The following is a 45,886-nucleotide window of genomic DNA, read 5'->3' on the forward strand; positions in this document are numbered from 1 at the left end:
TTGATGTCGTCTTCGCTGACAACGACTTTGAGGCCGTGCGTATCGTCCTGGGCGAGGAGCAGTGGCAGGAGTACCGGAAGACGAAGCCGACCATCCGTGACTTCCAGCTCTTCAACGAGAAGATCAACAAGGCCACGGGAAACTGAGCAGAGCCGTCTACGTCATTCGGAAGTATCCCGAGGAACTGGAAGCTGACTTGCTTCAGTTCTTCGGGGTTGACCTTCTGGACTTGTGGCGTGGGCGGCTCTCTTTGCGCCGTGTCTCCGTCCTGATCAACTCTCTCCTTCGCCAGACAGGGCGATCCGTATTGGCGGCCGTCGTGGACGAGGCCGCTGAGTGGTCCGAGTCTGACTATCTCCTGGCTCGTATCTCTGACGCTCTTGAGCTGTCCAACTGGTTGTTCATTCAGGCCAACTCTGGCGACGACACGAACGACATTCCTGCGCCTGAACCGCTTCCGCGGCCTGGTCAAGAAGTAACCGAACCTGAGTCCGCTTCCTTCACGCACGCCTCCACGAACGAGGTGATCGATTTCTTCAACCGTATGAGCAACCTCTAAGGGGAGCCGATGTCGAATTTGGGTCGGATTCAGGTTGGGTCCGCGTTCATCCTGATTACCCCCGAGATGGATCAGGCTGCGCTGAAGGCGGAGCTGGAGCGAGCGGAAGAGGCGATTGCCAAGTCTTCCAAGACTCGGGAAGAGATCGCGAAGCAGGTGGCTCGTCTTGAGGCGAAGCTACAGGCGTGGGTGACTGCCCAGTACGGGGAAGAGGCCGCTAAGCGCGTCGAGGCCGAGAAGAACGCCATCGAGGCCCGTAAGAAGCTCACCCGGTCCGAGGCCGCTAGCTACATGAAGGCCATGGCCACGGTCACGGCTGCCCAGGAGAAGGAGCTTGCCGAGCGGGAGAGGCAGCAGGCTGCCTTCGCTAAGTACGTCGAGCAGTCCAACGCCCGCATCGCCGCAGCGGAGAAGGCTGAGGTCGCGGCATCGGCTAAGGCCGTCATCGCCGCCGAGAAGGAGAAGGCTGCCGAGCAGGCCCGCCAGGCGAAGGCTCATGAGGCCCGGATCTCTGCTCTGTCCAAGCTGGTCATCCGCCAGGCGTCCATGGAGGCCACCGCGGCGAAGACCGCCGCTCGGGAGGCTCAGGCCGCGTACACGGAGACGTACAACAGCCGCAAGGCTCAGATCCTCTCCACGATGCAGGCCGAGAAGTCCGCGAGCATCGCAACGGCTCAGTCTGCCCTCAGGGCGGCTCAGGCCGAGAAGGCGGCCAACCTTCAGCGCATCCGACAGAACGAGGCCACTGTCCGTGCTCTCTCTACGGGTGCGACCAAGGTTCAGAAGAGCTGGACCAAGGCCGTTCACAGCGTGGGCAGCAAGGTCGAGGGCTTCGGCTCCACCATGTCCGAGTTCGGACGCTCGATCACTCGGAACGTCGTTACGCCGCTGCTGACCGCTGCCGGCGCCATGTCGTACCTAGGTGTCTCTGCTGCTGACTCGATGATGCAGGCCCAGACCGCTCTTCAGCGCATGGGCGTGTCCAACAAGGACACGGCGACGCAGATCAACGAGCTGAAGAATTACGGTACTGCGACGCCCTACAGCGTCGAGGACATGTTCAAGTACGGCACTCAGTATGCCCGTGCTGGCAAGGCGCACGGCCGGTCGTCCAAGGACGCGTCTAAGCGCGCCACTTCGCTGGTTGAGGCCATCGGTAACCTCTCGGCGTTTGCGGGTATCACGGACCCCGCTCAGGTGGGCCGTGCCATGTATGCCGTCAGCATCATGCAGGACGCTGACCGCGCGTCCCTGCGGAACGTCAAGTCTCTTGCGGACAACGCTGGTATCCCCATTCAGGAACTCGCGGAGACCTTCGGCTTCACGGACCGCAAGTTCACTAAGAAGGAAATCAAGGCCAAGCTCGAACAGCAGAAGAAGAAGGGCATCCACATTGCCCTGCCGAAGGAGTACACGGCTTCGGCTCAGATGATGGACTGGATGGCCGACGCCAAGACCACGGGCGGTGTCCCGGGCGAAGGCATTGTTGACGCCATCCTGAAGAGGGGACGCGACCCCAAGGTTGCTGGTTCGGCTATCAGCCAGGGGTCCGCGACGATCGGCGCTCGCCTGTCGAACATGTGGGAGCAGGGCAAGTTCGGCTTGGCCAACTTGTTCATCAAGCCGAAGGGCAAGGACGGGACTTTCGAGTATTCGGGTGCCGGCGAAGCCCTCATGGGTAAGGCGCACACCGACAATCGGAAGTACATCCAGGCTGGCATGGGCCCTCACGGGCAGGAACGTTTCGTCAAGAACCCGAACTACGGCAAGACCACGTACGAGGGCGGTCTCCTCAACACGGTCTCGGATCTCGCAAAGGATCTGAAGGGGCCCTCAGCCAAGATCGTCAAGGAGCTGTTCAAGGACCTGACGACCTTCGCCGGTTGGATCAAGGACGCTGTCTCGTTCCTCAAGGAACACAAGGGACTGACTGACCTCATCATCAAGGCCGGAAAGTTGGCCGCCATGGTCGGCGGTGCCGCGATCGTCTTCGGCGGCATCATCAAGATCTTCGGCAAGATCCTGAAACTGGGCTCCCCCATCGCGGGCCTGGTGAAGGGTCTCCTCAAGGGTGGCAAGGGTGCTGGCAAGATCATCGGCCGGGCTACCGGCCTCGGCACCAAGACGGACGCCCAGCTCGCGGCTAAGGCCGCGAAGGACCAGGCGAAGGCGGAAGCCAAGCAGATCCGTAAGGACGCCAAGGATCTCGCCAGCCGCAACGACCGCAAGATCCGTAACCGCTACGCGAACCAGGTCGAGCAGCAGGGCCGCTCTGAGGCCCGTGACATCGCACGACAGGGCCGTCAGGACACCTCCTTCAGGGAGCGCTACCAGCAGCGCAAGGCCAACGCCAACCCGTCCACGGTCGAGTCCAACAAGATCAATGTGGACACGGAGGCGGCTCAGCGCAAGGTCAACGACCTGGACGACCTGATCGCCGGCCTGAAGACCCGCATTGCTGACCTCAAGAACGAGAACCTGAAGCCACTCGCTGAGGAGTTCGCCGGCAAGGACAGCAGCGTCAAGGCGAAGGCCGACCTCGCTGCGAAGGCCATCCGGGACGCAGAGACCGCGCTGAAGAACTTCCGAGGTCTCCAACTCAGTGCCCTGGACGACGAGTTCGGGAAGGTCACCAAGAAGGACGACGAGTTCAAGACCTCCGTCAAGCACTCCGAGGTTGCTGTCTCTGGCCTGAACGACAAGAACCTCGCTGGACTCGGCAAGGAATTCAAGGGGGCCAAGGCAAAGTCCGACTCGCTGAAGAATGCGGCTCGGAATGCTGCGGGCGAAGTCAACAAGCTCAACGACGAAACCCTCGGCAAGCTGAAGGCCCAGATCGATCACGTCAAGGACGCAACGGACGCCGCATCCAAGAAGGTCGGCTCTGGCGAGAATTCTCTGATCCACCGAGTGGGCCAGCTCAACAGCCAGAAGACGACCAAAATCGTTGAGCAGATGGGCAATCTGAAGAAGAAGATTCAGGACACCGCGGCTGAGGCCCTGATCCTGAATGGCCGACTGGATTCCATCGCTAAGCATGCCCCCGATGGTCATTCATCGTCGGGCAAGGGCTCGTCTTCGACTAAGAAGCACAAGAAGGCCGCTGGTGGTGTTCTGCCGGGCTACACGCCTGGTAGGGACGTGCACAGGTTCATCAGCCCCACGGCCGGCGAACTGCACTTGTCCGGTGGCGAAGCGATTATGCGGCCTGAGTTCACCGAGGCTGTTGGTCATGGATTCATTCACAAGATGAACCACATTGCCCGTAACAAGGGCGTCGGCGGAGTTCGCCACGCAATGAAGTTCGCCAGTGGCGGCATTCTCTCCAAGATGGGTCTCGACAAGCTCATTGAGGCGTCGAAGAACTTCAACATCTCGTCGGATGGCCTTGGGGCCCTCGCCACGATGACGATGGACAGCTCTTCCCGGCAGCTTGGCGGCGACGCTCAGAGCGGCGTCGTGGGCGCCGGCACCTCGGGTTCCCACTTCATCGGTAAGGACTTGGCCGCAAAGCTCGAAGGCATGAAGCAATTCATGTCGCGGGACTCGTGGAAGCTCCTCAAGAAGCTCCCGATCCCTGACGGCTACAGCCAGGCAATCGGCATTGTCGGTGGCGCTGTCGGACCCATCGCCGGTGACCTGTTCTGGCAGGACGTTTGGAAGGGCCAGGGCAACATCCTCGATCGAGGGTCGAAGTACGTTAACGACCTCCTTTCTTGGAACACCCTGAAGAGCATCGTGGGGAATTTCTTCGGTGGCATCTGGGACACCGTAAAGGGTCTCTGGGATGCAGGGTCCAGCTTCCTGACTGATCCGATCGGGTCAATAACCGAGTCCGTAAAGGGCGTCTGGGATCTGGTGGAGGGCGAGTATGACAGTGTAATCGACACGGTCAACGTCCTCAAGGAAATTGTCACCAGCCCGAAGGATTACGCCTCGCAGGTTTGGGGCGACATCGAGTCGACCGCAAAGGACAGCCTTCCGAACATGGACGGCCTCTTCGACTTCTCAGGCAATCACCTGAAGACGAAGGCGCCGGACGTCAGCAAGCTCGCGGACAAGCAGCTTAGCACTCCGGGAGGGGGCTCCGCGGTTACGCGCTGGAAGCCCCAGGTCAAGATGGCGCTGGCCCAGCTCGGGCTTCCGCTGTCGGCTACGAACCTGGTCCTTCACCGAATTTCGGTGGAGTCGGGCGGTAACCCCAACATTATCAACACTTGGGACTCGAACGCTAAGGCCGGACACCCGTCTCAGGGCCTTATGCAGACGATTCCGAGCACCTTCAACGCGTACGCCGGCCCCTACAGAAGCCGGGGTATGAGCGACCCAATGGCGAACATCTATGCCGGGCTCAACTATGCCCACCACCGCTACGGCAAGGGTTGGGTGAAGGCTCTTTCCGGGACCAAGGGCTACGCCACTGGAACCACGGGGGCCGCAAAGGGATGGGCCTGGGTTGGCGAAGAGGGTCCGGAGCTGGTGAATTTCGGAGGCGGTGAAACCGTCCTGGACCACCAGGATTCCATGTTGGCCACGGTGAAGGTACTGAAGGGGTACGCGACCGGTACGGGGAGCAAGCGAACCACGGGTGTGGCTGCGGATGCCGAAAAGGGCGTCTCGTCGCTCAATTCCGCGGTGAACAAGCTGTACCAGATCATCAAGGACGCTTTCACCTCTAACCGGATCAGCTCGAAGACAGCCAACTCGCTGAACAAGTGGCTCGACGGAGAGAACAAGCAGCTCCAGAAGATCGTGAAGCAGAGGACCGACCTCGCGCCCAAGTTGAAGGACGCGAACGCCGCGCTGGCTCAGATCAAGAAGGATGAATCCTCCATGGCTTCGTCCATCTCGGACAAGGCCAAGGGCTTGAGGTCCCTCACTGACGTGTTCAACGACGGTGGGGTGTCGGCGTCTGCCGGCCTCCACAGCCTGCACGAGCGTCTGGCAGCGATTAAGTCCTTCCAGAGCGACCTTTCGGCGCTCACAAAGAAGGGTTTCTCCAAGGACATCATCAGCGAGATTGCCCAGGCTGGACCCGAACAGGGCGACGCCATGGCGAAGGAGCTGCTGAAGTCGACTGCTGCTCAGGTGTCGGACTACAACAAAACCTATAAGGCCATCGGCACGGCCTCCGATTCCCTCGGGAAGTCGGTGGCGTCCTCGTACTACGCGGCCGGAAAGAAGGCCGCTCAGTCTCTCGTGGACGGACTGACCGAAAAGGACAACAAGCTGAAGAAGCAGATTGAGAAGATCGCTGACACGATCACGAACACTCTCAAGAAGAAACTGCACTTCAACTCGAAGACTCCTGTCAGTGCCGGTCTGGCATCTCTCCTTACTTGGCTCACTGGCGAAGGTCAGGCGGTCAAGGGCGGAGGAAGTACCGCCAAGAAGAAGAGGACGAGGGTCACCACGACCTATTCGACGGATTCCAAGGGCCGGAAGGTCACGACGGTTACCACCACGACGACCGACCCGGCAAAGGGAACTACCACCACGGTTACTGAAAGGACCGTTGGCGGTAAGACCACGAAAACCACCAGGGTCAGCCACATCAAGGGCTATGCGACTGGTACCCGGTCCGCTTCTCCCGGTATCGCCCTCGTTGGCGAGAGGGGCCCCGAGCTGATCAATTTCAATGGTGGTGAGCGCGTCTACAACGCCAAGGACACGGCTGGAATGGCTGGCCCTCGCTACGAGATCCACATTCACGAGGCCAAGGCCGAGAACACCACTCAGTCTGTCCTTCGGGCGATGAAGTACGCAGAGACGATGGCCGCACTGTAATCGACAAGGAGTGTTAAATGCCGATTCCCGCAGGGCCATACACCCCAGGTAGCGGAGAGTGGAACCACAACCCACTCATTCCAATTCCGGAGGATTGGCAGCACACATACGTGTCGATCAGAGGCGCCAACGGTGAGGGGGAGGAGATCCCCCTCACCGGTCTCACCAATGGGGCATGGCCGGCCATCGTGCTCCAGCCCGGCGCCTCCGGGCTGGACATGCCGCCCTTCGAGCTGCACACGGACGACTCCCCCAACCTTGACGGCTCGATCTACCGGGGCGCCAGGGCGGCAGCGAGGCCGATCCTCTTGCCTCTCTACGTCTACGGCATCGACCGCAAGACGTTGATTTCATTCAAGCGCAAGCTCGCCAATGCGCTGAATCCCAAGAACGGCTTCTGTGTCCTGACGTTCATCGAACAGGACGGAGTGGCCCGGCGTCTCCAGTGCTACTACGTGAGCGGCATGGAGGGAAGCGAGTCCGTGGACTCCGCGGGCTTCACCTGGATCTCCTACGGCATCCAGCTCACGGCCACTGACCCCTGGTTCTACGGGGACGTTGAGATTGAAGCCCACTGGTCCTTCGGCCAGTCCCACCCGTTCCTCGGCAACCCGTTCCTCCCGCTCCAACTCAACTCAGGGACGCCGGCCGCGGGCTCGCTGATCGTGGACAACCCCGGCGACATCGAGGCATGGCCCGTCTGGACGATTACCGGGCCTCTCAAGTCCTTCACCTTCACGGGCCCGACTGCGCCAGGCGAGGACCCGCCGAGCTGGGGCATCCCGGCTCAGCCGGGTGGGGCTGACTGCCTGGCAGTCGGACGGACGCTCACAGTCGACTGCCGACCGGGCTGGAAGACCATCACTGACGACCAGGGAACGAATTATTTCCCTCTCCTGGGCGCCAACCCCGTCCTTTGGTCGGTGCCTGCGGGCACTTCGACTGTTCAGGCTGATCTCGTCTCTGGTAGCGGAACTCCCACAGTCAAGCTGGAGCTTTTGCCGCGCTATGCAACTTACTGACATGAGGTGTAAATGGGCTATCGAGTGGAGGTGCGCGACGCTGCACTGAACCGGATAGGGGTTATCGACACGTGGATCTCGATGGACCTGGTGGTGAGGTACTGCGCGACCGGCACGTGGCAAATCCTTGTGGAGGCCGGTACTCCTCAGGCTGACATGCTGCAAAAGGGTGGCGGCATCGCGATCTACCAGGACGAGGTGGATACGCCGATCCTGACGGGTCAGATCGAGACCTTTCAGCACTACTGGACCAATGACCAGCACACCTCTCTTGGCTCGCTGTACTTCGGCGGCAAGTGCGACAACAAGATCGCTTACAACAGGTTGGCCTTCCCCGACCCCACCAAGCCCGCAACACAGCAGTGGAGCAACACGGACGACGCTCGCGCAGTTTCAGGCCCGGCAGGTCACCTGATCTGGAACGAGCTGAATCAGGCCCTTGGGCCTGGCGCCGTTGCTGAGCGCCGGATCGGCAACGTGATCTTCGAAGGTGACGTGAGCTTCGGCTCGACCATCTCTGACAATCTCCAATGGGATGTCATCGGGGCCAAGTTGGAAGCGTGGACCACGAACACCGGCTCCGGTAACAACGGCGCCGGCTACCGCTTCGTCTGGAATCCCAACGGCAAGTGCATCAACCTGCACATCTACGCTCCGCGGGACCTGTCCAAGGACGTTCGCTTCTCCCGGGAGTTGGGGAACCTCCGTGAGTTCACGTGGTCGCTGACGGCTCCCACCGTCACGCGAGTCATTGTGGCTTGCCAGGGCACCGGCAAGGGCCGGTACCTGTACCAGCAGATCGACTCTGACACTGAGGCCGAGTGGGGCCTTCAGATCGAGCAGTGGCTTGACCGTCGAGACCTCCCCATCAAGGCGGATCCGGCCACGGGCCTCCCCATCAAGGCCGATCTCAGCGTTACCGACGCGCAGTTCGCGATGGCTCAGCAAGCCGTCCAGACCGCTGCCACGGACGCCCTGACCCAGGGCGCCAAGAACGGCAACTTCCAGATCTATCCCCTTGACACCCCGCACATCAAGTTCGGCCGTGATTACTTCGTGGGCGACATCGTGACGGTTTCCGTCGACGGAACCGAATACACGGACATTGTGCGAGAGGTGTCCATCACCGTGGACTCAGGTGGACAGACAGAGACCGTGTCCCCGTCTATCGGTGACCAGGGCTCGGGTAACCCCCTGAATCTCTACAAGACTGTGTTTGAAATGCGCGAAAAGTTGCGCCGACTTGAGGCGAGGATGTAATGGCAAACGAGATTAGTTATCCCTTTGCCGCCGATAGCGCGGGCGGCGGATCGCAGATGGTTTCTCAGGCTCAGTGGCAGTACCTTGCTCGGGCCTTCGGTAAGGACAAGGTTGACTTCCGGCTGACTCAAACGTCAATCGATGCGTTCTCCCTGCCGTTTCAGGCAAGCGTGGCCAGCGGCACGTCAGTGACCGTACAGCCCGGCCGAGCCTTCGTCGGTGGCTTCTACTACCAGCTCACCGCCGCTACCGCTGTCAGCATTGCGGCCAACAACGGCAGCACCGGCCGGATCGACCTGATCGTCCTCCGGGCGAACATGTCCACCAGCGCGGTCAACATCGCGGTCGTCCAGGGCCAGCCCGCGGCGACGCCCAAGGCGCCGGCACTCACCAACAGCTATGGCGGCATCTGGGAGATGGGCCTCTACCAGGTCACTGTGCCAGCCAACAACGGTGCACTCTCCCTGGTCCCCATCATGCCGTTCGACACACACGAGATCACTGCCGTGCCGTGGAATGCCCCCCAGGCGGCTGCCTACCGGTCCAACGGCTCGTTCGTGCTCGACATGGACTCGAACAACACCGACACCCAGGCCGAATATTGGGTCGGTCGAGACGGCAATGTCGTGTCCCGGGACCTGTCCAAGCCCCGCCAGTACACGCCAAGCCTGGTCAACGTGAACGTGGACCTCCCGAGCGCCAATAGGACCGGTAGATGGCGCTGGATCGCGCCCGGAATGGTCTACTTCTCGGTATTCCTGAAGAACGACTGGGAGGACTCCGGCCCGACCCGTACGGGGACGAACAGCATTGGCATAACCCTCCCGACCCCCGCTAGCGGTGCTACGGGACAGGTGGTACACGGCGTCCTTCACAACCCCAACTATAACGGCGGACTCCCTAACCTGATGGAGATTCACGCCGAGATAGCTCAGGGCAGTTCCGGGCAGACCACCGCGACCCTGTATTACCCCAACCCGACCAGCACCTCTGAGGGCTTGGACGGACTGAGGGCTATCCCAACGCTGTCGAACCTCAAGATCTCCGGAGTGTACGAGGCATCGACCTTCGGCAACTAACGCTGATACCTGACTAGTTAGGCCCGCTGGCATCTCCAGCAGGGCCTTTTTTCATGCCCTTTTACGGAGGTGCCACTTGGCACGAAATCTGTTCGGCGGCACCGCCGATTCAGTGGCCGAAGACATAACCGGCGCCCGTGTTCCGAATGCCGTGGGAACCGTCTGGGACGGACCCTCTGCCGGCGCGGCTCAGTTGACTGACCTCACCGACATCGACGGCGCCCCGATCCTTCAGCTTCAGGCAGACGCCAACGGATACCTCGCGGCCTTTTACGGCCCCGATGGATACGAACGTCTCTGGGTGGACTTCGGAGGCGGCAGGGTCGCCCTGGTCTCCGTCACGGTCGGCGAACGCCTCGACTCCCACCTGACCGGGATCGACCCTCACGGGGACCGCTCGTACAGCGATGCCCAGCTCTCCACCCACAGGACCGCCGCAACCGGGGTCCACGGGGTCACCGGCAACGTCGTCGGCACATCGGACACGCAGACGCTCACGAACAAGACGCTAAACGGCGGTGTCCTCTCGGGAACCTTCACCGGCGCCCCCATCCACTCAGGCAACCCGACCTTTTCCGGGAACCCTCAGCTCACCGGCCTGCCAAAGTTCTCGCAGAGCACCGCTGGTAACGACGCCTTCGGTATCAACGTCACAGGTGACGCTTTCGACCGGGTTCGAGTCACTACTGACGGCAAGATCACTTGGGGCCCTGGCACTGCGGCCCGCGACACCACCCTCTACCGCAACGCGGCGGACACACTCAAGACCGATGACAGTTTCATCGTGGCCGGCACCCTGACGTCCACGGGTGGCGCCACTATCTCAGGCGGAGCCACGTTCACCACGGCAGCCCCGCTGTCTCAGGCTGCTACGTCCGGCACCACTGCCTACCGGGCCGCAGCTTCCGGCGACACGAGCGACCGGTTCCAGATGAAGGCATCCGGCCTCATGGAGTGGGGCGACGGAACGAATGCGCGTGATACCAACCTCTACCGCTCCGCGGCCGACACGCTGAAGACGGACGACAGTTTCGTTGTCGGGGGTGACTTGACCGTCTCGTCCACGACGTGGACCTCCTACGTGCCAACCGTAACGAATGGTGGATCGGTCACCTGGAGCCACCAAATCGGCTGGTACAAGAAGATCGGAAAGATCGTTTTCATCGAGATCTATCTTTCCTGCAACACGGCTGGATCTGGCACTACGAACCTCTCTGTTTCCCTTCCGAGTACGCCCCTGCGAGACGGTGACGGGGCTGCCTCTACTCGCCAGATCCTTGCCGGATACGGCAGCGGCGTTGGCGCAGGCACGAACAGTTCCGTGTCAGGCACCTTCGTCGCTGTTGCCCTTGCTGGCGGCTCCGGTGCCGTTCTCGACAACCTTCGAGGTCCCACAGACATCGCCCTGCGGGGCGAGAACATCACGGCGTCCACTGTCCTCACCTTCCAAGGATGGTACCGGGAGGCGTAATGAATTCCACGAACGTATTCCAGTACGCCGGTATGGCTTCTACCGCCATCGCCGCCCTGGTTATGGCCAAGGCCGCATGGCGGCTGAATACCGCCAAGGTGTGGAAGGAAGAGGCCGAAGCGCAGCGCGCACGCGCTGACCGGCTTCAGCAAGACATGGACGAGATCAAGGAGCGGCTGACCAGGATTGAGGACGAGAACAAGCGGCTCGTGGAACTGCTGACTGCTCTCAACCCTGCGAGCGTCGCCGCCCGCCGTATCTGACAACTGCCTTTTCGGAGGCCGAGGTTCGCCCTCGGCCTCCTTTTTCATGCCCTGAAGGGGGACGACATCATGAGTGGTGCTGCTGCACTAATCAAGGTAGCCAAGGCGGAAGAGGGCTACAAGGAAGGTTTCAGTAACGGTCACTGGAACAACAAGGAGAAGTACGCCGCGGAGGTCCCCACGATGGCGTGGGTGAGTGCTGGCGGCTACCCGTGGTGTGCGCTGTTTGTTTCCTGGGCTGCGCTGAAGTCCGGGAACGAGGATCTGTTCCCGCGCTCCGCTTCCTGCTCGTACGGCGTGAACTGGTTCAAGTCCAAGGGCCGATTCTCGGAGTACCCGGCTGTTGGCAGTCAGGTCTTTTTCGGTCCGAACGGCGGCTCTCACACCGGAATCGTTGTGGCTTACGATTCCGTTTCTGTCTGGTCGGTGGAAGGGAACACCAACACCAACGGCTCGCCAGAGGGCGACGGGGTTTATCTCCGTAAGCACGCTCGGCGTGACGCTCACGTATACGGCTACGGCCTGCCGAAGTTCGCTGAGGGAGTGACCACCGCGGACCCGGCCCTGAAGGGCAAGCCCGGTTTCCACTACGCCGCGAAGGCGGACGGCCCTGTCTCCTCGACGCCGGCCCCGAAGCCGAAGGCTCCGACCGGCCTGAAGAAGGTGGTGGTCAAGAGCGGCATGACCCTCACGTCCATCGCCGTAGCGGCTGGCGTGACCCTCGCGTCCCTGCTGACTGCCAACCCCGGCATCAAGGACCCGAACAGCATCCAGCCCGGCCAGACCATCAATGTGCCGGCCAAGCCCTTGGCCACCTCGAAGCCGACTCCCAAGGCGCCCGCCAAGCCGACCCACAAGGCCACTGCCAAGCCCTCTCCGAAGCCTTCGAGCACGAAGGGCTGCAAGTGACCACCGCGGATTGGGTGTGGGGCGGCTGGGTCCTCGCATTCGCGGCCTTCGAGGCTCGCGCCCTCGCCAGCAAGAAGCAGGGCGACACCCTCTCTGAGCGCGTCAGGTCGTGGTTCCACACCCGCACCGCGCCTGGTCGCGCGCTGTTCACAGGCGTCTGGAGCGGCTTCGCCGTCTGGTTCCTGATCCACATTCTTACCGGCTCCATGTGAGCCCCTGAGGAGTCGTATGAAGAACTTCGTTGCTACGCACGCTGTACGCCTGATCGGTCTCGTCGGCGCCCTGGCGCCCGTCCTGGTCGACCGGTACCCCGGTGTCCCGTGGGAAGCCCTCGTTGGCGTCGTCGCTGGTCTGCTCGGCCTCGGTGAGGTCGCTCAGCGCAAGGCGGACCAGAAGACCGCCACCGCGTGGGCTCTCGCTGAAGCGGGTCATCTCGCGCTTGCCGAGCTGGAGAGACTGCACGAGAAGCAGGCCGCTGCTGAGGCTGCGGAAGCAGCTCCCGCCGAGCCGACGCCGACCGAGGCGCCGGCCCCCGCTGTTCAGGCTCCTACTGCCTGACGGCCCACTGTCTGAGGTAGAGGGGTCTACCTCGGGTGAGAAGGAAACAATGCCCCCCGGCTGCGGCCGGGGGGCCTTTCTTTGTTTCAGCTCCGCGTCACGTACTTAACCGAGGGACCGGCCTTCCAGCTCTCCCCGGCCCGCTCCTGGATGCTCATGCGGATGAGGACGGTGTGAACCCGCTCGTCGGAGAAGAACCCTCGCCCGTGCTCCTCGGCCTTCTCAGGCGTCTCGAAGCCGTCCGCCCGGATGTCCATGTCACTCCAGAGCGGGTCAGGGACGTACCCCCCGTGCTCGTTCAGGGCGATGGCGCTGTACTGCACCCGCTTGGGCTTCTGAAGGTTGCGGGTCAGCCGTCCCTTATGCAGGTACCAGTACAGGCTTCCGTCCTGTACCTGCCAGCCCTTCTCACGGGCGATGGCCAGGGCCTCGTTCTGGATCGCCGCTTCGGTGTCGTCCGGCGTGCTCTTCAGGTAGTGCCGGTACGTGGTCATGTCGTGGGTCAGATCGGCAACGATCTTGTCTTCGAGATGGAAGACGGTGATCTTCGCGTAGTGCATCGGGGTCATGCGTTCGCTCCTGTACGATGAAAGCGAACGACCCCGGACACTGATACTGTCCGGGGCCGTTCTATTTACTTGCTCGGTTCGTCCCAGCTCTGGGCATTGCCAAGCCGATTCCACTTGCTTGTGACTCTGGTGTATCTGCCCTGAACCGGCCTCGCGGTCGGGTGCTTGGGCATCTCGCTGGGCTTCACTTGCCGGTCCTTCTGTACTCCTCGCACCGGCGCTTCCAGTACCGCTTAGCGGCCTCCGTGTTGCCCTCCTCGGCCAGCTCCAGGAAGTTGGCCGGCACCTCGTACCCGCCCTTCGGCGGGGCGGTCTCAGCGATCAGGTCGAGCAACGGGTCCTTCACCTCGGCCGCGGGCTCGACCTCGGGGGACTTGGCCTTGGGATCGGCGAAGCCTTCGGGCTCCTCAGCGGGGATGCCCCACACGTTGGCCATGCTGTGAACGGTGTCGACCACCTCACCCGTCTCCGCGTGCCGCAGCAGGTTGGTCCCCTCGTAGGATTCCTTCCAACTCACGTACACCAGAGGACCGTTCTCGTTCACGGCCTTCTTACCGGGTCCGCCGTAGTAGAAGAACGTCCGCCGACCGCTCCAGTTCACGAACTTGCTCATGCGGTACTTCTGCCAGTCACGGACAGGCGTCTCGGGCTCCTGGTCCTCGACCTCGACGGCCGCGGGCTCCTCGTGCTTCTCGGGCGCCGGCTCCTGCTCCTGCTCCTGGTCCTCACCGGTCCCGAGGTACCCATTGATGAGCCGCTGCGTCTTCTCGTGCGGCTCGGTATAGGTGTCGAGAAACTTCCCAGCAGCGCGCTTCGTGGCGCTGTTGTCGTACATCGTCTTGAGGTACTGCGCCTTCTCCAGGAGCCACCCCAGCGTCTCGGCCCGAACACGGCCGGACGCGCCGCTGTTCATCCAGCTCATACGGTCCAGATCGGAGACCAGGACATCGGACGCGTCCTTGAGGCGTCCGCCGTCGATGTAGAGGGCCGAGATCGTGTGTGCCAGGCTCTTGGGCATCTTGATCTCGTGCCGGATCTCGCGGGGGTCGTCGGGCTCGTACTCCAGTTCGAGCTTCATCATGGTCTTCGCCGCCATGACGTTGTTGCCGTTGGTGGAGTCGAGCCAGCCATAAGCGATGTCGAGGGCAGCCCCGAGAGCCGCGTTGGTCAGGTTGAGGTCGATGCTGTTGAGGCTGTTCCTGTCCTGCCTCTCCAGCTCCTTCGCGCCCTCCTGGCAGGCCGCCATGAGGTCCCGCTCTCCCTGCGTCTTGGGCTTCACGTTCTTCAGAACGTGGCGGCGAATCTGTCCGGGCACGTGGAGCGTCTTCGTCACTTGTTCTTCCCCTTGCTCTTCGCACTGTTTTCAGGAATGGACCGGTCGACCAGGTAGACACCCCAAAAGTTCTTCGGGAGGATCTTCACCTTCACGCCGAACCGGTCAGCAATTCCAAGCTCTACGATCTTCTTCGCCCACTCCTCAACGATCTCCCACGCCTGAGCGTGAGAGGGCTGGCGCGAGATCATTTCCTCGCGCTTGGAAGGGCGAACGAACAATGCCTTTTCGTACTTACTCATGGGGCCTTAGAGAAGAAGAGCGTTCTTGAACGGGTTCGAGCTGACGGGTGCCGGCGCCGCCTTCGGCTTCGGGGCCTCGAAAGTGATCACCTTGAGGGCAGGCTTCTCGTGCTCCTGGTCCTCGGGGTCGATCAGGCGATAGATGGTGCTCGGGGCGCCCCGCCTGCCCGTCTTCTCCGTGACGACTTCCACGTCATCCATGTCAGCCACGGTGTCCTTGATCCCCTGCGCGTTCAGCTTCCCCCACAGGGGCCGCAGCAGGTCAGAGGACTTCGCCTCTCCCCCGTACCTCTTCAGCACGTCCCGGATCATGTCCTCAGGGGACTTGTCAGCCTGGTTGGAGCTGCCGGTGATCGCGTCCTTCACCAGCCGCTCAGTGCTGTTCATGCTGTAGGTGACGAAGGCCCACGCCGCTTCCACAGCGTCCCGGCTGATCTCCTCCGTCATCGCGGTGGCGGCGAGCACCGCGGCCACTCGCTGAACCTGCTCCGCCGCACGCTCCATGTACGAGGCCAGCAGCTCGGGCATCTCCGCCATCTTGGCCTCGACCTCGGCCCGGATCTCGTCGTACCGCTCTCCAGCCTCCTCGGTGAAGCGCATGACGCGGGGGTTCTCCTCGTCCGTAGCCCACGCCACGGCCTCTTCGAGTTCCGTGGTGTCCGGGATTACGGGCTTGCTGTTGAACGGCAGCATCTTGGACTTCTCGACCGCGACCGGGAGCAGGCGGTTGTACGAGCCCCCCAGGGCCTCGCTGGCGCTCACGTACTTGGCCCACTCACCAGGGGTGATGTGGGCGTGGAAGCCGAGAAGCGGCTGAGCGACGTGGATCGTGCCCTTCGTCCTGGTCCGGTGGCTGATCGCCTTGCCGTCCCAAGCGGTCCGGAAGTACGTGCTGAACTTGCTGCACCTCTTCTGGTCCTTGAGAATCGACGCCCACTCCTCTTCCACGATCATCGTCCGGCCGTCTCCAGAGCTGTCCAGCTCCATCTTGGACAGCGTCTCGGCCAGCGTCGGGCCGTTGGCGACACCGGCCCGCTTGCGGGTGTAGAGGAATCCGCCGAGCGGCTTGTTCAGGAGTGCGGTGGCCGTGTTCAGCGCGTAGCCCTTGCGCCCGATGGCGCTGCGACCAGCGAGAACGGTCCAGATCACCACCGGCCGGCGGTTGTCGAGCCGCACGTTCCGGCTGATCGCCGTGGAGTACAGGGAAAGGCTCGCGGCCCACACGCCGATGGGGTCCGCCTCGCTCGTCGGCATCGCGCCCTTCACGGCCTCGCCCAGCGGACCGAATGCCATCTCTTCAAACGTCGTCATGATCTGTTTCCTCCCCTTGTTAGGCGCTCAGCGCCGCGTTCTCGGCGTCACCCAGGGCCTCGAACAGCAAGGCCCGGAACTTTTCCCCGTGCTCGTCGCACAGGTCGTACTCGTCATTGGCGATCTTCAGTTCCACGGTCGCCGGAACCTCGCCCTTTCCGATCTTCTTGCAGCCGTCGCAGTAGATCGCCGTCGTGACGATGCGAGCCATTACGGGTAACCCCCTTGAACATTTGACCATTGTATGTGCCATCCGGTGGCGCTTTGGCCTCATCGAGAGCCCATGACAAAGGGCCGGGAAACGATCTCCCGGCCCTTCATCAAAGCCCCTCGCTACCAGAACCGGAGTTCCTGATATGCGTTTCCGATCGGCATTGTCGAACGCTGTCCGGCGTTACCGTTTGTCGCCCCGGTACACATCGCCTTCTATGTAGGTGATCAGCGACCCGTCCGGGGCCTTCATGAGCCAGTAGTAATCCGCCTCGGACCACTCCAGGGACCACCCAGCCTCGAAGAGCGCGCCCATCGCGTCGTCGCCCGACCCGCCGGCGAAGAACGCCTCTCCCGCGCTGGCCGTCTCGCTCCCGCCGAGAATCCTGATCACGTCATCCGCACTCTTGGCCGTCTCCAGCTCCTTGAGCTGCGCGTCGATCATCGCCCAGAATCCACCCAGCATTTTGTGCCCTTTCTTGATCAGCCGAAGAAGATGCCGCCGAACGCGGCGACCTGGAGCACGCAATCCGCCGTGCCCGCGTCAAAGTCCGCTTGATTCGGGTCGAACAGGAAGGCTCGGCACTCCCGCATGGCCGCGGGGCCGGCGTCCACTCCCCACGGCTCGTGGGGGTGCGCTATGGCGTTCATGGCGCCGATCAGCGCCCAGTGGTTCACCACTCGCTCAACCGAGCCCTCGCCGCTCGGGTTCTCGGCCTTGAGCACGTACGCCCAGCCGTCCGGGACATCCCCCATGCCGTCCCACGACCACTTCCAGGCCCGTGCACGGCCCTCCCACCAGGACCAGGTGTAGGCGCCGGCACCGAAAATGTGGTCGTGCGTCTCCTGCTGCGTGACCTTCTCAGACACTCTGAGGCTCCTTGTCCCAGGCAGAAATAATTCGGTTGAAGCGGAACCAGAACACCGATTCCTTGACCAGCTCTCGCGCGGTGAACATCGGATCGGCGTAGACGTTCGCTCGCTCTCCGCACTCCTGGAAGACCGCCGTAATGGCGTGCAGCCTTTCCGTGGGGTTGTCGAGCCAGGCCGCTTCAGCGGCCTTCTCGCCCAGCTCTTCCCGGTCCTCCTCGAACCGCTTGATCAGGCTCACTGGTGGGCTCCGAACTTCTCGCGGTCTTTGCGAGTCATCACCGCGGGGCTCACCCAGTCGAAGAACGCGAATCCCGCCAGAGCACGAGCGAGCTTGGCGGCCAGCGGCTCGAAGATGGCCAATCCGTGGTAGACGCACATGTCGAATTCCGTCTCCGTCGGGTCGTATCCGAGCGGTTCCGCGGCCGTGCCGTGGAACTCGGAACCCGTGAGCGAGCTGCCGTCCTGCTCGTTGACGAGCGTCAGCGTGTACTCGGCGCCTCCCGGCGTCCACTGGAGAATCACCGCGATGTTCGCGAGATTCCGGGGAACCATTCCCACAGCCACGTGCGTGTGAGTCACAGGCCCTTCGCCTCCTTGTATGCCTCGATGACCTTTCGCGGGATACGGCCCCGCGTACCGACGAAATAGCCGTTCTCACGGCCCCACTCGCGCATGTCGCGCATGAGCTTCTTGTGCTCGTACTGCCGCTGGACAGCGGCACGGGACTCGGCGGATCTCCGCTCGGATTCCTCGCGCTGTCGCTTTCTGCGTTCCTGCTCAGCGAGGTAGCTGGGATATTGGCTGTTGAAGAGCCGGACCTCAGGCGGAGTCACCGGGCTGTCGTCGTCGTCTCGACGTAGGCCCTTGAGACGGATGAACCACTTGACCAACTCCGGGTCGGTCACGTCCTGTTCAGGGGGCGAGTCGACGCGCCTTCGCCCTTCAGAAGCCATTCGCCATGATCCTTGCAGTACGGCCACGAAACGAACCTCTTCTCTCCGAACCTCTCAATGTCGATCCACCGCGTTGCGGGCTTCCCGCAGCCGGACGAGCAGTTACCGCTGTAATCCTTCGGATACGACATTCCTCTCCTCTCTCTAGCGGCCATGGAAAAGGCCGGGCACAAGGCCCGGCCTCTCGTCAAAGCGGCTAGATCAGCGCTTGTGATGTCCCTGCGCTATCCCGTGGTCGAACCACAGGTGGTTATCCCGTGCCAGGATGGAATTCCCGTTGTACTCCGGGTGTTCCTTGTCGAAAGTGGAAGTCGACAGGAGTCGGCTGATCTCCCCGTGCTCCGAGCACGTCACCACCACGTCCCCGTCCGCTCTCCAGTGGAGCCGCCCGCCGTCCGAGGTCCAGCGCTTCGGCTCCGGGTACTCCTCGAAGCTGATGGTCATAACCGGCTGGCTCACTGCGCCTCCCAATCGATGGTGTCGATGATGGGGGCGTAGGTCCACCGGCTCGGGGTGAACCCGTAATGGCGGGCGCTCTGTTCAAGCTGGCGCCGGGAGAGAGTCTGACAGGGCCCGCAAATGAAATGGTTCCTGTCACTCCCCCGGCAGAGGGGGCCGCGCCCCTTCTGGCAGAAGTAGCAGAGGCCGCCTCCCTCGATGTGCTCGAAGACCACGTGAGGCGTCTTCCTTATGGGCAGCTCGCCTACGTAGCGGCGTTCCACCACGCCGTGAGGCAGGCTCGCGGCCTTGCGGTAGGCGTCCTTCCACGGGACGTTCACCTGAATGGGAGGGCCCGACATCACCTCGCAAAGGTGGTGCTCGGTGGTCTCGTTGTTGCACTGGAACACGTCGTATCGCCAGTTCATTACTTGCCCTCTCGGTCCATGTCGCACGTCATTACGGGGGTCCAGCTCTTCACGGACTTCACGCTCGGGGCCGCCTCGACGGCCTTTCGGTTCGCTTCCCGTGACGATTCCGCCTCGACGGTCACCCATACCGAGGCGTGGCCGTGCAAGCACACCTTGTACGTGGTCATTACTTCTCCCCCTCTCCCAGGACCTTGCGAGCCTCATTGGCAAACGCGACCCAAGTCTCTTCGGCGTCGAACGCGAAATCCGCGTTCATCTCGTCGTAGTCGCCCATCTCCCAGTCCGCGCAGGGCTGGTCATCGGGGTGCGGGTCGTAGGTGCTCAGGTTCTCCCTGAATGCCTGCTCTCGCTCCTTCGCCCACTGGTCGTGTGCCTTAACGAGTTTTTCCAGCAACTCAATGGCGGTCATGCGAATTCCTCTCTGTCGGTTGCCCGTGGCGAACGGCCGGGGATTCCCGGCCGCCACCAAACAGGAACCGCACAGAGATCAGGCGCCGTTGTGCTCCTGTATGCCGTCACCGGCGCACGCGGCGCACTGGCACTGCCCGTAGGCGAGGTGGAGTTCCTTCGGATAGAACACCGCCTCTCTGTTCCAAGGGGCGGAATCCGATGCCCAGTCGAATCGCACCTTCACCATTTCCGATCCGAAGGTGTCGATGACGTGGGCCTCGAAGGTGTATTCCGAACGGACGGACCGGAGGCACGAACGGCTCTCGGGCACGTGGTAGAAGGGCCGCACGCGGACCAGGCGGCCGACAAGATCGGCCGGGGCCGTTCCCGCGTGAGTGACGGGTTCCTTCGTCAGGGTGTCGCTCATGGCTGTCTCTCCTCAGACGTAGGTGGGGTGGGTGGCTGCGGCCTCGTAGTTGGGCTCGGCCGGCTCCTGGTCCTCGGGCTCGTCCTCGTCGCTCATGAAGTCGGCCCAGTCGTCGTGAGCCCCGGCCCACCACTCGGCGGCCTCGTGGCGGCCAGCCGTCCTCAGCAGTTCCACGATCGGGAACAGCTCCGTCACGCAGAACGCTTTGGCCGCGCCCTCCGCCAGCTCCCTGTCAGCGAGCTTTTCCACGAGGTTTTCGGCAGCCGCGACCATCAGTTCTCGGCGCCGGCTCAGCTTCAGCAGCTCGTCCAACTTCTCGTGCACTCGGACATCCACGTGCACGAGAGAGCCGAGGGTCAGGTCACGGAGCTGTCGCATCTCGCGACGGCGGGTGAAGAACGGAATGCGCATTGAAGTGCCTTTCATAATGGGAGAGTTGGGCGAGCGCCCATGGAAAAGGCCCGGACACTGATACTGTCCGGGCCTCTCGACAAAGGTGCTCGACCTGATTAGCGGATTCGTGGCCCCATGATCGGGGCGTCCTGCTCTAGCGACTGGTACTTGTGGGTGAACTCGGGGATCGTCATGCGCTCCCAGGTGGGATGAACGTCGCTGTGTCCCTCGCACAGCAGCGCCCGCAGTCGCTCACCCATGGGCTTGCGCTTGTTCCGGTACCAGAGGTGCCGGACCACGACGGCCCGGTCCCGGCAGTGGTGGCCGGCGTGGCTGTCGTAGATCTCGCACAGCCATCCCTCGGAGAGCAGCCGGACCAGAAGCCCCTTCGCCGCCTCCTCAGAGCCGGTCATGCCGATCCAGTAGTGGAACTGGCCGTCCTGGTCGTAGGCGTAGGTGAACCACTGCTCCGGGTGACCGTCCTCGGTCCCTTGGACGTTGATGATGTATCCGCGGTAGTCGGGCGTGTGCTCCACGCCGAGTGTCGTCAAGCCGTTGTACCGCTCGTTCCACACGCTCACTTGCTCTCCTCGTTCTCTCCGTAGTGAATCCAGCGGCGCTCATCGCGCGACCACTGGACACAGATGTCCCCGTGCGTCTGAGAAGTCAGGTAGGGAAGCGCCCACCAGTCCGTATGCGATCCCTGGTCGTGGCCGGTGCCCACGGAGATACCCGCGCCCTCCATCTCGTTCAGCAGGTCCGTGAGCCGCTGCCACAGGTCGAGATGCGCCTGAATGCGCCGAGCCATCACTTCGCCTTTCTGCGGTGGATGTGCTTCTTCTTGGGTGCGTAGAACAGCGGGCCAGTGTCGCTACCGGCCCGCAGAACTACGGGCGTTCCGTCCATGCGGAGGATGGACGCTTCGCCCACTCCACGGACCTGGAAGAGGGCGGCCGGCAACGTGAACGGCCGTCCGTCGCTGAAGCCCTCGAACACCTGGGGGCCGAGCTTGATCAGGTACATGTGCGCCTCTCAGACGGGCCGGTGAACGGCCTCGATGCACTCGGGGCAGGTGACATCCGGGATTCGCGTGGTCGCGGTGTCCCTCGTCCGCAGGTCCCCGCACGCCGTGCGGTTGTAGCCGTAGTGCACGTACTTGCGGGCCAGGATCAGGGCCTTACCGAAGTGCGGGTCTCCGGAGAGCTGGAAGGACTTCATGTCGTAGGCCCACCACGGTTCCCACTTGACCTTGAAGTGCCGATACGTGGTCTTGCCGAGGTCGTAGCGCGTCAGGTCGATGACCTTGTCTTCCCACCCGACCACTTCCAGGTCGGCGGACGCGTCACTCAGGAGACACGAGATCTTGTCTCCGATCTTCACGTCCTTCGTGGGAATCCACTCGCGCTCGATTCCGTCTCGCATGGTTAGAACCCCTTCAGAAGTCGGTGAATCAGGCTGTGCGCCTTCTTGTCGCTCACGGTCGCCCAGCCCTGCCACTTACGGGCCGTGGACTTGGACTTGTGGATCGTGTGGAGCGAGCCGAATCGCTTGGGCATGGTTTCCTTCCGTCGAATTACTGGCCTGTGAGGACACACAGACAGGGAGGTGCACCACGGCGCCGGCCGCGGTGCCTCACCCAATCCAGGCGTACTCAGCGCGTGTACTTGTGCTTGTAGAGGTTCAGCTCTACGAACACGGGCGGGAGCCCGTATGAGGCCGCATAGGCGACCGCTTCCGCGTAGTCGTTGAATCGCCTGTGCCAGGCCGGTCCGATGTGGGCGACGTACATGCGTCCTCCGATCAGTCGAGGTAGAGGGACTTGGTGTGTGCCGCTCGAAGGTGCGCGTAGTGCAGCCGCAGCACGGCGTCACTGCGGTTCCACTCGAAGAAGGGCGCACGGTGGTGCAGCAGGTCCGACACGTCCAACCGCACCGGTCGGGGCGGGAACATGTACGCCGCTTGCGGCCCCAGCTCCCGCAGGTGCAGCACCATCCCGGACGGTTCGCCGCAGTGGGAGGTGAACCACAACACGTCAGTCAGGCGGATCACTGCGCCCACTCCGTCATCGCGTACCGGTCGCCGTGGTAGTGGCTGCCGCACCCGTCACACGAACTGGTGCTGTAACCCCGCTCCTCGCAGTCGCACTCGTAGTCACCGGGCGCGTCCGAGCCCATGAGCTTGCGCAGGCACTCTTCCGCGTGGTCCTCGTAGCCCATTCCGGGACACGCCTGAACGGACAGGAGAGACAGCGGCTCGCCGCCCTCATGTCCTTCCTCGCGGTGGCAGTCACCGCACTCGCCATTCGCGGCGTGGAGCAGGCAGTTCGAGCAAACCCAAATGGTCCAGCTCTGCCGAGTGGCAGCAGTCATGGGGGTGAGCCTTTCGTGATGAGACACGAAAGGCCCGGACACTGATACTGTCCGGGCCTTTCACTTACTGGTGTGTTACTTCAGGCCGTAGAACCTGTGCGGCATCGGCGGACCGAAGAGGCCGCTTTCCAGGTTCCAGGCGAACCACGCGTCGCTGTTGCGCTCGAAGAGTGCGTCAGCGATGGCCTGCTCCGCCCACGGCATACGGCGCTTGGAGTTCACCAAGTGCTCGTAGTCGTCGCAGAGTTCCTGCGTGGTCTTCTGCGTCAAGTGGCTGCGAACAGCCACCGCGTCAAGCGTCTGAGCCATTACGGCCCTTTCACTTCACCGGCATTGCTCTGATGCGTGCCGGATTCCACAGCGCCCCGAAGGGCACCATGGGACCCGTCACGAGTCAGCGGTACAGGTGGTAGGCATTCTTGAGCGGGATCAGGCCACCGCCCATGGAGACGGTGCCGCGCACGAGCGGCTGAGTTCTGCGGGTGATCTCAGCCGCAGCGCCCCAGCGGTCGAAGTCCTCGTTGCTGTTGCTCTGACGGAATGCCGCGTATGCCTTGAGGTCGTTGACAACCATGAGAGTTCTCCTGTCAGACCAGGTCGAGGGGCGTGGACGACATGGAGCGGCCCATGTCCCACTTGGGGTTCGGGTAGCGCGAGCCGTAGCCGTCGAGCGCCGCGCCCATGGGCGTGGGCTCAGGCGTGGGCAGCACGGCCCACACGGGCGGGTCCGCGGGCACGATGGGGAGTTCACGCACCTGGGGCCGACGCCGGCCGGGCGTGAAGACGTAGTTCCATCCCTTGCGGAAGTCCTGGCGGTTGAGTCGGAAGTGCTCCAGCAGGACGAACACGCCCTTCGGACGGGCGTGCTTCGGGACACGGGCGAGGGAGCGGGCACAGATCTGCATGGGATGCCTCCTTGTGGCGTGGTGTGGGTGTGGTCAGTGGTTGTGGGCGAGCCACTCACAGGCGGGCTGGAAACCCTGCTCGCAGTCGTCCTGCTTGGAGTCGGCAAACCCCTGGTTGAACTGGGACACAGACGTGTGGTCGGGCTTGGGCTCGGACGTGTGGACGGAGCAGCCCAGCAGGGCGACGACGGCCAGGCAGGCGGCACCGATGGCACGGCGGGTGCGGTTCATGATCGGACTCCTCACAGTCGCAAGATGTATCACAGTCGCAAGTTTTTGGGTATGGCTACGCGGACGCGTACTTCTTCAGGCGGTCCGGGATCTCCTGTACGAACCCCTTCGGGAGCTTGCGCTCGGTCGCCTTCTTCACCTTCTTGCGGTTGCCACCCTTGACACGGAAGGCCGGGCCGAACGTGGTGAGGCCGTGGGTGGACTGGTGCTTCAGCTCACCCGCGTACTTGTTGGGCGTGACGGGACGAGTCGGGAGCTGGGCGCGCTCACGCGCGGTGCGGCCGTACACATCGTCTGCGTTCGCCTGGTCCACACCCGTGACGATCAGGCTACGGGTGCCGCTGCGGCGGTCGAGTGTCTTCACCGGCCCGAGGGGCTGGGTGCCGTTCTCCTGGTGCTTCTGCGCGACCCTGGCGTCCTGCTCCTTGCCCTTGCCCATGGCAGCCGCCTTACCGGCCGGGTCCGCCTTGAACATGGCCTGACGCGCCTTGCGCTCGGCCTCACGCTGCGCGAGCTGCGCGTAATACTCCTGACGCTCCTTGCGAGTCATCATGAGAACGCCTCCGAGGGAAATAATTCATGCACGGACAGGGAGCAATGTGCACGCACGCATGCACAAAGCCCACGGCCCGTGCGGACCGTGGGTTACATGTCTGGTCAACAGTCCAGACCCCGCTTTCGCGGTGCCAGCAATTTCCTGCTCACGCTCTCACTTGTTCCCGACAAGTCTCACTGCGCATTGGTTATCGCAGGTCCCATTGCTGGCGTTGATTTAATACCCGTGCGCTACGTGTCATCCCCGCTCTGCCGTATCAGGTACAGGCGCTAGGTACGTTCTGGGTAAACCCAGGCTTTCCACACACGTTGGCCGCGTCCCTCTCCCACACTGGATGTGTGACTAGGGCAGTCCCCGAGTTTGGACGCTACTCCGCGCCCAGGGTGGCCACTTCTACCTTTCCGCTTGCCTGCCTTGGAGCTATGGGTATACGGGCCTCCCGGTCCGCACGTGTGTCTCACCGCCATCCTGTGTAGGGACCGCAGGCAGAGTCTCCCCCACCCGGCCACACACCGAAGGTGCGTGGTGGTATCCCCGGCGTCTATTCGACACACGTCTACCCATAGCCGCGTAGCCGCAGCATCTAGGCTTTGTTCTATTTGTAAGGGCACATGTGTCCCCAAGCTGCACGGAATCCCTTTGGTCAGAGCACGCGCCCGCATTCCTGCGGGAACCGCATTCCCTCCGGTTTCCCCGCCTTCCGGGTTCCGGCCCCTTCGGGCCTTTCCCCTTCCGACACCCAAAGAATATCACTGCCTCACAGTCGCAAGAAATCGAGGCCATTCAATTCGCCCCTTCTGTCTGAATTTATGTCCGCTTTCATCACCAATATCCTGTGACGCCGGTCACAAGATTATGCATAGAAAAGGGACATAGTCGGGCATCCTGAGGATGGTTAGGCAGTCTAATTCTTCGCGTTCGCAACGCTGTAGTTAGGTAGCCTAAAGGTTGGAATTAATTTCCCCGTGATGCATGCGTTATCATCCCGTGACACAGAAACAGAATTAAATCCTTCCCCAACTGAATGCAAAGGGGGGTAATACTCTATTTCAATAAGAAAGGACCCACCGGGGGTGCTGTCCTTCGTACGTGTACGGGTTTAAACAATTGCCCCCAGGGCCATTTCTTTCCTCTCCGAACCCCATTCCAGCCCCTTTAGCGGCCTCGCAGGCGCCGGCCTGTCCTCTGTCGCCCCCTCGTAGGGCAGTCTGGAAGGAAAGAAATAACCCCTCAGAGCGTGAGCTGAGCCACACTTCGAGGGGTTTGTGTCCCAAAACGTCTCGATTGACACCGACGTCTATATTGTAGGCGGTTGGGTTTATACACCCCAACCGCGTTCGCAAGTTCAGACAGCGCCTTTGAGCGCTGCACTCACTTCGGCACTGGTTGGACGGTCTCCAGGACTCCGAGAGAGCATGCTTTCGATGAGTTTCCCGAATACACCTGGCACCTTTACCGGCCTATGAGGGCCTTGGACGATTGCACGCCTCTGTTCTGCACGAGAAGCGTCATCTGGATAGGCCACATGCCTCAATCCCGTGGCACTGATGAACAATGACGCACCGAGGCCATACACATCAGAGGCAGTGGTCGGGATTGCTGTCCCCGATTCGAGGACACTTCCGGAGATTTCCGGGCTTTCATAGTGGACGAGACAGCCGCGATAGCGGAAATCGACCTCTTCGGGCACCAAACCACCACGAGCCAATGCCAGATCGATCAAATGCGTCTTTTCTGGGCTCAGAATGAAGTGTGCAGGCTGCACATCGCTGTGAATCCACCCTTTGGCATGCAGTTCGGCCAAGGCATCGGCGCATGAGAGCGCCTGATCGAGGTTCGGAGTTCCCTCAGGGTCTTCCTTACGGTGCTGTTCCCAGAGATCCCAAAGGCTCAGACCCTCACGCCAAGGCTGAACGTTCCATGTTCCGTGCTCCCAACGCCCATGGCTCACCTCGTCGCCTCCGAGCTGGCCCAGGACGACACCTTCCCGGCCTGGAGCGAGGGCGGTCCACGGCTGAGCTGCCCATTCACCTGTCGCTTCGATCGGATAGCCGAGCTTCACGGCGTAGGCGCCGGCCTCCGTCTCGATCCGCCATACCGTCGAGCCGCGTCGGTTCACTACGAGCTGCTTGGAGACGGGCTTCAGTGCCCTGGAAATGCTTTCCGGGATGTCGTACGGCGTCATGATCCCTCCGTATAACGCAGAACGGACCGGCCCCCCTGGGTGGGAGGCCGGCCCCGGTTCAGGTGGTCGGCCGGAGACTACCGGCGCGGGTCACTGGCCGTAGGGACGCCCACAGTCCGAGTCGCACTGGAAGGCCGTGTCCCCGACGCTCCATCGCGCGTCGATGACCTTGAACCCGGCCGCCTTCATGGCCTGTGCCGAGCGCGTCACGTCCTCGACCGTGCGCGGGACGCCGGGCCGGGCGTTGTGGTGCAGGAACCGGCCGGCGTGCTCCTGGCAGAAGGCGTGGTGGTCCGGGGTGTGCAGGATGAAGGCGTGAAGGCCCTCGTCCACGTCGTCACTGGGCACCATGGGCACGGTGGACGTGGCGGCGACGTACACGAACGCGATGGCCTGGTCCGTGACCTGCTCGGCGAACTCGCGGTCGCGGCCCTTCTCGTGCATGACCATGGCGACGATGCTGTCGAACAGCTCCGCGTCGACCATTTCGCGGCCCAGGCGGACGGCAGTGGTTGTTGCAGACATGCTCACACTCCTGCAATCGAGTTGTGGTGCATTGCGACCTCCCCCCGCCCTGACGGGGGTGTGCAGGAACCATGTGCACCAGGGCGGGGAGAGGGGCTGGAGCCCGCTCTACCGGGTTTCGATGTGGTGTGGGAGAGCCATCGACTGTCATCCGGTAGAGCGGGGGCTTAGGGGTGTCCTCGCGCGATGGAGGAGACGATGAAGGTGACGGCGGAGCCCCAGATCACGAGCATGAGCACTCCGCCCCAGAACGGACCGTCAGCGCTGAACTTCCAGGCCCGTAACTTCCTCGGAACCCGACGCCTTTCCTTGAGCGTCGGCGGCCACTGAGTCACTTGATCGCCCTCGCCTCGGTACCTGCTTCGATCGTCTGAACCAGCTCCTCGGCCTGGTCCAGCCCGAGGCCCTTGGGGAACCGGATGCGTGGCCCCCAGACCGTGTTGACGATCTCCATGTCCACCAGCCAGCCGGCCTTGAGCATGGCGGCGTTCAGCCTGGCTCTCACGTCGTTCGGGACTGGCTCACGCATTGACGGACTCCTCAGGATGCTTCGTCCGAAGGGTCAGACCGTCCCTTAGCAGGTTGCAGACAGCGAGGCCCTGGCGCACGTTGCAGTCGCCTAGGCGCACAACCCAGTCACCCGGCTCTGAGGTGCCCTCCAAGGCCGCAAACTGCGGGAGCTTGATGCCGGCCTCGTCCAGGACCGCGGCCAAGGCGGTCGTGATCTCCAAGACCTCGACCACCAACCGATCGGGGGTGTCGTCGTCTCTGCTGTGGGGGAGCATCGTGCGGCCCTTCACGTCGTCGGCCAGAGCGGTCGCCACCTGCACAGCGGACATGACCGCTCCTCTCCGTAGCGCTTCCACTACCGAGGAACCTCAGCGTGACCTACAGTCAGAAGCCCTTCAACTTTCCAGATACGGCAGAGAAGTTGGTGTCAGGGTGGCCAACCGGAAGGATCTCAACCCCGAGAGCAGCCCGCAGGCGGCCTACGGCGCCGAACTGCGCAGGTACCGGGAACAGCGGGGCTGGAAGCAAGCCGAGCTTGCCGAGCGCATGGAATATTCCACATCGCATATCTCGTCGGTTGAAACTGGTCTCAAGGTTCCAACTTTGCGGTTTTCGAGGAGTGCTGACCGCGCCCTGGGCACGGGAGACCTCTTCGAGCGGAAGTTCAGAGAGATCGTCCACGGAGTCCTGAAGGAGGGCTTCAGTGAGTACGTGGGCTACGAGGCCCGTGCGGTCGAGCTGCGGCTGTTCCAGGTCGGCATCATCCCTGGCCTACTTCAAACACCGGAGTACGCCCAGGTACTTGCCGACAGTGCGGTGCAGCGAGGCGCCATCACGGCCGAGCAGGCCGCGGAGCGAGTCTCCTACCTGATCCAGCGGCAAGAGGCGTTGGAGCGCTCACGGCCGCCCCTGGTGCTCGTGGTCATGGATGAGAGCTGCATCCGGCGCCCCGTGGGCGGCGACAAGGTGATGGACGGACAGCTTGACCGGCTGGTCGAGTTCGCGCGCCGGCCTACGACCGTGCTCCAGGTAGCGCCCTTCGCGATAGGCGAGCGACGGCCCTTCGATCTCCCTGTCAACCTGCTGACGCTTGGGGATAGATCGATGGTTAGCTACGCGGAGTCGCAAGCTCAGGGGTACGTGGAGCGCGAAACCGCTGCTGTCCTTCCGATGCTTACGGCCTACCATCAGCTACAGGCCGAATCGCTATCTCAGGCGGCATCTGTGGCCATGATCGAAGAGCTTCGAAGGGGCACCCCGTGATCAGGACCGACTCTCTCCGCTGGTTCAAGTCCTCCTACAGCAACAACGGCGGCGACTGCGTTGAGGTCGCCGCCTGCCTCGTCGCCGCTGAAGGCGTCGTCCCCGTCCGTGACAGCAAGGCGCCCGAGCGGCCGGCACTCGTGGTCTCCGCGGGCGCCTGGTCCGCCTTCGTGGGCCTGGCCAAGGACGCTCAGGTCTGAGAAGGAATGAATTAAGCTCGACCTGCCCCAGGGACCCGCCGTTCCTCGGGGCCAGAAACCCCCCGCACTATCACTGCGGGGGGTTCTCTGCTTTTCCGGCCTGTCAGACAGTCAGCGGCAGCGTGCCCCCGGCCTGCTGCTCAGAGGGCTTGTAGCGGTAGTACGTCGCCTGAGAGATCCCGAGGGCCTGGCAGACAGCATCCACGGTGACCTTGCCTCCCTGGGCCTTCAGGGCTTCCCTCGTCTTGACGATCCGCGCAGCGAGAGCCTGAGGCTTGGGAGCGGTGAGAGACTTCTCAACTTCCTCAGAGACCTTCTCAACCTCTTCAGACAGCACGTGGGCCACCTTCGCCAAGGACTCGAACCCCTTCACCGTTCCGGAGGCCCGAGAGACCAGCGTGAGGGACTGAGAGGCCAGCGAGGCAGTCAGCTCCTCCGAGAGGTAGTCGATCATCCCTCGAAGCTCCGCCTTCTCCTCATCGGCCGTCTTCGCCTGAGAGGGCGTCTCAGCCATGTGGATGAGGTGAGCGATCACCAGAGGCGGAACGCAGCTCACAGCGACCACCAGGCGCCACGAGGTCCCCATGTAGGACTGCTCGATCAAGTGACTGATCGACTGCGCTCCCATGGCGAGAAGGAGAGCCATCACGCCACCGATGAGAGCGGTCCTCTCACCGGGGAGCTGCATCTTGCGGCGGTACTGAGAGATCGCCCCGGCCGCGAGGGCGTAGACCGAGAGACAGACCGGCATGGCGGGTGCGTAGTGCTCAGACCACCCGGCCGTCTTGGCGAGAGCCACCTCTCCGGGGATGGAGAGGTACAGCGCAGCGAGACAGGCCGCGGGGAGGGCGATGCGGAGCACGGCCTTGATGTACCAGGGCACAGCGGTAGACATGAGTGTCCTCTCGAATGTGCTTGGGATTGGTTAGAGCGCTGCGAGATGAGCGGCAGCGCGGTCCATCTCGTCCTTGCACGTGCGGCAGATGCCACCCGCGTGACCGAGAGGGAAGATCACCTCACAGACCTCGCAGTGAGCCCGCTCGACGGGCTTCGAGGGCTGCTGAGGGATAGACCTCACCGGGGAGAAGTTCCTCAGGCGGTGAGAGACCAGGCCCGGAACAGAGTCGATCTGCTCAGGGAGAGCGGTGGTGAGGCACTGAAGGATCTCGTCACTGCGGTAGTCCTCACGCAGCCACGGCACGACCTTCGGAGCGAGACGAGCAATCTCCTGATCGGAGAGGGGCAGGCTCTTGTGAAGGCTCAGCCGCTCAAGGATGCGGCGGGCCTCACGGGCCATCTCGCGGCCGATCTTGTTCAGGAAGGTGGCTTCTCCCTCCCCACCCTTCTCGACGCTCTCAGCGACGAGCGGAGCGGCTTCCTGAGCCCGGCTCGGGGGTGGGGTGGTGTTCTTCTCTTCTTCCGTCTTTCTCCCTATGGGAGAGCCGCCGACGGCCCGACCAGTCGCAGAACCGACCGTCGGCAACCGGTCAGTCGGATAGGTCGCAGCTTCAGGGGTGTCCGTGACGGTGGTGATGGTGACCCATCGGCCCGTCTCGGGGTCCTGCACCTTGGCACGGCGGACGTAGCCAGCCTCGATCAGCTCGTTCATGGCCTTGGAGACAGAGCGCCGGCCGTTGGAGACCTGGGCGGTGATCCTCTCGACCGTCGCCCCGGTGCCGTCAGGCAGAGAGAGGAGCCGCGTCAACAGACCGACCGCCTCAAGGGAGAGACTGCCGTGCCGCGCGATCGTGTTGGGGATCTGGACATAGCCAGACGCGTGCTTGATACGCTTGACCTGCATCGAAGACCTAGACCTCTTCGGTGTCAGACCCCGTGGAGGTTGCCGCCTCGCGGGGTCGCTTTTTTGCCGCAAAACTTGCGGCTGTGATGGACCGTAGCATGATCGCTCGGAGTCCAGTCAAGTGGTCTGTCGCATGGAGTCCCCAGAGGCGGGGACGAACGCGGAGTCGCGGCGCTTCGCGCCGACAGATGACGAAGGCCCCCTTGCGGGGGCCTTCTTTCTTTCCGGCCTGCTACTCAGAGCGGACTATGCGCGTGACGACTCGCAAGCGGGCCTCCTCGGGCAGAGTGGGCAGCGGGATGTACTTGGCCGGCGCCTCGTTCCGCTCGCGGCGCGGCGGCCCATCCAAGGCCCGTAATGTTTCCTTCCTCATGTCGGGAGGTAAGGCAGCCAAGCCCTCGGCAAGCTCCTGAAGAGTCCTATCCTCGGCCATTACTCGGCCACGAGGTCAGGTTCGCCCGTCAGCTTCGGAACGGGAGTCATGCGGATCTTGGGACGACGCCAGGGGGTTGCGATCGGGTGCGAGACCTCGCGCCACCACGGTTTCGTGGGAAGCTGGCCCGAGGGTTCGAAGGGCTCGCCCGGACGGGGCAGAGCCAACGCCTGACCTATCTCCTCGGCCTCGTCCTTCGTCCACTCCCCCGGTTCGGCCCAGGCGTGCGGGGCCAGGGTGAAGGTGCCCCAGTGGATCGGCAGCATCACCCCGTGCGGCTTGCCTCCTTGCAGGTCAAGGTGGGCTTGGACGCCTTGGGTTGGTGACATGTGAATGTCCGGCCAGAAGCCGGGCAGCGGCTTATAATCAGTGTGGTTCTTGGGCCAGAACTCGCTGTACGCCCCGATCTGGATCATCGTGGCGTCGAAGGGGCCGTGCGCGGCGCCGATCTCCTCGAAGCCCTCGAAGTAACCGGTGTCGCCGCTGTGATAGATCCGGTGCTCCTCACCGGCGACGGCCCAGGACGCCCAGAGGGTGTGCTGGGTGTTGCGCAGTCCGCGGCCGCAGAAATGGTGGGCGGGCGTGGCCGTGAGGGTGAGTCGGCCGACCTTGGTGGACTCGTGCCAGTCGAGTTCGTGCAGCCGGTCCGGAGACACACCCCAGTGTTCGAGGTGGGCACCCACACCGAGCGGCACGGCGAACACGGTGTCCGTGCCGGCCAGCGCCTTGATGGTGGGCAGGTCCAGGTGGTCGTAGTGGTCGTGCGAGATCACGACCACGTCCACCTCGCCGAGCGCGGCCAGCGGCAGCGGCACCGGGTGCAGGCGCTTCGGTCCGACGAAGGGGAACGGGGAGCAGCGCTCACCCCAGACCGGGTCGAACAGCACCCGGTGGCCGTCGATCTCCGCGAGCACGCTGGAGTGACCCATCCACGTCAGCCGCAGTCCCGTGGCGGGCGGCTTGCCGAGGTCGGCGAAGGTCGTGGGGTACACCGGGACGGTGCCCTTCGGCGCGCGCAGGGGCCGGGTGTCCTTGTCGAAGAACACCTTCGCGAAGTCCAGCGCGGAGCCGGCGGGCCTGGTACGCGCGGCACCGCCCGGGTTCTGGAACACACCGTCCCTGAAGTGCGGAGAGCGACGGATGCGTGCCAGGCGCTCACCGCCCGGGTCCGCGCCGAAGGCTTCGGGCCGCAAGCCGCGGAGCCCGGAGCTCGAGGAACGCAAACCGATCACGGTACCTCCAGAGGGAGTGGCTGAGGCCCTCCATTATGGTCGGCGCCTCCGACAGCCCCGGGCCGCCGGGGGCGCCCTCCGCTCCCGGCGGGCGCTGCCGAAGACCCGTTCAGCACGTTGACAGGGTGCCGGGCGACTCCGGAGACTGACTCACTATTCAGTAAAGCGGGCGTCGCGTTCCCTTTGCCGACCAGCCCCGGCCGCCTTCACCGCCTTCGGAGGCGCCATGTCCGACCTCCCACCGAACAGGTCCGGCCGCACCCCGGGCAGCGGGATGCCGATCCGGCGCGCGCCTTCACCAGCGAGCGGATACGGCCACGCGCGCGTGCCGCGGCCGAGGCCGACGTCAAGACGGCTTCCATCACCCCCTGGAGCTGGAGACCGCCGTCCGGCAGCCGCCGGGGAGGAATCGGCTTCACCTGATCACCGTCCCCGAGGAGACCCCATGACCGCCCCCGCCCCCCTGATGTCACTCGTCTGGACCGATCACGTCACCGGCCGCCAGGGCTTCCTGGTCGTGGACCGGCTGGTGCGGGGCGTGGCCAGCGGCGGGCTGCGGATGCGTCCCGGCTGCACGCTGGAGGAGGTGGCGGGGCTCGCCCGCGGCATGACGATGAAGGAGGCCCTGCACTACAACCCCGAGGGCCGCTACATCCCGCTCGGCGGCGCCAAGGGCGGTCTCGACTGCGACCCGCGGGCGCCGGAGGCGTACGGGCTGCTGGTGCGCTACCTGCGCGCCGTGCGGCCGTACATCGAGAGCCTCTGGGCCACCGGCGAGGACCTCGGCCTGACCCAGGACCTGGTGGACCGCGCCGCGGCCGAGGCGGGCCTGGTCTCCTCCATCCAGGCGGTGTACCCGCTGCTGGACGACGAGACCGCGGCCCGCAAGCGGCTCGCGGACGCCTTCGCGGTCGAGGTGGACGGCATCGGCCTGGGCGAGCTGGTCGGCGGTTGCGGAGTCGCCGAGTCGGTGCTCGCGGCCCTGGACCGGGCGTCGGTGCCGTACCCGGGCACCCGGGTCGCCGTGCAGGGCCTCGGCACGATGGGCGGAGCCACCGCGCGCTTCCTCGCGCGCGCGGGCCTGACCGTGGTGGCGGTCGCCGACATCAAGGGCACGATCGTCAACCCGGCTGGGCTCGACGTCGAGGCGCTGCTGGCCGCGCGGGACGCCTACGGCACCGTCGACCGGCGCGTGCTGCGCTCCGGCGACCGCGAACCGACCGGCGACGCCTGGCTGTGCGCCGAGGCGGAGGTGCTGGTTCCGGCGGCCGTGTCGTACGCGATCGACGCGGCCGACCAGGAGGGGATCGGCGCCCGCTGGATCGTCGAGGCCGCCAACATGCCCGTGCTGCCGGAGGCGGAGGCGCTGCTGGCCGCGCGGGGCGTGACGGTACTGCCCGACGTGGTGGTCAACTCCGGGACGAACGCCTGGTGGTGGTGGACCCTGTTCGGTGACATCGGTGCCGATGCCGACGAGGCGTTCGCGCACCTCCGGCGCTCGATGCGCGCCCTGGTCGACCTGATGCTCGACCGCGCGGAGGCCGACGGTACGACCCCGCGCGCGGCCGCCCACGCCCTGGTGACCGACCGGCTGCCGATGATCGCGGAACGCTTCGATCGGTACCGGTGACGGACCCGGGTGAGTCTCCTGCGGGCACGTCGTGGTGGTCGTGCCGCCCGCGCCGACACGGCCCACGGTGGCCGGGGTCCCAGCGGGCCGTCGCCCGGGCGGGTCGGGCGGCCGTCCGTGGTCGGGCGTCCGCCGCTTCACCTACTGACTGAATGATGAGTCAGTAGTGCGGTAGCGCGGGGCCGGTCGCACCAGGGCGTCACGCGCTCGTCGGCGCATGTCCGGGCGGCTGTGTAGGGTGACGGCGTGGCGAGAGTGCGGTTGAGCGTGGCCGAGCGGCGGGAGGAACTGCTGCGGGCCGCCATCGAGCAGATCGAGGCGCGGGGCGTGGCGGCGGTCAGGATCGCCGACGTGGCCGCGGCGCTCGGCGTGAGCAACGCACTGGTGCTGTACCACTTCTCGACCAAGGAGAAGCTGGTCGCCGACGCGTTCGCGTACGCGGCCGAGGGCGATCTCACGCATCTGCGCAAGCTGCTGGGCCGCCGGACGTCCGCGCTGCGCCGGCTGCGGGCGGCGGTGCGCTGGTACGCGCCCACCGGCCAGGCCAAGGGCTGGCGGCTGTGGATCGAGGGCTGGGCCGTGGCCCTGCGGGAGCCCGCTCTGCGGGAGGTCACCCGGGAACTCGACAGGCAGTGGAAGGCCGCGCTCGCCGAAGTCATCGCCGAGGGTGTGGCGGCGGGCGAGTTCGCGTGCGCCGACCCGGCCGGTGCCGCGCTGCGGCTGACGGCGCTGCTGGACGGCCTGGCCGTACAGCTGACGTCGTACCCGGGCGCCGTGCCGCGGGCCCGGGCGCAGGAATGGGCCGACGAGGCCCTCGCCCGAGAGCTGGGGCTGGACCGGAAGGCCCTGACCGAACGGGAGCGGTGAGCGCTCCGCACGCGTCGGACCTGATCACGCCCCCATCGGCCGACCGAACGATTCAGCCGTTGCTCGGGTTCCTACCGGAAAGGGGCCTGAACTACCCGTCGGAGCCCGGCTCGGTGCGCCGGCCGGATGCGGTCGTGCCCCGGACCGCCGGGTACGCGGTCCGGGGCGGGGCCGGTGGCCTCAGGCCACCGAGGCGATCCGCGACTTGATGTCGTCCGGCGACAGGGTGCCCTTCGCCGTCACATGGTCACCGGAGGACTCGCCGCGCAGCCGCCGGCCGATCCACGGGACGAGGAACTCGCGGGCCCACTGGACGTCGTCGCGGCGGACCTCCAGGGTGCCCCGGGGCGGCAGCGGCGGCCACGGCTGCTCCGGGTCGGCCGGGACGTCGAGGCCGAGGACCTGCCCGGCCCGCAGCGCCACGCGCGTGTGCCCCTCGGGCGAGAGATGGAGCCGGTCGCTGTCCCAGGCCCGGCGGTCCTGCACGGACCTGAGGGACCACAGGTCGAGCACGGGACAGCCGTACCGGTCGGCGATCGCGCGGACGTGTCCGTTGTACGTGGCGATCTTGCCGCGCAGGTGCTTGAGCACCGGAACGCCCCGTGTGTCGAAGCCGGTCGTCACCATCACCGTGCCCGCGACCTCGGCCAGCCGGGCCACGGCCCGCTCGAACCGCTCGGCCACCTCGTCCGGGTCGGTGCCGGGGCGGATGATGTCGTTGCCGCCGGCACAGAAGGAGACCAGGTCCGGGGCCAGTCCGGCGGCCGTGGGGACCTGGTCGGCCACGATCTGGTCCAGCAGCTTCCCGCGCACGGCGAGGTTGGTGTACTGGAAGTCGCCCTCGGGACGCCGGTCGGCGAGGAGAACCGCGAACCGGTCGGCCCAGCCCACGAAGGCCCCGTCCGGGCCGGGGTCGCCGACGCCCTCGGTGAAGCTGTCCCCCACCGCCACGTACGACCCGATCACTGATCTGTTGTCATTCTTCGAATCGTCTGCCACGTCGGACCATGATTCACCTTCGGATGTGACTTGCGCGACCGTAAGCCGGAGTTGACGAACGGTGAGATGAGACACCCTTAAATAATTTGCGAATCAGGAATAGGCCTGCCGTCAGACATGTTGCGGCCGAAGCCCAGCGGGCGTGCCGTTGTTCCACACCGAAGGCCGGACCCGGGGATCGTGGGTCCGGCCTTCGGAGGCGTGTCAGGCAGGCGGTTCGGGGCGGGGCGGTCCTCAGCCGACGGCGACGCCGTGCTGGCGGAGGTAACCGAGCGGGTCGATGTCGGAGCCGTAGTCCGGCGTCGTGCGGATCTCGAAGTGCAGGTGCGGGCCGGTCACGTTGCCGGTGGCGCCGGACAGGCCGATCTGCCGGCCCGCGGTCACGGTCTGGCCGGCCGAGACGGAGAGCTGCGACAGGTGGGCGTACTGGGCGTAGTAGCCGTCGTCGAGCTTGATGACGACCTGGTTGCCGTAGGCGCCGCCCCAGCCGGCCGAGACGACCGTGCCCGCGCCGACGGCCTTCAGGGAAGTGCCGGTTGGGACGACGAAGTCGACGCCGGTGTGGTAGCCGCTGGACCACATGCTGCCGGCCACGTGGTAGCCGGTGCCGACGGTGGCGCCGGTCACCGGGAGGGTGAAGCCGGTGGCGGCGGCCGTCGAGGCGGTGGCATCCGACGACTTGGCCGCCGGGGCGGCCTGCGTCCGGGAGGACTGCGAGGCGGCCGAGTGCTGCGCCTTGGTCGAGGAGTCCCGCGGGGCGGCGGACTCGGTGCGGGTCTGCGCGGCCTTCTTGCCGAGCGTGAGCTCGAGGCCCGGGTGGATCAGCGCCGGGTCGGCGCCGACGGCCTGCCGGTTGTCGTCGTAGAGCTGGTGCCAGCCGCCGCTGACGTGCTGCTGGTCGGCGATCGCCGAGAGGCAGTCGCCGGACTTCACCGTGTAGGTGCGCACCGTCGAATCCGGCTGAGCGGCGGCCTTCTTCACCGTGGCCGGAAGCGACTGCACGGCCTTTCCGGAGACGGACTGCGCCGGGGTGGCGGCCTGCGCCTGGGTGACCCCGATGAGCGGCAGGGCCAGCGCGGCGCCACCGGTCCCGGCGACGGCGATGGAGCGGGAAAAACGCGGGGTCTTGGGACGTCGGTGCTTACCCTTCGCGGGCATGGCGCATTCCTCTCCGACGCCTGCGAGGTCAGCTGTCGGGTTCGGGCTGGAGCTGCCCGGTCGCGCGGCGCGCGGCTTCACCCCTAGCCTGTCGCGGAGACCGGACAGGCAGTGGTACCTGGTGGGTCCCCCGCTCCTGCCGAACACGGGTCAAGTGTGTGGGGACTCCGGGCGACGGCAGGATTCGGCGTTCCGTCCGGATTGGTGGCGAACGTAAGCGAGCAGGACGCACGGAAACAAGCAGCCGGTTCCCCCCGTTGGCGTTTCCGAAGATCGAAAGCGGACCAGCGCGGTCACCCTCCGTGAATTCCCGCCCCACGCACCCTACGATTCCCCTCTTCCACACCAGAATTACGTGAACATGACGCGCGACGCTCGGTCACCGATATGACGCTCCTCACGCGCCATGCCACCACAGCCCCTCATTCCACAGCGAGTTGGAATGAAGCCGCCAATACGGACAGAAAGCTCAGATGCGACGCAGACGGAAAATCGTCGCATCCAGGTCGCCCTTCAGCCCGGTGTGCAGCCCGTGGTGCAGCAGGACGGCCCCTCGATGCACTTCGCCCGTTTCGCGGCATTCATACGATGCCGTCGGGTCGATTCCACGCAGCCGCACCGCCGGCACCGGCTCGCCGTAGCTCTGCGCCTGCAGCCAGGCCAGGACCACCGTCTCGCCCGCGAGGACGTACTGGACGGCACTCAGGCCGCCCGCCGGAGGCCGCAACCGGTACAGCTCGCCGCGCTGGACGACCGGGCGGATCTCCTTGTACAGCTCCACCCACCGCCGGGCCTCGGCCAGCTCCTCCCCGCTCCACTCCGCGAGGTCACCGCCGACACCGAGGACGCCGGCCATGGCGCTGACGAAGCGGAACCGCAGCGGGCTGACCCGGCCGTTGAGCTGCGTGTTCGGGCTGTCGGTGACCCAGGCGGCCATGACCCGGGCGGGGTGGATCTGGGTGAAGCCGTGCTGGATGGCGAGCCGATCCAGCGGGTCGGTGTTGTCGGAGGTCCACACCTGGTCGGTGCGGCTCATCACCCCGAGGTCGATCCGGCCGCCACCGCCCGAGCAGGATTCGAAGGCGACCCCGGGGTGCGCCGCGCGCAGCCGGTCCAGCAGGGCGTACAGGGCCCGGACGTGGTCGGCCCACAGGCGCTGCGGGTACGGCTCACCGGGCCAGCCGGCGTCGGTGAAGCAGCGGTTGAAGTCCCACTTCACATAGTCGATCGGGGCGCTGGAGAGCAGTGCGTCCAGCTGCTCCCACAGATACTCCCGGACGTCCTCGCGGGCGAGGTTGAGAACGAGCTGGTTGCGTAGTTCCGTCCGCTTCCGTCCCGGTTGGTACTGCACCCAGTCGGGGTGGGCGCGGTAGAGGTCGCTGTCCGGGTTGACCATCTCGGGCTCGACCCAGATGCCGAACTGCATGCTGAGGCCGTGCACCTGGTCCGCGAGCGGCTTGAGGCCGTGCGGGAACCGGTCGGGGTTGGGCGTCCAGTCGCCGAGTCCCGCCCGGTCGCTGGTACGTGCGCCGAACCAGCCGTCGTCCACCACGAACAGTTCGACGCCGATCTCGGCGGCGCGCCGGGCGAGGGCGGCCTGCTGCTCCGCGGAGATGTCGAAGTTCGTCGCCTCCCAGGAGTTGAAGAGAACGGGCCGGTCCCGCTCCGCGTCCGGGATGACGTACGCGCGCTGATAGGCGTGCCAGGTACGGCTGGCGCCGCCGAAGCCGCCGTCGCTCCACAGCCCCGCGAAGACAGGGGTGGTGTACGACTCCCCCGGCGGCAGGAGCAGCAGGCCCGAGTCGTCGTAGCCGGCGCCGCCGGTGATCTGCACGCGCGCGTCCGGGAGTTGGGCGACGGCGATGCGCCAGGAGCCGGACCAGCCGAGCGCGCAGCCGTAGACCTCGCCGCGCTCCTCGGTGGCGTCGGTGTCGAGCGCCACCCAGGGCAGGTGCTGATGGCCGGTGTGGCCGCGGCGGCTGCCGATGACCTTCTCGCCGTAGGTGAGGGGAGCGGCGGTGAGCCGGGACTCGGCGGCCCAGCGGCCGTGCAGCTGGGACAGCCGCCAGCCCTCGCGGTCGGGCAGGGTCCAGGTGGCGGCGTCGGCCCGCAGCAGCTCCACGCGCGCGTGCCCGCCGTTGTCCACGGTCACCCAGCGCTCCATGACGTCCCCGCGCATCCGGTAGTGCAGGGTGATCGCCAGCCCGTCGTCGTGGAAGCGCAGCCGCAGTTCGTCGCCCTCCGCGTCGTACGCCTCGAAACTCCACTCCGTGCCGCGGCGCTCGTCGGTGCGCACGGACAGGGCGGGGCGGACGAAGCGGGGGCCGCCCTCGACCGGGTACTCCTCGCGGCCGTCGAGCGGGGATTCGAAGGGCCAGTAGCCGGGCAGGGGGCTCACCGCCAGCGCCTCGGCGTCCGCGAGCCGGATCCGCGGGCCCCAGTGCAGGTGGAGCAGTTCGTCCGCAGCGGTGAGATGGAGGGCATAGCTGCTGGTGGGCCCCGTCAGGAGCCAGGTGCGACCGTCTTCGGCGATGTCCAGCATCGAGACCTCACAGGTGCCAACAGATCCGCTCAAGTGCGAACATCATCAGGCCGCGCAGCCTCTGGTGACAATGCCTGTGGACAACTCATTGCCCGAGGAAAGCAATGTCGTATGGTCGTCGGAGCGCCCGTCGACGAGCCGCGCCGGCGGGGCCGACCGGGAGGAGCCCCCGTGACGCAGCAGGTCCCGTCGACCGAGCCGGAGCTGGCCGCAGTGCGCAATTTCCGCGACGTGGGCGGACTGCCCACCGTGGATGGACGGCGAGTTCGGCACGGCGTGCTGTTCCGCAGCGGGCACCTGGCGCACGCGACCGAGGAGGACGCGGCCTTCCTCTCCTCCCTGGGCCTGCACACGATCTTCGACTTCCGCAACGCGGCCGACCAGAAGCTGGAGGGCCCGGACGTCGAGCTGCCCGGCGTGCGGAACGTGAACCTGCCGCTGAGCGACCCGGCGGACGGCGCCGAGTTCTGGAAGATGGTCCGCGAGGGCGACCTCGAACAGTTGCGCGCGATCCTGGACGACGGCAAGGGGGCGGCCCGGATGATCGCCTCGTACCGGACGATCGTCAAGGAGCGCACCGCCGAGCACTCCCGGGTGCTGCACGCGCTCGCCGAGGACAACGTGCCCGCCCTGATGCACTGCGCGGCCGGCAAGGACCGCGCGGGCATCTCCATAGCCGTCACGCTCCTTTCGCTGGGGGTGGAGCGCGAGGCCATCGTCGCCGACTACCTGGAGTCCAACGCCAAGCACCGCCGCTACCGGGTGCGGCGCGCCGGCAGCCCGGACACCGCGTACACCCCCGAGGTGATGGAGCTGCTCAACCCGCTCTTCGACGCCCGCGCCGAGTACCTCGAGGCCGCCTTCCGGAGCATCGAGGACACCTGGGGCGGAGTCGACGCCTACCTGGAGCGGGGCCTCGGCCTCACTCCCGACACCCGCGAGCGACTGCGCGAGCGCCTGCTGGACTGACCGGAGGGGGAGCCACGGGGCCGCCTGCGCCGCCCCCATGTGGGTGTGGGCTGCCGTCCGGCGAAGGCCGGACCACGTCGGCCGCCGGGTCAGCCCTTGGCGCCCACCGCGAACAACAGGTAGAGGAACGCGGCCAGGACATGGCCGAGGGCGATGTAGATGATCAGCCGGACCCACAGGGAACGGGGGAACTTCTCCTCGAAGTCGCTCATGACAGCTCTCCGGTCAACGGCCCCAGGCACAGTGTGGCCGTGGGGCTCTGCAGCAGGGTATGGACGAACAGCAGCTCCACTCCGTCGTGGTCCTCGGCGGCGAGGCGGTGCGGCGTGAGCGAATCGAAGTGCGCGCTGTCGCCGGGCGCGAGCAGGTGCGCGGTGTCGCCGAGGCGCAGCCGCAGGCGTCCCGCGAGGACGTAGAGCCATTCCTCGCCCGGGTGGACGCGCACGATGTCGCCCTGGGAGCCGTACGGAACGCTGACCCGCAGGGCCTGCATGCCGCGGCCGGGCGCCCCGGCCTGGACGTATGTCCAGCCGCCCGCCCGGGTCGGCTCCATGTCGGCGGCCCGCACGATCGCGTCCCGGCCGGCGCCCGTCTCGCCGAGCAGTTCGGAGACGGTCGTACCGTAGATACGGGCGAGCGCGAGGAGCATCGGCAGCGAGGGCTGGCGGTGTCCGGTCTCCAGGCGGGAGAGGTGGGCCGGCGAGAGCCCGGCGGTGTGGGCCGCGGCCTCCAGTGTGAGGCCGGTACGGCGGCGCAGTGCGCGCAGCTGCGGCGCGACGGCGTGCAGGTCCGTGCCCTGGTCCGCCGGTGACGCGGAGTCTGAGGCGTTCATGCCTCCATTGAGCCGCATTCTTGCCTCTGCGGCAATTTTGTTGCCTCAGAGGCAAAAGACGCCCGCGTACCGACCGTGGCGACCAGGGGGTTATGATTTGAACACGTTCAAAACGGGGGGATCACATGCCTGCACGCACCACGGCCGACCGAGCCGACACGCCCGCCACCGCCCTCGGCCCCACCGCACTCGTCCTGGGGCTCGCGGCCGCATCCGGCCTGTGGCCGCCCCTCACGCTCACCCTGCTCCCCGTGATGCTCATAGGCGGCGGGCTCGCCGTCGTCTTCGGCCTCACGGGCGCCCACTACGCCCTGCGCGGCATCGGGCGGCTGTGGATCGCCGCCACGGGCACCGTCCTCGGCGCGCTCGGACTGATCTACCCCTTCGTCCTCCTCATGCCGTTCTTCTGGTGAACGGCCCGCGCCCCGCACCGGGCCCGTGCCGGTGCGGGGCGCGGGAAAAGGGCCCGACCCGTGATCAGCGGTGGGCCACCGCCTGCTTGATCAGCGTCTTGCCGAAGTCCCACATCAGGCCACCGCCGCTGTGGGCGTCGTCCATCACGGCGGTGAAGGCGTCCACGAACCGGTCCACGTCGGCCTCGTCGATGATCAGCGGCGGAATGAGCTTGATCACCTCCAGGTGGTCGCCGGAGACCTGGGTGAGGATCCGGTGCCGTTGCAGCAGCGGTACGACGACCATCTGCGCGAACAGGCCCTTGCGTGCCGCCTGCAGCATGGTCCAGCGGCCGCGCAGCTTCAGCGAGGACGGCCTGCCGAACTCGATGCCGATCATCAGGCCCCGGCCGCGCACGTCGGCGAGCAGCTCGTACGTGTCGATCAGCGCGGTCAGCCGGGACTTCAGCAGCTCGCCCGTCGTGCGGACCCCGGCGACGATCTGCTCGTTCTCCATGACCGACAGCACGGCGAGGCCGCACGCCATCGCCGGGGCGTTGGAGCCGAAGCTCGCCGAGTGGACCAGGACGCGGTCCATGGACGAGTACACCTTCTTGAAGATCCACTCCTTGCCGAGGGTGGCGCCGACCGGGACATAGCCGCCGGACAGCGCCTTGGCCACGCACACCAGGTCCGGCTCGACCCCGTCCTCGTGCTGGTAGGCGTAGAAGTCGCCGGTACGGCCGAGGCCGGTCTGCACCTCGTCGGCGATGAGCAGCGCCTTGTGCCTGTGCAGCAACTCCTGTGCGGCGCGCAGATAACCGGGCGGGGCCTCGTGCACGCCCTTGCCCTGGATCGGTTCGAGGATCAGGGCGGCGACGTCCCCCTTCTTCAACTCCCTCGCCAGAGCGTCGAGATCGCCGAGGGGTACGGCGGTGTCGGGCAGCAGCGGGGCGAAGCCGTCACGGAAGCCGTTCTCACCGTTGACCGAGAGCGAGCCGGTGGTCAGGCCGTGGAAGGCGTGGTCGCAGTAGAGGACGCGCGGTTTGCCGGTGGCGTACCGGGCGAACTTCAGGGCCGTCTCCACCGCTTCGGTGCCGCTGTTGCCGAAGAACACCCGGTCGAGGTGCGGGCTGTGGGCGAGCAGCCGCTCGGCGAGCAGACCGGGCAGCGGCTGGCAGTCGAAGCGGGTGAGGTCGGCGAGGTTCAGGTCGAGGACGTCGTGCAGCGCCCTGCGGACGACCGGGTGATGGCGGCCCAGGCCCATCACCCCGAACCCGGCGAGCATGTCCAGGTAGTCGTTGCCGTCCGCGTCGAAGAAGTGGGCGCCCTCGGCGCGCTCGTAGACCTTGTCGAAGCCGATGGTGCGCAGCATGCGCGGCAGCTGCGGGTTGAGGTACTTCCCGTGCAGCTCGTAGCGCTCGGCTCCGCGCTCGGCCAGCAGGGCACCGAGGTCGAACTCCGTCGTCATTCACTCTCCTTGGCTGTGCCGCCGACGTCCTTGGCGGCCAGGCTCGCGCTGATCCGCCCGGCGATCTCGACGGGCGTGAGACCGATGTCGGCCAGCACCTCGCCGCGCTTGGCGTGCGCGAGGAACTGCTCCGGGATGCCGAACCGCCGTACCGGCACGTCCACGTCGGCGTCACCGAGGGCCAGGGCGACGGCCGACCCGACACCTGCCGCACGGCTGTTGTCCTCCACCACGGCCACCAGACGGTGTGCGGCCGCCAGTCCGGGCAGGGCGGGGTCGACGGGCTTGACCCAACGGGGGTCGACCACCGTGCAGTCGACACCACGGGCCTGCAGCAGCTCGGCGGCCCGCAGGCACACCGGTGCCATCGCGCCGACGGCCACCAGCAGCACCTCGGGGTGCCCGGCACGGTGCAGGACGTCCATGCCGCCCACGTGGCCGATCGCCGGGATCTCCGGGCCGGCGGACTCCTTCGGGAAACGGACCAGAGTCGGCGCGTCGTCCACCGCGACCGCCTCACGCAGCTGCGCCCGGAGCTGGCCGGCGTCACGCGGGGCGGCGATCCTCAGGCCCGGTACGACCTGGAGGATCGACATGTCCCACATGCCGTTGTGGGACGCGCCGTCCACGCCGGTGACACCGGCCCGGTCCAGCACGAAGGTCACCCCGCAGCGGTGCAGGGCCACATCCATCAGCAGCTGGTCGAAGGCGCGGTTGAGGAAGGTGGCGTAGACGGCGACGACCGGGTGCAGGCCGCCGGTCGCGAGCCCGGCCGCGGAGACGGCCGCGTGCTGCTCGGCGATACCCACGTCCCACACCCGGTCGGGGAAGCGCTCGGCGAACTTCCCGAGGCCCACCGGGTGCAGCATGGCGGCCGTGATGGCCACGACATCCTCCCGCTCCTCCCCGATCCGCGCGATCTCGTCGCCGAACACCGAGGTCCAGGAGGGCCCGTTGGAGGGCGCGAGCGGTGCGCAGGTGAGCGGGTCCATCACACCGACGGTGTGGAAGTGGTCCTCCTCATGGGCGAGGGCGGGCTCGTAGCCGCGGCCCTTCTCCGTGAGGCAGTGGACCAGGACCGGACCGTGGAAGCGTTTCGCCCGGCGCAGCGCTGACTCGACGGCCCCGATGTCATGGCCGTCGATCGGGCCGACGTACTTCAGGCCCAGGTCCTCGAACATGCCCTGCGGGGCGAAGGCGTCCTTGAAGCCCTTCTTCGCGCCGTGCAGCGACTCGTAGATCGTGTTGCCGACGACCGGGGTCCTTTGCAGCACGTCCTTGCCCCAGGCGAGGACCTTCTCGTAGCCGTCCGTCGTGCGCAGGGTGGCCAGGTGGTTGGCGAGGCCGCCGATGGTCGGGGCGTACGACCGCTCGTTGTCGTTGACGACGATGATCAGCGGCCGGTCCTTGGCGGCCGCGATGTTGTTCAGCGCCTCCCAGGCCATGCCGCCGGTCAGCGCGCCGTCGCCGATGACCGCGACGACGTGCCCCTTCTCCCCCCGCACCTGGTTGGCCTTGGCGAGGCCGTCGGCCCAGCCCAGCGCGGTGGAGGCGTGGCTGTTCTCGATGACGTCGTGCTCGGACTCCTCGCGCGAGGGGTAGCCGGACAGGCCGCCCTTGCCGCGCAGCTTGGAAAAGTCCTGACGTCCCGTCAAGAGCTTGTGGACATAGCTCTGGTGCCCGGTGTCCCACAGGATGCGGTCGACCGGTGACTCGAAGACCCGGTGCAGTGCGACGGAGAGTTCCACCACCCCCAGGTTGGGCCCGAGATGACCGCCGGTTCTCGACACCGCGTGCACCAGGAAGTCGCGTATTTCGTCGGACAGTTCGCCGAGTTCCGCCTCGGACAGCGCCTTCAGGTCGCGTGGTCCCCGGATCGATTCCAGAATGGTCACGCTCAGGCCCCCTCTCGGTCCGTGCCTTGCCTCAACTCATGTGGTCTGCGGTACTCGCCTGCTCGGCGAGGTTCATGGCCTCCTCGATGAGGGTCTCCACGATCTTGGACTCGGGTACGGTCTTGATGACCTCGCCCTTGACGAAGATCTGGCCCTTGCCGTTGCCGGAGGCGACGCCGAGGTCGGCCTCGCGGGCCTCGCCCGGACCGTTCACCACACACCCCATGACGGCGACGCGCAGCGGGACCTCCATGCCGGTCAGGCCGGCGGTGACCTCTTCGGCGAGCTTGTACACGTCGACCTGGGCGCGGCCGCAGGACGGGCAGGAGACGATCTCCAGGCCGCGCCGGCGCAGGCCGAGCGACTGGAGGATCTGCAGGCCGACCTTGACCTCCTCGACGGGGGGCGCGCTCAGCGACACACGGATGGTGTCGCCGATGCCC

The 45,886-nt window shown here is 65.4% G+C and carries 61 protein-coding genes and 1 riboswitch (1 of these 62 running past the window's edge); of the genes, 17 read left to right on the forward strand and 44 right to left on the reverse strand.

Annotation, left to right across the window (positions count from 1 at the left end):
• From AC07C1_RS32985 to AC07C1_RS33035, 11 genes are all read left to right on the forward strand, one after another.
• Window positions 1–146, forward strand: the 3' portion of a protein-coding gene (locus AC07C1_RS32985) for a hypothetical protein (RefSeq protein ID WP_478945043.1). 163 nt of this gene lie to the left of the window's left edge; only the last 146 of its 309 coding nucleotides appear in the window; the start codon falls outside the window, past its left edge; the stop codon is at window positions 144–146.
• Between the two features lie 50 nt (window positions 147–196).
• Entirely contained in the window at window positions 197–559 is a 363-nt protein-coding gene (locus tag AC07C1_RS32990; protein WP_478945045.1) for a hypothetical protein, read from the forward strand.
• Between the two features lie 9 nt (window positions 560–568).
• Window positions 569–6,346 (forward strand): transglycosylase SLT domain-containing protein, encoded by a 5,778-nt coding sequence (locus AC07C1_RS32995; protein ID WP_478945046.1) that lies wholly within the window; start codon window positions 569–571, stop codon window positions 6,344–6,346.
• Between the two features lie 17 nt (window positions 6,347–6,363).
• On the forward strand, window positions 6,364–7,368 hold the full coding sequence (locus AC07C1_RS33000) for a phage tail domain-containing protein (protein WP_478945048.1): 1,005 nt from the start codon (window positions 6,364–6,366) through the stop codon (window positions 7,366–7,368).
• Window positions 7,369–7,380: 12 nt separating this feature from the next.
• Window positions 7,381–8,628: a siphovirus ReqiPepy6 Gp37-like family protein gene (locus tag AC07C1_RS33005; protein WP_478945050.1), complete on the forward strand. Its 1,248-nt coding sequence runs from the start codon at window positions 7,381–7,383 to the stop codon at window positions 8,626–8,628.
• On the forward strand, window positions 8,628–9,707 hold the full coding sequence (locus AC07C1_RS33010) for a hypothetical protein (protein ID WP_478945052.1): 1,080 nt from the start codon (window positions 8,628–8,630) through the stop codon (window positions 9,705–9,707). The genes AC07C1_RS33005 and AC07C1_RS33010 overlap by 1 nt, the downstream gene beginning before the upstream one ends.
• Before the next feature lie 76 nt (window positions 9,708–9,783).
• Window positions 9,784–11,178 carry a hypothetical protein gene (locus AC07C1_RS33015; protein ID WP_478945054.1) on the forward strand — a complete coding sequence of 465 codons (1,395 nt, stop codon included), beginning with the start codon at window positions 9,784–9,786 and terminating at the stop codon, window positions 11,176–11,178.
• Complete coding sequence (locus AC07C1_RS33020) at window positions 11,178–11,441, forward strand: hypothetical protein (RefSeq protein WP_478945055.1); 264 nt, start codon at window positions 11,178–11,180, stop codon at window positions 11,439–11,441. Before AC07C1_RS33015 ends, AC07C1_RS33020 begins: the two co-directional genes overlap by 1 nt.
• A gap of 69 nt (window positions 11,442–11,510) precedes the next feature.
• A complete protein-coding gene (locus AC07C1_RS33025) occupies window positions 11,511–12,350 on the forward strand; it encodes a CHAP and LysM peptidoglycan-binding domain-containing protein (protein WP_478945057.1) in 840 nt (279 codons plus the stop codon).
• On the forward strand, window positions 12,347–12,562 hold the full coding sequence (locus AC07C1_RS33030; RefSeq protein WP_478945059.1) for a hypothetical protein: 216 nt from the start codon (window positions 12,347–12,349) through the stop codon (window positions 12,560–12,562). Before AC07C1_RS33025 ends, AC07C1_RS33030 begins: the two co-directional genes overlap by 4 nt.
• A 16-nt stretch (window positions 12,563–12,578) precedes the next feature.
• Window positions 12,579–12,908: a hypothetical protein gene (locus tag AC07C1_RS33035; RefSeq protein WP_478945061.1), complete on the forward strand. Its 330-nt coding sequence runs from the start codon at window positions 12,579–12,581 to the stop codon at window positions 12,906–12,908.
• 86 nt (window positions 12,909–12,994) lie between these two features.
• Here the strand turns inward: AC07C1_RS33035 and AC07C1_RS33040 are convergent, their stop codons facing one another.
• The 33 genes from AC07C1_RS33040 to AC07C1_RS33200 form a co-directional block, all read right to left on the reverse strand.
• Entirely contained in the window at window positions 12,995–13,477 is a 483-nt protein-coding gene (locus AC07C1_RS33040) for a hypothetical protein (RefSeq protein ID WP_478945063.1), read from the reverse strand.
• 184 nt (window positions 13,478–13,661) lie between these two features.
• Window positions 13,662–14,810 (reverse strand): hypothetical protein, encoded by a 1,149-nt coding sequence (locus AC07C1_RS33045; RefSeq protein ID WP_478945065.1) that lies wholly within the window; start codon window positions 14,808–14,810, stop codon window positions 13,662–13,664.
• Entirely contained in the window at window positions 14,807–15,052 is a 246-nt protein-coding gene (locus AC07C1_RS33050; RefSeq protein WP_478945067.1) for a hypothetical protein, read from the reverse strand. Before AC07C1_RS33050 ends, AC07C1_RS33045 begins: the two co-directional genes overlap by 4 nt.
• A gap of 6 nt (window positions 15,053–15,058) precedes the next feature.
• Complete coding sequence (locus AC07C1_RS33055) at window positions 15,059–16,363, reverse strand: DUF3987 domain-containing protein (RefSeq protein ID WP_478945068.1); 1,305 nt, start codon at window positions 16,361–16,363, stop codon at window positions 15,059–15,061.
• 19 nt (window positions 16,364–16,382) lie between these two features.
• Window positions 16,383–16,574 carry a hypothetical protein gene (locus AC07C1_RS33060; RefSeq protein WP_478945070.1) on the reverse strand — a complete coding sequence of 64 codons (192 nt, stop codon included), beginning with the start codon at window positions 16,572–16,574 and terminating at the stop codon, window positions 16,383–16,385.
• 183 nt (window positions 16,575–16,757) lie between these two features.
• A complete protein-coding gene (locus AC07C1_RS33065; protein ID WP_478945072.1) occupies window positions 16,758–17,039 on the reverse strand; it encodes a hypothetical protein in 282 nt (93 codons plus the stop codon).
• A 17-nt stretch (window positions 17,040–17,056) separates the two neighbouring features.
• Window positions 17,057–17,443: a hypothetical protein gene (locus AC07C1_RS33070; protein WP_478945074.1), complete on the reverse strand. Its 387-nt coding sequence runs from the start codon at window positions 17,441–17,443 to the stop codon at window positions 17,057–17,059.
• Window positions 17,436–17,684, reverse strand: a complete 249-nt coding sequence (locus AC07C1_RS33075; RefSeq protein ID WP_478945075.1) for a hypothetical protein — start codon at window positions 17,682–17,684, stop codon at window positions 17,436–17,438. Before AC07C1_RS33075 ends, AC07C1_RS33070 begins: the two co-directional genes overlap by 8 nt.
• Window positions 17,681–18,025 (reverse strand): hypothetical protein, encoded by a 345-nt coding sequence (locus AC07C1_RS33080; RefSeq protein ID WP_478945077.1) that lies wholly within the window; start codon window positions 18,023–18,025, stop codon window positions 17,681–17,683. Before AC07C1_RS33080 ends, AC07C1_RS33075 begins: the two co-directional genes overlap by 4 nt.
• Window positions 18,022–18,399: an Lsr2 family DNA-binding protein gene (locus AC07C1_RS33085; protein ID WP_478945079.1), complete on the reverse strand. Its 378-nt coding sequence runs from the start codon at window positions 18,397–18,399 to the stop codon at window positions 18,022–18,024. Before AC07C1_RS33085 ends, AC07C1_RS33080 begins: the two co-directional genes overlap by 4 nt.
• A gap of 201 nt (window positions 18,400–18,600) precedes the next feature.
• Window positions 18,601–18,858, reverse strand: coding sequence for a hypothetical protein (locus tag AC07C1_RS33090; protein ID WP_478945081.1), 258 nt, complete (start codon window positions 18,856–18,858; stop codon window positions 18,601–18,603).
• Window positions 18,855–19,265 (reverse strand): hypothetical protein, encoded by a 411-nt coding sequence (locus AC07C1_RS33095; RefSeq protein WP_478945083.1) that lies wholly within the window; start codon window positions 19,263–19,265, stop codon window positions 18,855–18,857. Before AC07C1_RS33095 ends, AC07C1_RS33090 begins: the two co-directional genes overlap by 4 nt.
• Complete coding sequence (locus tag AC07C1_RS33100; RefSeq protein ID WP_478945085.1) at window positions 19,265–19,435, reverse strand: hypothetical protein; 171 nt, start codon at window positions 19,433–19,435, stop codon at window positions 19,265–19,267. Before AC07C1_RS33100 ends, AC07C1_RS33095 begins: the two co-directional genes overlap by 1 nt.
• Entirely contained in the window at window positions 19,435–19,677 is a 243-nt protein-coding gene (locus AC07C1_RS33105; protein WP_478945087.1) for a hypothetical protein, read from the reverse strand. Before AC07C1_RS33105 ends, AC07C1_RS33100 begins: the two co-directional genes overlap by 1 nt.
• A gap of 78 nt (window positions 19,678–19,755) precedes the next feature.
• On the reverse strand, window positions 19,756–20,085 hold the full coding sequence (locus tag AC07C1_RS33110) for a hypothetical protein (protein ID WP_478945089.1): 330 nt from the start codon (window positions 20,083–20,085) through the stop codon (window positions 19,756–19,758).
• Window positions 20,086–20,097: 12 nt separating this feature from the next.
• Window positions 20,098–20,496 (reverse strand): hypothetical protein, encoded by a 399-nt coding sequence (locus AC07C1_RS33115; RefSeq protein ID WP_478945091.1) that lies wholly within the window; start codon window positions 20,494–20,496, stop codon window positions 20,098–20,100.
• A gap of 98 nt (window positions 20,497–20,594) precedes the next feature.
• A complete protein-coding gene (locus AC07C1_RS33120; protein ID WP_478945092.1) occupies window positions 20,595–21,059 on the reverse strand; it encodes a hypothetical protein in 465 nt (154 codons plus the stop codon).
• Window positions 21,056–21,286, reverse strand: coding sequence for a hypothetical protein (locus tag AC07C1_RS33125; protein WP_478945093.1), 231 nt, complete (start codon window positions 21,284–21,286; stop codon window positions 21,056–21,058). The genes AC07C1_RS33120 and AC07C1_RS33125 overlap by 4 nt, the downstream gene beginning before the upstream one ends.
• Window positions 21,286–21,501 carry a hypothetical protein gene (locus tag AC07C1_RS33130; RefSeq protein WP_478945095.1) on the reverse strand — a complete coding sequence of 72 codons (216 nt, stop codon included), beginning with the start codon at window positions 21,499–21,501 and terminating at the stop codon, window positions 21,286–21,288. The genes AC07C1_RS33125 and AC07C1_RS33130 overlap by 1 nt, the downstream gene beginning before the upstream one ends.
• A gap of 9 nt (window positions 21,502–21,510) precedes the next feature.
• Complete coding sequence (locus AC07C1_RS33135; protein ID WP_478945097.1) at window positions 21,511–21,900, reverse strand: hypothetical protein; 390 nt, start codon at window positions 21,898–21,900, stop codon at window positions 21,511–21,513.
• Between the two features lie 2 nt (window positions 21,901–21,902).
• Window positions 21,903–22,034 carry a hypothetical protein gene (locus AC07C1_RS33140; protein ID WP_478945099.1) on the reverse strand — a complete coding sequence of 44 codons (132 nt, stop codon included), beginning with the start codon at window positions 22,032–22,034 and terminating at the stop codon, window positions 21,903–21,905.
• 95 nt (window positions 22,035–22,129) lie between these two features.
• The gene (locus tag AC07C1_RS33145) at window positions 22,130–22,267 is read right to left on the reverse strand and encodes a hypothetical protein (protein ID WP_478945100.1); all 138 of its coding nucleotides are present in this window, start codon (window positions 22,265–22,267) and stop codon (window positions 22,130–22,132) included.
• An 11-nt stretch (window positions 22,268–22,278) separates the two neighbouring features.
• A complete protein-coding gene (locus AC07C1_RS33150) occupies window positions 22,279–22,527 on the reverse strand; it encodes a hypothetical protein (RefSeq protein ID WP_478945102.1) in 249 nt (82 codons plus the stop codon).
• Window positions 22,524–22,847, reverse strand: a complete 324-nt coding sequence (locus AC07C1_RS33155; protein ID WP_478945104.1) for a hypothetical protein — start codon at window positions 22,845–22,847, stop codon at window positions 22,524–22,526. Before AC07C1_RS33155 ends, AC07C1_RS33150 begins: the two co-directional genes overlap by 4 nt.
• Window positions 22,848–22,922: 75 nt before the next feature.
• A complete protein-coding gene (locus AC07C1_RS33160; RefSeq protein WP_478945105.1) occupies window positions 22,923–23,135 on the reverse strand; it encodes a hypothetical protein in 213 nt (70 codons plus the stop codon).
• Between the two features lie 106 nt (window positions 23,136–23,241).
• Window positions 23,242–23,421 carry a hypothetical protein gene (locus AC07C1_RS33165; protein WP_478945107.1) on the reverse strand — a complete coding sequence of 60 codons (180 nt, stop codon included), beginning with the start codon at window positions 23,419–23,421 and terminating at the stop codon, window positions 23,242–23,244.
• A gap of 13 nt (window positions 23,422–23,434) precedes the next feature.
• A complete protein-coding gene (locus AC07C1_RS33170) occupies window positions 23,435–23,752 on the reverse strand; it encodes a hypothetical protein (protein ID WP_478945109.1) in 318 nt (105 codons plus the stop codon).
• Between the two features lie 33 nt (window positions 23,753–23,785).
• Window positions 23,786–23,983 (reverse strand): hypothetical protein, encoded by a 198-nt coding sequence (locus AC07C1_RS33175; protein WP_478945111.1) that lies wholly within the window; start codon window positions 23,981–23,983, stop codon window positions 23,786–23,788.
• Between the two features lie 55 nt (window positions 23,984–24,038).
• The gene (locus tag AC07C1_RS33180) at window positions 24,039–24,536 is read right to left on the reverse strand and encodes a hypothetical protein (protein WP_478945113.1); all 498 of its coding nucleotides are present in this window, start codon (window positions 24,534–24,536) and stop codon (window positions 24,039–24,041) included.
• Window positions 24,537–25,884: 1,348 nt separating this feature from the next.
• Window positions 25,885–26,724 (reverse strand): protein kinase domain-containing protein, encoded by an 840-nt coding sequence (locus AC07C1_RS33185; RefSeq protein ID WP_478945115.1) that lies wholly within the window; start codon window positions 26,722–26,724, stop codon window positions 25,885–25,887.
• A gap of 90 nt (window positions 26,725–26,814) precedes the next feature.
• Window positions 26,815–27,249, reverse strand: a complete 435-nt coding sequence (locus AC07C1_RS33190; RefSeq protein ID WP_478945117.1) for a glycine-rich domain-containing protein — start codon at window positions 27,247–27,249, stop codon at window positions 26,815–26,817.
• A gap of 331 nt (window positions 27,250–27,580) precedes the next feature.
• The gene (locus tag AC07C1_RS33195; RefSeq protein WP_478945119.1) at window positions 27,581–27,778 is read right to left on the reverse strand and encodes a hypothetical protein; all 198 of its coding nucleotides are present in this window, start codon (window positions 27,776–27,778) and stop codon (window positions 27,581–27,583) included.
• Window positions 27,771–28,088, reverse strand: a complete 318-nt coding sequence (locus AC07C1_RS33200) for a hypothetical protein (protein WP_478945121.1) — start codon at window positions 28,086–28,088, stop codon at window positions 27,771–27,773. Before AC07C1_RS33200 ends, AC07C1_RS33195 begins: the two co-directional genes overlap by 8 nt.
• Window positions 28,089–28,191: 103 nt before the next feature.
• On the opposite strand from AC07C1_RS33200, the gene AC07C1_RS33205 reads away from it, so the two are divergent.
• A complete protein-coding gene (locus AC07C1_RS33205; protein WP_478945123.1) occupies window positions 28,192–29,022 on the forward strand; it encodes a helix-turn-helix domain-containing protein in 831 nt (276 codons plus the stop codon).
• Window positions 29,022–29,222, forward strand: coding sequence for a DUF397 domain-containing protein (locus AC07C1_RS33210; RefSeq protein ID WP_478945151.1), 201 nt, complete (start codon window positions 29,022–29,024; stop codon window positions 29,220–29,222). The genes AC07C1_RS33205 and AC07C1_RS33210 overlap by 1 nt, the downstream gene beginning before the upstream one ends.
• Window positions 29,223–29,325: 103 nt before the next feature.
• Here the strand turns inward: AC07C1_RS33210 and AC07C1_RS33215 are convergent, their stop codons facing one another.
• From AC07C1_RS33215 to AC07C1_RS33225, 3 genes are all read right to left on the reverse strand, one after another.
• Window positions 29,326–30,117 (reverse strand): hypothetical protein, encoded by a 792-nt coding sequence (locus AC07C1_RS33215; protein WP_478945125.1) that lies wholly within the window; start codon window positions 30,115–30,117, stop codon window positions 29,326–29,328.
• 30 nt (window positions 30,118–30,147) lie between these two features.
• Window positions 30,148–31,023, reverse strand: a complete 876-nt coding sequence (locus AC07C1_RS33220; protein WP_478945126.1) for a hypothetical protein — start codon at window positions 31,021–31,023, stop codon at window positions 30,148–30,150.
• Window positions 31,024–31,455: 432 nt separating this feature from the next.
• Window positions 31,456–32,688: an MBL fold metallo-hydrolase gene (locus tag AC07C1_RS33225; protein WP_478945128.1), complete on the reverse strand. Its 1,233-nt coding sequence runs from the start codon at window positions 32,686–32,688 to the stop codon at window positions 31,456–31,458.
• 445 nt (window positions 32,689–33,133) lie between these two features.
• Here AC07C1_RS33225 and AC07C1_RS33230 point away from each other — a divergent pair, with 445 nt between their 5' ends.
• Both AC07C1_RS33230 and AC07C1_RS33235 read left to right on the forward strand, forming a co-directional pair.
• Window positions 33,134–34,318: a Glu/Leu/Phe/Val dehydrogenase dimerization domain-containing protein gene (locus AC07C1_RS33230; RefSeq protein WP_478945129.1), complete on the forward strand. Its 1,185-nt coding sequence runs from the start codon at window positions 33,134–33,136 to the stop codon at window positions 34,316–34,318.
• Between the two features lie 246 nt (window positions 34,319–34,564).
• Window positions 34,565–35,185: a TetR/AcrR family transcriptional regulator gene (locus AC07C1_RS33235; protein ID WP_478945131.1), complete on the forward strand. Its 621-nt coding sequence runs from the start codon at window positions 34,565–34,567 to the stop codon at window positions 35,183–35,185.
• A gap of 180 nt (window positions 35,186–35,365) precedes the next feature.
• On the opposite strand, the gene AC07C1_RS33240 is transcribed toward AC07C1_RS33235, so the two are convergent.
• The 3 genes from AC07C1_RS33240 to AC07C1_RS33250 all read right to left on the reverse strand — a co-directional run bounded on the left by AC07C1_RS33240 (window position 35,366) and on the right by AC07C1_RS33250 (window position 39,884).
• Window positions 35,366–36,151 (reverse strand): SGNH/GDSL hydrolase family protein, encoded by a 786-nt coding sequence (locus AC07C1_RS33240; protein WP_478945153.1) that lies wholly within the window; start codon window positions 36,149–36,151, stop codon window positions 35,366–35,368.
• 267 nt (window positions 36,152–36,418) lie between these two features.
• Complete coding sequence (locus tag AC07C1_RS33245; protein WP_478945133.1) at window positions 36,419–37,342, reverse strand: M23 family metallopeptidase; 924 nt, start codon at window positions 37,340–37,342, stop codon at window positions 36,419–36,421.
• Window positions 37,343–37,344: 2 nt separating this feature from the next.
• A riboswitch (cyclic di-AMP (ydaO/yuaA leader) is annotated at window positions 37,345–37,509 on the reverse strand.
• A 302-nt stretch (window positions 37,510–37,811) separates the two neighbouring features.
• Window positions 37,812–39,884 (reverse strand): alpha-galactosidase, encoded by a 2,073-nt coding sequence (locus tag AC07C1_RS33250; protein WP_478945155.1) that lies wholly within the window; start codon window positions 39,882–39,884, stop codon window positions 37,812–37,814.
• 171 nt (window positions 39,885–40,055) lie between these two features.
• Here AC07C1_RS33250 and AC07C1_RS33255 point away from each other — a divergent pair, with 171 nt between their 5' ends.
• On the forward strand, window positions 40,056–40,853 hold the full coding sequence (locus AC07C1_RS33255; protein WP_478945135.1) for a tyrosine-protein phosphatase: 798 nt from the start codon (window positions 40,056–40,058) through the stop codon (window positions 40,851–40,853).
• A gap of 89 nt (window positions 40,854–40,942) precedes the next feature.
• Here AC07C1_RS33255 and AC07C1_RS33260 read toward each other — a convergent pair whose 3' ends face one another.
• Both AC07C1_RS33260 and AC07C1_RS33265 read right to left on the reverse strand, forming a co-directional pair.
• On the reverse strand, window positions 40,943–41,065 hold the full coding sequence (locus AC07C1_RS33260) for a DUF6126 family protein (RefSeq protein WP_478945137.1): 123 nt from the start codon (window positions 41,063–41,065) through the stop codon (window positions 40,943–40,945).
• Window positions 41,062–41,685 carry a helix-turn-helix domain-containing protein gene (locus AC07C1_RS33265; RefSeq protein WP_478945139.1) on the reverse strand — a complete coding sequence of 208 codons (624 nt, stop codon included), beginning with the start codon at window positions 41,683–41,685 and terminating at the stop codon, window positions 41,062–41,064. The genes AC07C1_RS33260 and AC07C1_RS33265 overlap by 4 nt, the downstream gene beginning before the upstream one ends.
• Before the next feature lie 125 nt (window positions 41,686–41,810).
• On the opposite strand from AC07C1_RS33265, the gene AC07C1_RS33270 reads away from it, so the two are divergent.
• Entirely contained in the window at window positions 41,811–42,098 is a 288-nt protein-coding gene (locus AC07C1_RS33270) for a hypothetical protein (protein ID WP_478945141.1), read from the forward strand.
• 64 nt (window positions 42,099–42,162) lie between these two features.
• On the opposite strand, the gene AC07C1_RS33275 is transcribed toward AC07C1_RS33270, so the two are convergent.
• The 3 genes from AC07C1_RS33275 to AC07C1_RS33285 all read right to left on the reverse strand — a co-directional run.
• The gene (locus AC07C1_RS33275) at window positions 42,163–43,548 is read right to left on the reverse strand and encodes an aspartate aminotransferase family protein (protein WP_478945143.1); all 1,386 of its coding nucleotides are present in this window, start codon (window positions 43,546–43,548) and stop codon (window positions 42,163–42,165) included.
• The gene (gene dxs / locus AC07C1_RS33280; protein WP_478945144.1) at window positions 43,545–45,443 is read right to left on the reverse strand and encodes a 1-deoxy-D-xylulose-5-phosphate synthase; all 1,899 of its coding nucleotides are present in this window, start codon (window positions 45,441–45,443) and stop codon (window positions 43,545–43,547) included. Before dxs ends, AC07C1_RS33275 begins: the two co-directional genes overlap by 4 nt.
• Window positions 45,444–45,474: 31 nt before the next feature.
• A partial coding sequence (locus tag AC07C1_RS33285) for a flavodoxin/ferredoxin-dependent (E)-4-hydroxy-3-methylbut-2-enyl-diphosphate synthase (protein ID WP_478945146.1) occupies window positions 45,475–45,886 on the reverse strand: 412 nt, incomplete at its 5' end.

It is taken from the genome of Streptomyces sp. NPDC045022, from assembly GCF_056432605.1.

What these genes read in the sequence shown, in the direction of transcription:
- AC07C1_RS32995 (WP_478945046.1), top strand. Translation starts at nt 569, where the DNA reads ATGTCGAATTTGGGTCGGATTCAGGTTGGGTCCGCGTTCATCCTGATT.
- AC07C1_RS33000 (WP_478945048.1), top strand. Translation starts at nt 6,364, where the DNA reads ATGCCGATTCCCGCAGGGCCATACACCCCAGGTAGCGGAGAGTGGAAC.
- AC07C1_RS33005 (WP_478945050.1), top strand. Translation starts at nt 7,381, where the DNA reads ATGGGCTATCGAGTGGAGGTGCGCGACGCTGCACTGAACCGGATAGGG.
- AC07C1_RS33010 (WP_478945052.1), top strand. Translation starts at nt 8,628, where the DNA reads ATGGCAAACGAGATTAGTTATCCCTTTGCCGCCGATAGCGCGGGCGGC.
- AC07C1_RS33020 (WP_478945055.1), top strand. Translation starts at nt 11,178, where the DNA reads ATGAATTCCACGAACGTATTCCAGTACGCCGGTATGGCTTCTACCGCC.
- AC07C1_RS33025 (WP_478945057.1), top strand. Translation starts at nt 11,511, where the DNA reads ATGAGTGGTGCTGCTGCACTAATCAAGGTAGCCAAGGCGGAAGAGGGC.
- AC07C1_RS33035 (WP_478945061.1), top strand. Translation starts at nt 12,579, where the DNA reads ATGAAGAACTTCGTTGCTACGCACGCTGTACGCCTGATCGGTCTCGTC.
- AC07C1_RS33040 (WP_478945063.1), bottom strand. Translation starts at nt 13,477, where the DNA reads ATGACCCCGATGCACTACGCGAAGATCACCGTCTTCCATCTCGAAGAC.
- AC07C1_RS33050 (WP_478945067.1), bottom strand. Translation starts at nt 15,052, where the DNA reads ATGAGTAAGTACGAAAAGGCATTGTTCGTTCGCCCTTCCAAGCGCGAG.
- AC07C1_RS33055 (WP_478945068.1), bottom strand. Translation starts at nt 16,363, where the DNA reads ATGACGACGTTTGAAGAGATGGCATTCGGTCCGCTGGGCGAGGCCGTG.
- AC07C1_RS33060 (WP_478945070.1), bottom strand. Translation starts at nt 16,574, where the DNA reads ATGGCTCGCATCGTCACGACGGCGATCTACTGCGACGGCTGCAAGAAG.
- AC07C1_RS33065 (WP_478945072.1), bottom strand. Translation starts at nt 17,039, where the DNA reads ATGCTGGGTGGATTCTGGGCGATGATCGACGCGCAGCTCAAGGAGCTG.
- AC07C1_RS33085 (WP_478945079.1), bottom strand. Translation starts at nt 18,399, where the DNA reads ATGGCTTCTGAAGGGCGAAGGCGCGTCGACTCGCCCCCTGAACAGGAC.
- AC07C1_RS33095 (WP_478945083.1), bottom strand. Translation starts at nt 19,265, where the DNA reads ATGAACTGGCGATACGACGTGTTCCAGTGCAACAACGAGACCACCGAG.
- AC07C1_RS33100 (WP_478945085.1), bottom strand. Translation starts at nt 19,435, where the DNA reads ATGACCACGTACAAGGTGTGCTTGCACGGCCACGCCTCGGTATGGGTG.
- AC07C1_RS33105 (WP_478945087.1), bottom strand. Translation starts at nt 19,677, where the DNA reads ATGACCGCCATTGAGTTGCTGGAAAAACTCGTTAAGGCACACGACCAG.
- AC07C1_RS33110 (WP_478945089.1), bottom strand. Translation starts at nt 20,085, where the DNA reads ATGAGCGACACCCTGACGAAGGAACCCGTCACTCACGCGGGAACGGCC.
- AC07C1_RS33115 (WP_478945091.1), bottom strand. Translation starts at nt 20,496, where the DNA reads ATGCGCATTCCGTTCTTCACCCGCCGTCGCGAGATGCGACAGCTCCGT.
- AC07C1_RS33125 (WP_478945093.1), bottom strand. Translation starts at nt 21,286, where the DNA reads ATGGCTCGGCGCATTCAGGCGCATCTCGACCTGTGGCAGCGGCTCACG.
- AC07C1_RS33130 (WP_478945095.1), bottom strand. Translation starts at nt 21,501, where the DNA reads ATGTACCTGATCAAGCTCGGCCCCCAGGTGTTCGAGGGCTTCAGCGAC.
- AC07C1_RS33135 (WP_478945097.1), bottom strand. Translation starts at nt 21,900, where the DNA reads ATGCGAGACGGAATCGAGCGCGAGTGGATTCCCACGAAGGACGTGAAG.
- AC07C1_RS33140 (WP_478945099.1), bottom strand. Translation starts at nt 22,034, where the DNA reads ATGCCCAAGCGATTCGGCTCGCTCCACACGATCCACAAGTCCAAGTCC.
- AC07C1_RS33145 (WP_478945100.1), bottom strand. Translation starts at nt 22,267, where the DNA reads ATGTACGTCGCCCACATCGGACCGGCCTGGCACAGGCGATTCAACGAC.
- AC07C1_RS33155 (WP_478945104.1), bottom strand. Translation starts at nt 22,847, where the DNA reads ATGACTGCTGCCACTCGGCAGAGCTGGACCATTTGGGTTTGCTCGAAC.
- AC07C1_RS33165 (WP_478945107.1), bottom strand. Translation starts at nt 23,421, where the DNA reads ATGGTTGTCAACGACCTCAAGGCATACGCGGCATTCCGTCAGAGCAAC.
- AC07C1_RS33170 (WP_478945109.1), bottom strand. Translation starts at nt 23,752, where the DNA reads ATGCAGATCTGTGCCCGCTCCCTCGCCCGTGTCCCGAAGCACGCCCGT.
- AC07C1_RS33175 (WP_478945111.1), bottom strand. Translation starts at nt 23,983, where the DNA reads ATGAACCGCACCCGCCGTGCCATCGGTGCCGCCTGCCTGGCCGTCGTC.
- AC07C1_RS33180 (WP_478945113.1), bottom strand. Translation starts at nt 24,536, where the DNA reads ATGATGACTCGCAAGGAGCGTCAGGAGTATTACGCGCAGCTCGCGCAG.
- AC07C1_RS33185 (WP_478945115.1), bottom strand. Translation starts at nt 26,724, where the DNA reads ATGACGCCGTACGACATCCCGGAAAGCATTTCCAGGGCACTGAAGCCC.
- AC07C1_RS33190 (WP_478945117.1), bottom strand. Translation starts at nt 27,249, where the DNA reads ATGTCTGCAACAACCACTGCCGTCCGCCTGGGCCGCGAAATGGTCGAC.
- AC07C1_RS33195 (WP_478945119.1), bottom strand. Translation starts at nt 27,778, where the DNA reads ATGCGTGAGCCAGTCCCGAACGACGTGAGAGCCAGGCTGAACGCCGCC.
- AC07C1_RS33200 (WP_478945121.1), bottom strand. Translation starts at nt 28,088, where the DNA reads ATGTCCGCTGTGCAGGTGGCGACCGCTCTGGCCGACGACGTGAAGGGC.
- AC07C1_RS33215 (WP_478945125.1), bottom strand. Translation starts at nt 30,117, where the DNA reads ATGTCTACCGCTGTGCCCTGGTACATCAAGGCCGTGCTCCGCATCGCC.
- AC07C1_RS33220 (WP_478945126.1), bottom strand. Translation starts at nt 31,023, where the DNA reads ATGCAGGTCAAGCGTATCAAGCACGCGTCTGGCTATGTCCAGATCCCC.
- AC07C1_RS33230 (WP_478945129.1), top strand. Translation starts at nt 33,134, where the DNA reads ATGACCGCCCCCGCCCCCCTGATGTCACTCGTCTGGACCGATCACGTC.
- AC07C1_RS33245 (WP_478945133.1), bottom strand. Translation starts at nt 37,342, where the DNA reads ATGCCCGCGAAGGGTAAGCACCGACGTCCCAAGACCCCGCGTTTTTCC.
- AC07C1_RS33250 (WP_478945155.1), bottom strand. Translation starts at nt 39,884, where the DNA reads ATGCTGGACATCGCCGAAGACGGTCGCACCTGGCTCCTGACGGGGCCC.
- AC07C1_RS33260 (WP_478945137.1), bottom strand. Translation starts at nt 41,065, where the DNA reads ATGAGCGACTTCGAGGAGAAGTTCCCCCGTTCCCTGTGGGTCCGGCTG.
- AC07C1_RS33265 (WP_478945139.1), bottom strand. Translation starts at nt 41,685, where the DNA reads ATGAACGCCTCAGACTCCGCGTCACCGGCGGACCAGGGCACGGACCTG.
- AC07C1_RS33270 (WP_478945141.1), top strand. Translation starts at nt 41,811, where the DNA reads ATGCCTGCACGCACCACGGCCGACCGAGCCGACACGCCCGCCACCGCC.
- AC07C1_RS33275 (WP_478945143.1), bottom strand. Translation starts at nt 43,548, where the DNA reads ATGACGACGGAGTTCGACCTCGGTGCCCTGCTGGCCGAGCGCGGAGCC.